The organism is Caulobacter sp. FG121, assembly GCF_057809815.1.
Map to the genome: position 1 here is coordinate 386,866 of NZ_JBMDKR010000002.1, position 53,277 is coordinate 440,142.

At 67.7% G+C, this 53,277-nt stretch carries 63 protein-coding genes and 1 riboswitch (1 of these 64 only partly in view); of the genes, 31 read left to right on the plus strand and 32 right to left on the minus strand.

Features of this window, described 5'->3' with window-relative positions:
- Positions 1-27 precede the first annotated feature (27 nt).
- From ACODSL_RS07850 to ACODSL_RS07860, 3 genes are read left to right on the plus strand one after another with little or no spacing between them, the layout of a single operon-like run.
- A complete protein-coding gene (locus ACODSL_RS07850) occupies positions 28-810 on the plus strand; it encodes an SDR family NAD(P)-dependent oxidoreductase (protein ID WP_488900107.1) in 783 nt (260 codons plus the stop codon).
- An 11-nt stretch (positions 811-821) separates the two neighbouring features.
- Positions 822-1,820, plus strand: coding sequence for an NAD(P)H-dependent flavin oxidoreductase (locus ACODSL_RS07855; RefSeq protein WP_488900108.1), 999 nt, complete (start codon positions 822-824; stop codon positions 1,818-1,820).
- A 3-nt stretch (positions 1,821-1,823) separates the two neighbouring features.
- Complete coding sequence (locus ACODSL_RS07860; RefSeq protein WP_488900109.1) at positions 1,824-2,117, plus strand: DUF1330 domain-containing protein; 294 nt, start codon at positions 1,824-1,826, stop codon at positions 2,115-2,117.
- On the opposite strand, the gene ACODSL_RS07865 is transcribed toward ACODSL_RS07860, so the two are convergent.
- The gene (locus tag ACODSL_RS07865) at positions 2,114-2,746 is read right to left on the minus strand and encodes a glutathione S-transferase N-terminal domain-containing protein (protein WP_488900110.1); all 633 of its coding nucleotides are present in this window, start codon (positions 2,744-2,746) and stop codon (positions 2,114-2,116) included. The two genes, ACODSL_RS07860 and ACODSL_RS07865, sit on opposite strands and share 4 nt — an antisense overlap.
- Positions 2,747-2,851: 105 nt before the next feature.
- Between ACODSL_RS07865 and ACODSL_RS07870 the strand changes: the two genes are divergently transcribed.
- A complete protein-coding gene (locus ACODSL_RS07870) occupies positions 2,852-3,517 on the plus strand; it encodes a TMEM175 family protein (RefSeq protein ID WP_488900111.1) in 666 nt (221 codons plus the stop codon).
- On the opposite strand, the gene ACODSL_RS07875 is transcribed toward ACODSL_RS07870, so the two are convergent.
- A complete protein-coding gene (locus tag ACODSL_RS07875; protein ID WP_488900112.1) occupies positions 3,514-3,816 on the minus strand; it encodes a DUF1330 domain-containing protein in 303 nt (100 codons plus the stop codon). The two genes, ACODSL_RS07870 and ACODSL_RS07875, sit on opposite strands and share 4 nt — an antisense overlap.
- 26 nt (positions 3,817-3,842) lie before the next feature.
- Positions 3,843-4,235 carry a hypothetical protein gene (locus ACODSL_RS07880; RefSeq protein WP_488900113.1) on the minus strand — a complete coding sequence of 131 codons (393 nt, stop codon included), beginning with the start codon at positions 4,233-4,235 and terminating at the stop codon, positions 3,843-3,845.
- A gap of 130 nt (positions 4,236-4,365) precedes the next feature.
- Between ACODSL_RS07880 and ACODSL_RS07885 the strand changes: the two genes are divergently transcribed.
- Complete coding sequence (locus ACODSL_RS07885) at positions 4,366-4,866, plus strand: SRPBCC family protein (protein ID WP_488900114.1); 501 nt, start codon at positions 4,366-4,368, stop codon at positions 4,864-4,866.
- Between the two features lie 3 nt (positions 4,867-4,869).
- On the opposite strand, the gene ACODSL_RS07890 is transcribed toward ACODSL_RS07885, so the two are convergent.
- Positions 4,870-5,433 carry a TMEM165/GDT1 family protein gene (locus tag ACODSL_RS07890; RefSeq protein WP_488900115.1) on the minus strand — a complete coding sequence of 188 codons (564 nt, stop codon included), beginning with the start codon at positions 5,431-5,433 and terminating at the stop codon, positions 4,870-4,872.
- Between the two features lie 61 nt (positions 5,434-5,494).
- Positions 5,495-5,622, minus strand: a riboswitch (yybP-ykoY riboswitch).
- A 32-nt stretch (positions 5,623-5,654) separates the two neighbouring features.
- A complete protein-coding gene (locus ACODSL_RS07895; protein ID WP_488900116.1) occupies positions 5,655-6,968 on the minus strand; it encodes an acetyl-CoA hydrolase/transferase family protein in 1,314 nt (437 codons plus the stop codon).
- A 336-nt stretch (positions 6,969-7,304) separates the two neighbouring features.
- Between ACODSL_RS07895 and ACODSL_RS07900 the strand changes: the two genes are divergently transcribed.
- Positions 7,305-9,113, plus strand: coding sequence for a ribonucleoside-diphosphate reductase subunit alpha (locus tag ACODSL_RS07900; RefSeq protein WP_488900117.1), 1,809 nt, complete (start codon positions 7,305-7,307; stop codon positions 9,111-9,113).
- A 36-nt stretch (positions 9,114-9,149) separates the two neighbouring features.
- Here ACODSL_RS07900 and ACODSL_RS07905 read toward each other — a convergent pair whose 3' ends face one another.
- The gene (locus ACODSL_RS07905; RefSeq protein ID WP_488900118.1) at positions 9,150-9,869 is read right to left on the minus strand and encodes a DUF6624 domain-containing protein; all 720 of its coding nucleotides are present in this window, start codon (positions 9,867-9,869) and stop codon (positions 9,150-9,152) included.
- A 70-nt stretch (positions 9,870-9,939) separates the two neighbouring features.
- Positions 9,940-10,140, minus strand: a complete 201-nt coding sequence (locus ACODSL_RS07910; RefSeq protein WP_488900119.1) for a hypothetical protein — start codon at positions 10,138-10,140, stop codon at positions 9,940-9,942.
- 197 nt (positions 10,141-10,337) lie between these two features.
- Here ACODSL_RS07910 and ACODSL_RS07915 point away from each other — a divergent pair, with 197 nt between their 5' ends.
- Entirely contained in the window at positions 10,338-10,448 is a 111-nt protein-coding gene (locus ACODSL_RS07915; RefSeq protein ID WP_488900120.1) for a hypothetical protein, read from the plus strand.
- Positions 10,449-10,543: 95 nt separating this feature from the next.
- Here ACODSL_RS07915 and ACODSL_RS07920 read toward each other — a convergent pair whose 3' ends face one another.
- The 4 genes from ACODSL_RS07920 to ACODSL_RS07935 all read right to left on the minus strand — a co-directional run bounded on the left by ACODSL_RS07920 (position 10,544) and on the right by ACODSL_RS07935 (position 13,749).
- On the minus strand, positions 10,544-11,146 hold the full coding sequence (locus tag ACODSL_RS07920) for a DUF3501 family protein (protein ID WP_488900121.1): 603 nt from the start codon (positions 11,144-11,146) through the stop codon (positions 10,544-10,546).
- Between the two features lie 11 nt (positions 11,147-11,157).
- A complete protein-coding gene (locus ACODSL_RS07925; RefSeq protein WP_488900122.1) occupies positions 11,158-12,540 on the minus strand; it encodes a (Fe-S)-binding protein in 1,383 nt (460 codons plus the stop codon).
- A gap of 158 nt (positions 12,541-12,698) precedes the next feature.
- Entirely contained in the window at positions 12,699-13,115 is a 417-nt protein-coding gene (locus ACODSL_RS07930) for a rubrerythrin family protein (RefSeq protein ID WP_488900123.1), read from the minus strand.
- Between the two features lie 160 nt (positions 13,116-13,275).
- A complete protein-coding gene (locus ACODSL_RS07935; protein ID WP_488900124.1) occupies positions 13,276-13,749 on the minus strand; it encodes an Lrp/AsnC family transcriptional regulator in 474 nt (157 codons plus the stop codon).
- A 122-nt stretch (positions 13,750-13,871) separates the two neighbouring features.
- On the opposite strand from ACODSL_RS07935, the gene ACODSL_RS07940 reads away from it, so the two are divergent.
- The 4 genes from ACODSL_RS07940 (at position 13,872) to ACODSL_RS07955 (ending at position 19,369) form a co-directional block, all read left to right on the plus strand.
- Complete coding sequence (locus tag ACODSL_RS07940; protein ID WP_488900125.1) at positions 13,872-14,456, plus strand: cysteine hydrolase family protein; 585 nt, start codon at positions 13,872-13,874, stop codon at positions 14,454-14,456.
- Positions 14,449-16,458, plus strand: a complete 2,010-nt coding sequence (locus ACODSL_RS07945; protein ID WP_488900126.1) for a M13 family metallopeptidase — start codon at positions 14,449-14,451, stop codon at positions 16,456-16,458. The genes ACODSL_RS07940 and ACODSL_RS07945 overlap by 8 nt, the downstream gene beginning before the upstream one ends.
- Positions 16,459-16,518: 60 nt before the next feature.
- A complete protein-coding gene (locus ACODSL_RS07950) occupies positions 16,519-17,667 on the plus strand; it encodes an AraC family transcriptional regulator (RefSeq protein WP_488900127.1) in 1,149 nt (382 codons plus the stop codon).
- A gap of 133 nt (positions 17,668-17,800) precedes the next feature.
- Complete coding sequence (locus ACODSL_RS07955) at positions 17,801-19,369, plus strand: serine hydrolase domain-containing protein (RefSeq protein ID WP_488900128.1); 1,569 nt, start codon at positions 17,801-17,803, stop codon at positions 19,367-19,369.
- Here the strand turns inward: ACODSL_RS07955 and ACODSL_RS07960 are convergent.
- Positions 19,366-19,806, minus strand: a complete 441-nt coding sequence (locus ACODSL_RS07960; RefSeq protein ID WP_488900129.1) for a hypothetical protein — start codon at positions 19,804-19,806, stop codon at positions 19,366-19,368. The two genes, ACODSL_RS07955 and ACODSL_RS07960, sit on opposite strands and share 4 nt — an antisense overlap.
- Positions 19,807-19,846: 40 nt before the next feature.
- Positions 19,847-20,839, minus strand: coding sequence for a GlxA family transcriptional regulator (locus ACODSL_RS07965; protein WP_488900130.1), 993 nt, complete (start codon positions 20,837-20,839; stop codon positions 19,847-19,849).
- 107 nt (positions 20,840-20,946) lie between these two features.
- Between ACODSL_RS07965 and ACODSL_RS07970 the strand changes: the two genes are divergently transcribed.
- Positions 20,947-22,233, plus strand: a complete 1,287-nt coding sequence (locus ACODSL_RS07970) for a DJ-1/PfpI family protein (RefSeq protein ID WP_488900131.1) — start codon at positions 20,947-20,949, stop codon at positions 22,231-22,233.
- Here ACODSL_RS07970 and ACODSL_RS07975 read toward each other — a convergent pair whose 3' ends face one another.
- On the minus strand, positions 22,234-24,372 hold the full coding sequence (locus tag ACODSL_RS07975; RefSeq protein WP_488900132.1) for a hybrid sensor histidine kinase/response regulator: 2,139 nt from the start codon (positions 24,370-24,372) through the stop codon (positions 22,234-22,236). It lies immediately after the preceding gene.
- 183 nt (positions 24,373-24,555) lie between these two features.
- The gene (locus ACODSL_RS07980) at positions 24,556-25,218 is read right to left on the minus strand and encodes a glutathione S-transferase family protein (RefSeq protein WP_488900133.1); all 663 of its coding nucleotides are present in this window, start codon (positions 25,216-25,218) and stop codon (positions 24,556-24,558) included.
- A gap of 135 nt (positions 25,219-25,353) precedes the next feature.
- Between ACODSL_RS07980 and ACODSL_RS07985 the strand changes: the two genes are divergently transcribed.
- On the plus strand, positions 25,354-26,397 hold the full coding sequence (locus ACODSL_RS07985) for a ribonucleotide-diphosphate reductase subunit beta (RefSeq protein WP_488900134.1): 1,044 nt from the start codon (positions 25,354-25,356) through the stop codon (positions 26,395-26,397).
- A gap of 9 nt (positions 26,398-26,406) precedes the next feature.
- On the opposite strand, the gene ACODSL_RS07990 is transcribed toward ACODSL_RS07985, so the two are convergent.
- Positions 26,407-26,763, minus strand: a complete 357-nt coding sequence (locus tag ACODSL_RS07990; RefSeq protein ID WP_488900135.1) for a hypothetical protein — start codon at positions 26,761-26,763, stop codon at positions 26,407-26,409.
- A gap of 211 nt (positions 26,764-26,974) precedes the next feature.
- Here ACODSL_RS07990 and ACODSL_RS07995 point away from each other — a divergent pair, with 211 nt between their 5' ends.
- From ACODSL_RS07995 to ACODSL_RS08015, 5 genes are all read left to right on the plus strand, one after another.
- Complete coding sequence (locus tag ACODSL_RS07995) at positions 26,975-28,030, plus strand: hypothetical protein (RefSeq protein ID WP_488900136.1); 1,056 nt, start codon at positions 26,975-26,977, stop codon at positions 28,028-28,030.
- Positions 28,031-28,355: 325 nt separating this feature from the next.
- On the plus strand, positions 28,356-28,970 hold the full coding sequence (locus tag ACODSL_RS08000; RefSeq protein WP_488900137.1) for a hypothetical protein: 615 nt from the start codon (positions 28,356-28,358) through the stop codon (positions 28,968-28,970).
- A 66-nt stretch (positions 28,971-29,036) separates the two neighbouring features.
- Positions 29,037-29,432 (plus strand): holdfast anchoring protein HfaA, encoded by a 396-nt coding sequence (gene hfaA, locus ACODSL_RS08005; RefSeq protein ID WP_488900138.1) that lies wholly within the window; start codon positions 29,037-29,039, stop codon positions 29,430-29,432.
- Positions 29,432-30,298, plus strand: a complete 867-nt coding sequence (gene hfaB / locus ACODSL_RS08010; RefSeq protein ID WP_488900139.1) for a holdfast anchoring protein HfaB — start codon at positions 29,432-29,434, stop codon at positions 30,296-30,298. The genes hfaA and hfaB overlap by 1 nt, the downstream gene beginning before the upstream one ends.
- 62 nt (positions 30,299-30,360) lie before the next feature.
- The gene (locus ACODSL_RS08015; protein ID WP_488900140.1) at positions 30,361-30,723 is read left to right on the plus strand and encodes a phage holin family protein; all 363 of its coding nucleotides are present in this window, start codon (positions 30,361-30,363) and stop codon (positions 30,721-30,723) included.
- A 150-nt stretch (positions 30,724-30,873) separates the two neighbouring features.
- On the opposite strand, the gene groL is transcribed toward ACODSL_RS08015, so the two are convergent.
- Both groL and groES read right to left on the minus strand, forming a co-directional pair.
- Complete coding sequence (gene groL / locus ACODSL_RS08020; protein ID WP_488900141.1) at positions 30,874-32,526, minus strand: chaperonin GroEL; 1,653 nt, start codon at positions 32,524-32,526, stop codon at positions 30,874-30,876.
- A gap of 54 nt (positions 32,527-32,580) precedes the next feature.
- A complete protein-coding gene (groES, locus tag ACODSL_RS08025) occupies positions 32,581-32,871 on the minus strand; it encodes a co-chaperone GroES (RefSeq protein ID WP_488900142.1) in 291 nt (96 codons plus the stop codon).
- Positions 32,872-33,078: 207 nt separating this feature from the next.
- Between groES and ACODSL_RS08030 the strand changes: the two genes are divergently transcribed.
- The 4 genes from ACODSL_RS08030 (at position 33,079) to ACODSL_RS08045 (ending at position 35,672) form a co-directional block, all read left to right on the plus strand.
- Positions 33,079-33,465 carry a VOC family protein gene (locus ACODSL_RS08030; protein ID WP_488900143.1) on the plus strand — a complete coding sequence of 129 codons (387 nt, stop codon included), beginning with the start codon at positions 33,079-33,081 and terminating at the stop codon, positions 33,463-33,465.
- 4 nt (positions 33,466-33,469) lie between these two features.
- Positions 33,470-33,880 carry a DUF4345 family protein gene (locus ACODSL_RS08035; RefSeq protein WP_488900144.1) on the plus strand — a complete coding sequence of 137 codons (411 nt, stop codon included), beginning with the start codon at positions 33,470-33,472 and terminating at the stop codon, positions 33,878-33,880.
- A gap of 108 nt (positions 33,881-33,988) precedes the next feature.
- Positions 33,989-34,417: a DUF2141 domain-containing protein gene (locus ACODSL_RS08040; protein WP_488900145.1), complete on the plus strand. Its 429-nt coding sequence runs from the start codon at positions 33,989-33,991 to the stop codon at positions 34,415-34,417.
- Between the two features lie 91 nt (positions 34,418-34,508).
- On the plus strand, positions 34,509-35,672 hold the full coding sequence (locus ACODSL_RS08045) for a M23 family metallopeptidase (protein WP_488900146.1): 1,164 nt from the start codon (positions 34,509-34,511) through the stop codon (positions 35,670-35,672).
- Positions 35,673-35,744: 72 nt separating this feature from the next.
- Here the strand turns inward: ACODSL_RS08045 and ACODSL_RS08050 are convergent, their stop codons facing one another.
- The 4 genes from ACODSL_RS08050 to ACODSL_RS08065 form a co-directional block, all read right to left on the minus strand.
- Positions 35,745-37,052 (minus strand): acyl-CoA dehydrogenase family protein, encoded by a 1,308-nt coding sequence (locus tag ACODSL_RS08050; protein WP_488900147.1) that lies wholly within the window; start codon positions 37,050-37,052, stop codon positions 35,745-35,747.
- Positions 37,053-37,156: 104 nt separating this feature from the next.
- On the minus strand, positions 37,157-37,396 hold the full coding sequence (locus ACODSL_RS08055; protein WP_488900148.1) for a helix-turn-helix domain-containing protein: 240 nt from the start codon (positions 37,394-37,396) through the stop codon (positions 37,157-37,159).
- A gap of 3 nt (positions 37,397-37,399) precedes the next feature.
- Positions 37,400-37,918, minus strand: a complete 519-nt coding sequence (locus tag ACODSL_RS08060; RefSeq protein ID WP_488900149.1) for a hypothetical protein — start codon at positions 37,916-37,918, stop codon at positions 37,400-37,402.
- Between the two features lie 12 nt (positions 37,919-37,930).
- The gene (locus ACODSL_RS08065) at positions 37,931-38,437 is read right to left on the minus strand and encodes a hypothetical protein (RefSeq protein WP_488900150.1); all 507 of its coding nucleotides are present in this window, start codon (positions 38,435-38,437) and stop codon (positions 37,931-37,933) included.
- Positions 38,438-38,555: 118 nt separating this feature from the next.
- On the opposite strand from ACODSL_RS08065, the gene ACODSL_RS08070 reads away from it, so the two are divergent.
- Positions 38,556-39,146, plus strand: a complete 591-nt coding sequence (locus tag ACODSL_RS08070; RefSeq protein ID WP_488900151.1) for a GNAT family N-acetyltransferase — start codon at positions 38,556-38,558, stop codon at positions 39,144-39,146.
- A gap of 111 nt (positions 39,147-39,257) precedes the next feature.
- Entirely contained in the window at positions 39,258-39,740 is a 483-nt protein-coding gene (locus ACODSL_RS08075; protein WP_488900152.1) for a hypothetical protein, read from the plus strand.
- Positions 39,741-39,743: 3 nt separating this feature from the next.
- Here ACODSL_RS08075 and ACODSL_RS08080 read toward each other — a convergent pair whose 3' ends face one another.
- Together ACODSL_RS08080 and ACODSL_RS08085 are read right to left on the minus strand one after the other, a co-directional pair.
- Positions 39,744-40,196, minus strand: a complete 453-nt coding sequence (locus ACODSL_RS08080) for a DUF6265 family protein (RefSeq protein ID WP_488900153.1) — start codon at positions 40,194-40,196, stop codon at positions 39,744-39,746.
- A 51-nt stretch (positions 40,197-40,247) separates the two neighbouring features.
- Positions 40,248-40,688: a nucleoside deaminase gene (locus tag ACODSL_RS08085; RefSeq protein WP_488900295.1), complete on the minus strand. Its 441-nt coding sequence runs from the start codon at positions 40,686-40,688 to the stop codon at positions 40,248-40,250.
- Between the two features lie 106 nt (positions 40,689-40,794).
- Between ACODSL_RS08085 and ACODSL_RS08090 the strand changes: the two genes are divergently transcribed.
- Positions 40,795-42,009: a pseudouridine synthase gene (locus tag ACODSL_RS08090; protein WP_488900154.1), complete on the plus strand. Its 1,215-nt coding sequence runs from the start codon at positions 40,795-40,797 to the stop codon at positions 42,007-42,009.
- Positions 42,010-42,052: 43 nt separating this feature from the next.
- Here the strand turns inward: ACODSL_RS08090 and ACODSL_RS08095 are convergent, their stop codons facing one another.
- Complete coding sequence (locus ACODSL_RS08095) at positions 42,053-42,742, minus strand: CDP-alcohol phosphatidyltransferase family protein (RefSeq protein ID WP_488900155.1); 690 nt, start codon at positions 42,740-42,742, stop codon at positions 42,053-42,055.
- Positions 42,739-43,110, minus strand: coding sequence for a hypothetical protein (locus ACODSL_RS08100; protein WP_488900156.1), 372 nt, complete (start codon positions 43,108-43,110; stop codon positions 42,739-42,741). Before ACODSL_RS08100 ends, ACODSL_RS08095 begins: the two co-directional genes overlap by 4 nt.
- 222 nt (positions 43,111-43,332) lie before the next feature.
- Between ACODSL_RS08100 and ACODSL_RS08105 the strand changes: the two genes are divergently transcribed.
- The gene (locus ACODSL_RS08105) at positions 43,333-44,304 is read left to right on the plus strand and encodes a phosphatidate cytidylyltransferase (protein WP_488900157.1); all 972 of its coding nucleotides are present in this window, start codon (positions 43,333-43,335) and stop codon (positions 44,302-44,304) included.
- An 11-nt stretch (positions 44,305-44,315) separates the two neighbouring features.
- Positions 44,316-44,960 carry a lysophospholipid acyltransferase family protein gene (locus tag ACODSL_RS08110; protein WP_488900158.1) on the plus strand — a complete coding sequence of 215 codons (645 nt, stop codon included), beginning with the start codon at positions 44,316-44,318 and terminating at the stop codon, positions 44,958-44,960.
- A gap of 41 nt (positions 44,961-45,001) precedes the next feature.
- On the opposite strand, the gene ACODSL_RS08115 is transcribed toward ACODSL_RS08110, so the two are convergent.
- Positions 45,002-46,027 carry a hypothetical protein gene (locus ACODSL_RS08115; protein WP_488900159.1) on the minus strand — a complete coding sequence of 342 codons (1,026 nt, stop codon included), beginning with the start codon at positions 46,025-46,027 and terminating at the stop codon, positions 45,002-45,004.
- 160 nt (positions 46,028-46,187) lie between these two features.
- Here ACODSL_RS08115 and ACODSL_RS08120 point away from each other — a divergent pair, with 160 nt between their 5' ends.
- Positions 46,188-46,820, plus strand: a complete 633-nt coding sequence (locus ACODSL_RS08120; RefSeq protein WP_488900160.1) for a TMEM175 family protein — start codon at positions 46,188-46,190, stop codon at positions 46,818-46,820.
- Between the two features lies 1 nt (position 46,821).
- Positions 46,822-47,385 carry a 16S rRNA (guanine(966)-N(2))-methyltransferase RsmD gene (rsmD, locus tag ACODSL_RS08125; RefSeq protein WP_488900161.1) on the plus strand — a complete coding sequence of 188 codons (564 nt, stop codon included), beginning with the start codon at positions 46,822-46,824 and terminating at the stop codon, positions 47,383-47,385.
- A gap of 85 nt (positions 47,386-47,470) precedes the next feature.
- On the opposite strand, the gene ACODSL_RS08130 is transcribed toward rsmD, so the two are convergent.
- Positions 47,471-47,746 carry a YjhX family toxin gene (locus tag ACODSL_RS08130; RefSeq protein WP_488900162.1) on the minus strand — a complete coding sequence of 92 codons (276 nt, stop codon included), beginning with the start codon at positions 47,744-47,746 and terminating at the stop codon, positions 47,471-47,473.
- A 273-nt stretch (positions 47,747-48,019) separates the two neighbouring features.
- On the opposite strand from ACODSL_RS08130, the gene ACODSL_RS08135 reads away from it, so the two are divergent.
- Complete coding sequence (locus ACODSL_RS08135) at positions 48,020-48,790, plus strand: MerR family transcriptional regulator (RefSeq protein WP_488900163.1); 771 nt, start codon at positions 48,020-48,022, stop codon at positions 48,788-48,790.
- Between the two features lie 210 nt (positions 48,791-49,000).
- Positions 49,001-49,153 (plus strand): hypothetical protein, encoded by a 153-nt coding sequence (locus tag ACODSL_RS08140; RefSeq protein WP_488900164.1) that lies wholly within the window; start codon positions 49,001-49,003, stop codon positions 49,151-49,153.
- 6 nt (positions 49,154-49,159) lie between these two features.
- On the opposite strand, the gene mutL is transcribed toward ACODSL_RS08140, so the two are convergent.
- The 4 genes from mutL to ileS form a co-directional block, all read right to left on the minus strand.
- On the minus strand, positions 49,160-51,010 hold the full coding sequence (gene mutL / locus ACODSL_RS08145; RefSeq protein ID WP_488900165.1) for a DNA mismatch repair endonuclease MutL: 1,851 nt from the start codon (positions 51,008-51,010) through the stop codon (positions 49,160-49,162).
- Positions 51,011-51,215: 205 nt separating this feature from the next.
- Positions 51,216-51,773 carry a DUF3035 domain-containing protein gene (locus tag ACODSL_RS08150; protein WP_488900166.1) on the minus strand — a complete coding sequence of 186 codons (558 nt, stop codon included), beginning with the start codon at positions 51,771-51,773 and terminating at the stop codon, positions 51,216-51,218.
- Positions 51,774-51,869: 96 nt separating this feature from the next.
- A complete protein-coding gene (lspA, locus tag ACODSL_RS08155) occupies positions 51,870-52,337 on the minus strand; it encodes a signal peptidase II (RefSeq protein ID WP_488900296.1) in 468 nt (155 codons plus the stop codon).
- A 259-nt stretch (positions 52,338-52,596) separates the two neighbouring features.
- Positions 52,597-53,277, minus strand: partial view of an isoleucine--tRNA ligase gene (gene ileS / locus ACODSL_RS08160; RefSeq protein WP_488900167.1) — the 3' portion only. The gene runs 2,235 nt beyond the window's last position; the window shows 681 of its 2,916 coding nt (coding positions 2,236-2,916); its start codon lies off the right edge, out of view — the gene reads right to left on this strand; its stop codon occupies positions 52,597-52,599.

Sequence of the window (53,277 nt, forward strand, 5' to 3'; positions counted from 1 at the left end):
ACAGATGTTCACGGGGAGTGACGCACCATGGCCTACAAGCCCTTTGATCTGACCGGCAAGGTCGCGCTCGTCACCGGCGGCAACGGCGGCATCGGCCTGGGCATGGCCGAGGCGATGGCCCAGGCCGGCGCCGACATCGTCATCTGGGGCTCGAACCCCGACAAGACTCTCGCCGCCGAAGGCAAGCTGACCAGCTACGGCGTGCGGGTGAAGGCCCAGATCGTCGATTGCTCGGACGAAGCCCAGGTGGTCGCCGGCATGGCTGAAGCGGTCGTGGCCATGGGTCGGGTCGACACGGTGATCGCCAATGCCGGCCGCGGCCGGGGCGCCGCCTCCTTCTCCGAGATGTCCACCGAGACCTGGAACTACAACATGGCCCTGAACCTCGACGGGGTGTTCTGGACCCTGCGAGAGGCGGCCAAGCACATGGTCGAACGGGCGAAGACCGGCGACGCCGGCGGTTCGCTGATCGGCATCGCCTCCCTGGCGGCTGTCGAGGGCGCGGCCCGCAACGAGGCCTATGCCGCTACCAAGGGCGCCGTGGTCTCGATGATGAAGTCGATCGCCGTCGAACACGCCCGCTACGGCGTCCGCGCCAACTCGATCCTGCCCGGCTGGATCGCCACCGACATGACCGCCGGGGCCCAGGGCAACGACAAGTTCACCACCAACGTCATCAGCCGGGTGCCGATGCGCCGCTGGGGCACGCCCGAGGACTTCGGCGGCATGGCCGTCTATCTGGCGTCCGACGCCTCCCGCTTCCACACCGGCGACTCGTTCCTGATCGACGGCGGCTACGCGATCTTCTGAGGATTATCCCGATGTCCCTCCGCACCCCCCTCTGCGACCTGCTCGACATCGAGCATCCGATCATGCTGGCGGGCATGGGCGGCGTGTCCTACGCCGAACTAGCCGCCGCTGTCAGCAACGCCGGCGGCTACGGCGTGCTCGGCATGGCCGGAACCCAGCCGGAGTTCATCCGCGAGCAGATGCGAAAGGTCCGCTCGCTGACGGACAAGCCGTTCGGCGTCGACCTTCTCGCGGCCTCACCCGAGAGCCTGACGGCGGCAGTTGAGATCATCATCGAGGAAGGCGCGAGCTCGTTCATCGCCGGTCTGGGCGTGCCCATGCCGATCATGGAGAAGCTCAAGAAGGCCGGACTGAAGGTCATGGTCGTCTGCGGCGCGGTGAAGCACGCCGTAAAGGCCGAGCAGGCCGGCTGCGACGCGGTCATCTGCCAGGGCGGCGAAGGCGGCGGCCACACGGGCCTCGTAGGCACCCTGCCCCTTCTGGCCCAGGCGGTGGAGGCGGTGAAGATCCCCGTGGTCGGCGCCGGCGGCCTGTATGACGGCCGCGGCCTGGCGGCCTGTCTGGCGCTGGGCGCACAGGGCGTCTGGATGGGCACCCGCTTCATCGCCAGTCAGGAAGCCCACGCCGGCGACCTGTATCGCGAGACCATTCTCAACGCGTCGGACGAGGATACCGTCCGTACCCGCTGCTACAGCGGCAAGCCGATGCGGGTGCAGAAGAACCCCTATGTCGCCGACTGGGAAAGCCGGCCCGGCGACATCCAGGCGTTTCCGATGCAGGCCGGGATCAGCATCCGCAACAACGCCATGGGCGGCATCGGCGGGCAGATCGAGGGCCTGGATCCGGACAAGTCCTGCTTCGCCATGGGCCAGAGCGCCGGCGGCGTGCACGACGTCTTGCCGGCAGGCGAGATTGTCCGCCGCCTGATGGCCGAGGCCCACGCCGCCATCGGAAAGCTGACTGCGCTGAACGCCGCCAGCCCCGCTGTGGCCCGCGAAACCGCGGCCTGAGCCATGGCCGTTTACGGCGTCGCCCACATCACCATCACCGACCGGGCCGCCTATGATCGCTATTCGTTGGCGTTCATGGAGGTGTTCAACCGCTTCGACGGCACGTTGCTGGCCGTCGACGAGACCCCCGAGGTGATCGAGGGCGTCTGGACCGCGACGCGGCTTGTGATGATGAGCTTCCCGGACGCAGAGGCGTTCCACGCCTGGTTCGACTCGCCCGCCTATCAGGCGATCGCCGAGCATCGCCACGCCGGCTCGACCGGCGTGGTTCTGCTGGCGAAAGGGCTGGGCGGCTAGAGCGTCGGAACCGCCATGCCCCGCTCGACGGCAGGGCGGGCGGCGATCGCCTCGAGCCAGCGGTGGACGCCGGTCATCTCGTCCCAGCCAGCGATCAGGGGCGTGGTCTTGAGCAGCGGGGCCATGGCGGCGATCCAGGGATAGGCGGCCATGTCGGCGATCGAATAGTCGCCGCCGAGGTAGTCCGCCTCCTTCAAGCGCTTGTCCATCACGGTCAGCAGTCGGGTCGATTCCGCGGCGAAGCGGGCGATGGTCGACTGCACGGGTTCCGCGGCCCGGAGAAAGTAGCCGAGCTGGCCGAGCATCGGTCCGAGCCCGCCGACCTGCCAGGCCAGCCATTCGAGCACCTTCCAGCGCGCCGCGCCGGATGCCGGCAGAAACTGGCCGTGCTTGTCGGCCAGGTAGATCAGGATCGCGCCGCTCTCGAAGACCGGCAGGTCGCCGCCGTCGGCGTCGTGATCGACGATGGCCGGGATCTTGTTGTTCGGCGAGATGGCGAGGAACGCCGGCGCGAACTGCTCGTCCTTGCCGATATTGACCGGCTTGACGGCATAGGGAACGCCCAGCTCTTCGAGCAGGATTGAGATCTTGCGGCCGTTCGGCGTCGTCCAGGTGTAGAGATCGATCATCGATGTATCCGTGTTCTTGAAGCGGCCCGGGACCCTAGGTAGGTGGTTGACGGGCGTTCCGTAAGGCCGGTCAATGGCCGAAGGGATGCGAACAGGGGGCGGGGCATGAGCAGCGACAACGACGGCCGGGACGACGGCCATCTGGTCCACCGGCTGGTGTTCTTCTCGGACGCGGTGTTCGCCATCGTCCTGACCCTGCTGGTGCTGGAGTTGCGCCCGCCGGAGTTGCCCAGCGCAAGTGGCCTGACCCTCGCCATGCGCGCAATGATTCCCCATTTCATCGCCTTTATCGCCAGCTTCGGCGTGGTCAGCATCTTCTGGGCGGCGCATCTGGCGATCTTTCGCACCATGAAGCTGTTCGACTGGCCGGTGGCCTGGCTGAACCTTCTGTTCCTGTTCACCATCGCCCTGATGCCGTTCGCCTCCGCCATCCTCGGCCGCTACGGAACCCAGGGGGAGTCCTGGCGCATCTATTCGGTGATCCTGATCGCCGCCGCCGTGTCCCAGTGCGCACTGGTTCTGTGCCTCTATCGTGGCAAGGGCAGGCTGGTGGGCGGCACAACGGGCCGTGAGATCGCCTACCGGCTTACGCGCGCGGCCTCGCCCGGCATCGTGTTCGGCATAGGTCTGTGGCTCAGCCTGATCGGAGAGCCCGGCCTGTCGGCGATGTGCTGGGTGCTGTTCCCGCCCATTCTGATCCTGGCGGGCCTGTTGTTCGGTCCGCGCAAGCCGAAACCGGCCAGGCCCGAGCCAGAGCCCGCCGAAGCCTAGACCCCCTCGACGATCAGCACCCGGTATTCCGCGCCGGCCAGGCGATGCTTCAGGGCTTCCTGATAGGCCGGGCTGCGATACCAGGCTTGGGCCTCGGCGAAGCTGCGAAAGGAGAGGATCACCGCGCCCTCGACCTGAGCCCCCTCAAGGACCTCATGCTTGCCGTAGAAGGCCAGCGGCGTAACGGCGTGCCCTTCGCGGGCGCCCCGGGCCTTCTGGGCGTAGGTCGCGAACTCGTCGGCGTCGATCATCCGGTCCCGGACCAGAATGACATAGGCGGGCTTGGCGGTGTCGGACATGGCGCGATCCCCTCGGGGTTGCTGATTCACAGCCGGCGACGGAACAGCGGAAACAGCACGAACGCAACCTGTGAAGCCAGGCCGAGCAGCGCGGGGCCGGTTCGATAGGAATCGATCAGCTCGCCCGGCGTCCGGCCAAAGAGGATCATCGCCCCGACCGGTTCGGCGATCAGAAGCAGGACAAGAGCCGTGACGCTCATCGCGATGCGGTCTCGCGGCAGAGGGCCGACACCCAGTCGCGTGATCACGGCGCCGCAGATCATCCAGGAAGCCGTCAGCATGACCGGAAGCTCCAGCAGGACCGCGCCACCGACGCCCAGCCGGGGGGCCACGACCAGCACTCGCAGAACCCCCAGCAGGAAGCCCAGCGAAAATACCGCCACGAAATAGGCGGCGCCGGCGAACACGGCCTTGCGCATGGAGAAGCCTCGCTACCCAGCTGACGCCGCAACCCTACGACCGCGCGAAGGTCGGCCCGTTGATTCAGGTCACGGTCGTCAAAGCCGCCAGGGGGTACCGGGTCCGCATCTCTTGCAGGAACCGCCCCAGATGATCAGCACCTCCCTCACGCTCGGTCAGATCAGCCGTCAGACCGACACCGTTCAGGTGGTCATGACGCGAACTTTCGACCATGCCGTCGCGACGGTCTGGTGCGCCCTGACCGAGCCGGCGCGCCTGGCGCAATGGCTGGCTCCGGGCGAGATCGAGCCGCACGAAGGCGGCCGGGCGCGGCTGGATTTCATCGACTCCGGTACGACGATCGACAGCCTGGTCAGCGCCTGGAAACCCGGCGCCCTGCTGGAATACAGCTGGAGCGAGCCTGGCGAGCCCCTTCGGCCCGTGCGCTGGGCGCTGGAGGCTAACGGACCGGCGGCGACGCACCTGACTCTGACCCTGACCATCCCCTTCGGGGAGGACGCAGGTCGCGCCGCCGCCGGCTGGGAAGCGCACCTGGAAATGCTCGCGGCGGCCCTTGAGGACGTGCCGATCAAGTTCCCGTTCGAACATTTCAAGGCCGCGCGCGAGGCTTACCGCGCCCTGCTGGCCTGATCGTCAGCCGGCGATCAGGATCCAGACGCCGATCGCCGCGAACGCTGCGGCCGCCGTCCAGCGGATGTATTTCATCGGCAGGCGCGTGGCCGCGGTCTCGCCCAGCCAGACGGCGGGGCCGTTGGCCAGCATCATGCCGACGGTCGTGCCCGCCGCGACGAGCAGGATCGAGTGGAACCGCGCAGCCAACGCCACGGTCGCGATTTGGGTCTTGTCACCCATCTCGACGAAGAAGAAGGCAATGGCGGTGGTCAGGAACACTGACCCGGCCTTGATCGCCGACGGCGCCTCGTCGTCCTCGAACTTGTCGGGGATCAGGGCCCAGACGCCGAAGCCGATGAACAGCAGGCCCAGCACCCAGTGGACCCAGGGACCGTGCAGCGCATGGCCCGCGACAGACCCGACCGTCGCGGCCAGGCCGTGGTTGGCCAGGGTCGCGACAAGAATGCCGGCCAGGATCGGCCAGGGTTTGCGGAATCGCGCCGTCAGCACGATGGCCAGCAGCATGGTCTTGTCGCCGATTTCGGCGATGGCCACGAGGCCGGCGGAGACGAGGAAGGCTTCCATGAACTTGTCCTGGCGGGACCGGTAAGACAGACCATTGGCGTTCCGCGCTCCGGTCCCGCTCGACCGCACGCGAAAGCCAAAGGTCTCGCCAGGTCCTTTCGGACTGGATGCGCCATGGAGCCTCGGCTCCAAGTTTGTTGACGCACCCGCTGCTGAACGCGCAGCCGGCTACTCCCCAGTGACGGAGGGGCTGATACGGGCCCGGGCCTGCGAATGCAAGGCTAGAGGCTCCCGTTCGCCTTCGCCGCCGCTGTCAATTCGTCGCGGAACCGGGGATGGGCGAGCGAGATCAGCGCCTTCGCCCGCTGCGCCGTGGACATGCCCTTGAGGTCGGCATGGCCGAACTCGGTGACGACGATGTGGGTGTCGTTGCGCGGCGTGGTCACCGGACCGTCCAGCCGCGTCGTGATCCGCGACAGCGTCCCCTCCTTGGCCGTCGAGTGGCAGGCGATGATCGATCGACCGCGGTGGGAGGCGTAGGCGCCGCGCACGAAATCGAGCTGGCCGCCCGCGGCGCTGAACTGCTTTCCGGCGAGGTGTTCCGAATTGCAGGCGCCGGACAGGTCGATCTGCAGCGTGGCGTTGACCGAAACGACCCGGTCATTGCGGGCGATCACCGCCGGGTCGTTGACGTATTCCACCGGCCGGCTCTCGACCGCGGCGTTGTCGTCGATGAAATCGTAGAGCGCCTGATCGCCGAGGGCGAAGGTGAAGATCGACAGGCCCGGATCGGTGATCTTGCGACGGTTGGTGACCGCACCGGCCTTCATCAGGGCCACCAGGCCGGGCGACAGCAGCTCGGTGTGGATGCCGAGGTCCCTGTGCCCGCCCAACGCCGCGCAGACCGCGTCCGGGAGCGCCCCAATGCCCATCTGCAGGCAGGACCCGTCCTCGACGAGCCCGGCGATGGTCCGGCCGATGGCGGCGTCTTCGGCGGCCGGGAGACGGCCGGGGTTCTCGAACAGCGGCAGATCGTTCTCGACGATGCCGGCAACCTCGCTGACGTGAATCATCCCGCCGCGCACCCGCGGGGTATGTTTGTTGACCTCGACGATGGTCTGGCGGGCGCAGCGGGCGACGGTCGAGCCGTAGTCGTTGCTCGGGCCGAAGCTGAAGTAGCCGTGCCTGTCCATCGGCGACACGGCGGTCACGTGGAAGTCGATCGGCGCCGGGTCGCACATCAGCCGGGGCGCCTGGCTGAAGGCGCCGGGGACGAAGTCGATCGTGCGCTTGCCGTCGGCCGCGCCCCGCTCAAGCAGGGACCGCTCGATCGGCCCGAGGAAGAAGCAATGGGGCCGGATACGGTCCATCAGCTCGTAGCGCAGCACGGTCATTCCCGCATGCGGCGTCGAGTGGAAATAGTAGAGCTTCACCTCGTCGATCTCGTTCGCCTCCGCCCGGGCGGCGATGGCGGCGAGGATGGCGGGCGGCTCCGCAAGGGCCATGCCCATCGAAATGCGGGCGCCGGACTCGATCCGCGCGGCGGCCTCGGTCGCGGTGATGCGCTTTTCGGCATAGATCTGGTCGGGGGTCATCGGCGACATCATGCCACGCGTGGGGGCCCGTCGACGAGGGGGAGTCGCAGGTGTCTGAAAAGGTTGTCAAACCCTTGCGGAACGGTGGTCTACGGACGGCTTCTCAACAGTTTGTTAACGAAAAAGTCGCCTCCGAGGCGTTTCTCCCCGTTGACGAGTCATTAGGCCTCATGGCCCCATATAGTGGGTTCAGGGGGCGTCATGCCCACAAGATGTAGCGTCTTCAGGGCGGGCTGTTCGTTTGTGAAGCCGCTGTTTGGTCACGGGTTTTAGGTCATGATGGGCGACGCGGCACGGCAAATTCCCCTCGGTGAGGCGGCAGGTGATTCCGCCTGGTTGTCCGGCGACAAGCCGCAGCTGGCGCTGGTCCGGAAGGTCGAGGTCGACCGCAGCCGCGACGCGCTGCTGACCGACTTCGGCAAAACGACGCTCGAAGACCGCTATCTGCTGCCCGGTGAGTCCTATCAGGACATGTTCGCCCGGGTCGCCACGGCCTTCGCCGATGACGCCGATCACGCCCAGCGCGTCTACGACTACATGAGCAAGCTGTGGTTCATGCCGTCGACGCCGGTGCTGTCGAACGGCGGCGCCAACCGCGGCCTGCCGATCAGCTGTTTCCTCAACGCGGTCGGCGACAGCCTCGACGGCATCGTCGGCACCTGGAACGAGAATGTCTGGCTGGCCGCCAACGGCGGCGGCATCGGCACCTACTGGGGCGGCGTCCGTTCCATCGGCGAGAAGGTCAAGGGCGCCGGCCAAACCAGCGGCATCATCCCCTTCATCCGCGTGATGGACTCCCTGACGCTGGCCATCAGCCAGGGCAGCCTGCGCCGGGGCTCGGCGGCGGTCTATCTGGACATCCACCACCCGGAAATCGACGAGTTCCTCGAGATCCGCAAACCCTCTGGCGACTTCAACCGCAAGTCCCTGAACCTGCACCACGGCATCTCGATCACCGACGAGTTCATGCACGCGGTCCGCGATGGCGGGAAGTTCGGCCTCCGCTCACCCAAGACCGGCGAAGTCCTGCGCGAGGTCGACGCCCGCGCCCTGTGGCAGAAGGTTCTGGAACTGCGCCTGCAGACCGGCGAGCCCTACCTGATCTTCTCCGACGCGGTGAACCGCGCCATGCCGAAGCACCAGCAGGAGCTGGGCTTCAAGGTCCGCCAGTCGAACCTCTGCAGCGAGATCATGCTGCATACCGGCAAGGACCACCTGGGTGTCGAGCGGACCGCCGTCTGCTGCCTGTCCTCGGTCAACGCCGAGTCGTTCCTCGAATGGCGCGATGAGCCGATGTTCATCGAGGACGTGATGCGCTTCCTCGACAACGTGCTGGAAGACTTCATCAAGCGCGCGCCCGATGACGCCAAGCACGCGGTTTACGCCGCCATGCGCGAGCGCTCGGTCGGCCTCGGCCTGATGGGTTTCCACAGCTTCCTGCAGGCCCAGAACGTGCCGTTCGAAAGCGCGCTGGCCAAGTCGTGGAACATGCGGCTGTTCAAGCACCTGCGTCGCGAGGCCGACAAGGCCAGCGTCAAGCTGGCCGAGGAGAAGGGCCCCTGCCCCGACGCGGCCGAGCGCGGCGTCATGGAGCGCTTCAGCCACAAGCTGGCCATCGCCCCGACCGCCAGCATCAGCATCATCTGCGGCGGCACCAGCGCCGGCATCGAGCCGATCCCGGCCAATATCTACAGCCACAAGACCCTGTCGGGCACCTTCGCGGTCCGCAACCCCTACCTCGAGCGCCTGCTCGAGACCAAGGGCGCCAACACGCCGGCGGTCTGGGACAGCATCCTGGCCAACGAAGGCTCGGTGCAGCACCTCGACTGCCTCAGCCAGGACGACAAGGACGTCTACAAGACGGCCTTCGAGATCGACCAGCGCTGGGTGGTCGAACTGGCCGCCGACCGCACGCCCGACATCTGCCAGAGCCAGTCGGTCAACCTGTTCATTCCCGGCGACGTGGACAAGTGGGACCTGCACATGCTGCACTGGCAGGCTTGGGAGCGCGGCATGAAGAGCCTCTACTACCTGCGCTCCAAGTCCGTGCAGCGCGCCAGCCACGCCGGCGCCGACACGGTCGACACCTACAATCTCGAAGTCGGCGAAAAGACCGACTACGACGAGTGCCTCGCCTGTCAGTAGGCTAGCCGGGGACATGTACCGCCAGGTCCGTGTCCCCTAGCACCCGGGCGGCGGCCGGAAATCCCGCGTATCCATCGCCTGCAGGCCCAGTTCCGCGCGGCGCGCATCCAGGCCGGCGGGATCGGCGACTTCGCCGATGACCCAGGCCCCGGCCTTGCAGACCGGCTGGGTGCCGAACGTCTGGGGCCGGCCCTCGATCACCGCCAGCCGATCGACCACCGAAGCATACCAGGCCGGCAGCACCTCGGCATTGGCGACCAGCGGCTCCATCCGCCGGGCCGCCTCACGCATCAGTTTGCGGTCGTTCACCGCATGGACGACGATCAGCCAGGCCCCGCGCGCGCCCACCTCGCCGAAAGCCGTACGCCCGAACCAGCCGCCATCGGCGGGCAGCATCGTCTTCAGCGCCGCCTGGTTCCTGCGATCGACAGCTTCGACAAGCGACCAGCAGGCGTCCAGCGCGACGCGCCGTTCGGCCAGATCGAGACTTTCGAAGTCCAGACCGTAGAGGCTCTCGCGCGCCGTCTGTTCCAGCTCGGCCATCCGTTCAAGCCTGCCACCCTCCAGCGGTGAAGGCGGCAAGGCGTCGAGTTCGGCCTGTTTGGCGCGGATCGCGGCCTTGAGTGTCTTGACCATGCCCTGGGCGCGCGGCGACAGCGCCGGGCCGACGTCGGGCGCGTAGAGCGGCGCCGCGGCGAGCGCGGGATTTGCCACCAACGCGCTGACGGCGAAAATGAGCAGGCGTCGGGTGGTCATCAACGTCTTCCTCTCCGGAACGTCAGAGAGAATGATGACACACCCCATGGAGCCCGCCCGCCAGGAAAGTTCAGGCCTTCCCTGTCTTGCCTTCCCCCGTCTCGACACGGGCCTTTTCCAGGGCCTCGCCCTCGGGACCGTCCAGCGCCTGTTCCGCTTCCCGCGCCTTCTCCTTCACCGGGCCGGTTTCAACGAACGCCCGCTCGGCGTCGTCGAAGCGTTTCGCGGCCTCATAGTCGCCCTCGCCCTGGATTCTGCTCTTGTCGGTCATCGTGATCTCCTCTGCTTTTCTGGATGGATAAACCGGAGCAGAGGTCGACGGTTCCTGGGCCGCACGCCGGCGTGACGGGCGGATTGGCGGTCCCGGTCCGGCGCGGAATGTTGTAGAAGGCCCCCATCAATGCCGGTCGACCCACGTCCGGCGCATTCCGCCCGGCCCGGGGCCGCCGCCTTCATGGAGCGCGCGTCATGGCCAAGGGTCAGAAAAAGTCCAACAAGGAAGTCCGCAAGCCCAAGGCGGACAAGAAGGCCGCGGCCGCGCCGACCAGCCGGTTCATCGAGGTCGCCGGGAAGAAGTAGGGCGTAGGGGACATGTACCGAAGGTCGGTGTCCCCTAATCGAGATTCAGCGGCGGCTGGTTTGGGGGACACGTACCTGCGGTACATGTCCCCACCTCATGACAGGTCCCGCGCCAGTTCCGCACGGGTGGCGGGGCTGAGCATGGCCAGGTGGGCATAGTGCTCATGGTCGCAGCCGACGGCCAGGGTCACGCCCGGGTCGCGGAATACGCCCTTCATCGCGTCGGTCAGCGCGAAGCGCAGAAAATGGATCGAGGAGGTCTTGCCGTCGTCGCGCGTGCGCTCGACGTTGTCGCCCTCCTCCGGGACGGCCGGCGCGACAAGGCCGTTGCCGAACCGCAGGCTGAAGCAGTCCTCGACGCCGCCCAGACGCGCCAGCTCGCGGGCCCGCCGGACCGGCTCATCGATCTCGAACATCACGGTGGCGACCAGCTCCGAGCCCTGCGGAATCAGCGGGTTGTAGGCCGCCAGCTCGTCAGGGATCTGGGCGGCGCCGCCGCGCTCGGTCAGCAGCATCTCCTGGACCTGGAACAGCATGGTCTCGTAGCTCTCGAAGATCACCGTGCAGAACGGGCCCAGCGCCACGCGGCGCAGGCGCTTGACCGGCAGCAGGGCGGCGCGGCGCTCGGACCGCTGGCGTGCGTAGTCGGCGTCGGGGATCAAGTCGGCGGGGGTGATGCGGTGGTCGGCGAGGGGCATGGGGTCGGGGCTCAGTTCTGGAAGGTCAGGCCGTAGGCTTTCGCCAGCACTTCAATCGGGTGGCCCTGGTGCATGATCGCGCCGCCGGCCTCGGCGGCGACCATCTGTCCGAGGTGGTTGCAGGCCAGCGGGCAGTCGGAGCAGAGCTCCTCGGTCTTCTTCCCGGCCACCTGTCTGGCGGTCGGCTTGCCGACCTTGAGGGCCACGGGGCGGGTCTCCTTCATCACGCCGAAGGTGCCGCCGTGGCCGCTGCAGCGCTCGACCAGCTCGATGCGGGTGTCGGGGATCAGCTTCAACATCTGAGCCGACTGGGCGCCCATGTTCTGGGCCCGGGCGTGGCAGGCGTGGTGAACGGTGACGCCGCCTTCGATGGGCATGAGGCCGGGGGCCAGGCCAAAGGTCTTCGACAGTGAGACAACGTACTGCGAGACGTCCTTCGTCGCGTTGGCCAGCGCCTTGACGGCCGCGCTCTCGGGCAGCAGCAGCGGCCACTCGAACTTCATCATGAGGCCGCAGGAGGCGGTCAGGGCGATGACCTCGTAACCTTTCTCGATCCAGGGGGCGAAGGCGGCGGCGGTGCGTTCGGCCCGGGCCGCGACATCGCTGAGGTCGCCCGCTTCCAGCTGGGGCATGCCACAGCATTCCGGGTAGCAGAACGCCGTCTCGACCCCCTGTTTGGCCAGCACGGAGGCGGCGGCCTGGGCCGTGGCCGGGTCGTTGTAGTTGGTGAAACAGGTGGCGTAGATCACCGCCTTGCGCTGGCCGAAGGCCGGTCCGGCGGGATCGGCGGCCGGCAGGGTCTTCAACCGGTCCTTCGCCGTCTTGCTGTGGAATTTCGGCAGGTCCGCCTCGGCGTCGATGCCGGCGATCGCCTCGAGCAGGCCGCGCAGGGGCGTGTTCTCCCGGGCCGTGGCCCAGTTGGCGAGGCCCGCGACCGGCTTGGCCAGCGTGCCGTTGCGATCGGTTTTTCCCAGCTGCTCGCGGACGAAGTCGCCGCCAGACGCTTTCCGCTTGGCCGCGCGGTAGCGCAGGATCAGGTGCGGGAAGTCGAGGTCGAATTCGTGCGGCGGCACATAGGGACACTTGGTCAGGAAGCACATGTCGCAGAGGGTGCAGGCGTCGGCGACCTCGCCGAACTTCGCCTTGTCGACCCCGTCGAGCTCGCCCGTCGGGCTCTCGTCGATCATGTCGAACAGCTTGGGGAAGCTGTCGCACAGATTGAAGCAACGTCGGCAGCCGTGACAGATGTCGAAGACCCGCTCCATCTCCTTCTCGACGGCCGCCAGATCGTAATAGCTGTCGTCCCGCCAGGCGATCGGATGCCGCATTGGCGCGTCGAGTGAGCCCTCGGCCTTTGCGGCGGGCGGGGTCGGAGTAGCGGTGTCGTCGGTCACGGGCGCCCTGTCGATGGTTGCTGAAGGTCACTGCGTCCTTCGAGACGCTCGCCTTCAGGCTCGCTCCTCAGGATGACGAAGAGGGGTTGGCTACAAACCCGGTTCGTCATGGTGAGGAGCGGACCCTCAGGTCCGCGTCTCGAACCACGCAACCAACCCTAGTCCAGCGTGTCCAGCGCGCGCTGGAAGCGGCCGGCGTGGGACTTTTCGGCCTTGGCCAGGGTCTCGAACCAGTCGGCGATCTCGTCGAACCCTTCCTCGCGGGCCGTGCGGGCCATGCCCGGGTACATGTCGGTGTACTCGTGGGTCTCGCCGGCGATCGAGGCCTTCAGGTTGTCGGAGGTGCCGCCGATCGGCAGGCCGGTGGCCGGGTCGCCGACCGACTCCATGAACTCCAGGTGGCCGTGGGCGTGGCCGGTCTCGCCCTCGGCGGTCGAGCGGAACACCGCGGCCACATCGTTGTAGCCTTCCACGTCGGCCTTCTGCGCGAAGTACAGGTAGCGGCGGTTCGCCTGGCTCTCGCCGGCGAAGGCGGCCTTCAGGTTGTCGAGGGTCTTGCTGGTCGCGAGCGACATCGTGCGTCTCCGTTGATGGGGTCGAGGCCGGGGGGCGCACGAAGGCGGTCCCCCGACCGCTGGCGGTAGGGAGGGTAGTCCCGCGCCACGGGAGTCGGACAATCAATTGTTTCTTGCGACAGGATAGAGCGGAGCTATCGCGGCGCGGTGGCCCGCCCTCTCAGCCGAAGTCCTCCTTCAGCACCACCGATGACCTCACCTGATCCACCCCGGGAATGGCGCTGAGGCGGTCGACCAGCGCGGCCAGCGCCTGGGCGTTCGCCACGCGGACCACGACATAGGCGTCCAGCGGACCGGTGACCGAATAGTAGTGAGTGATCTCCGGCCAGTGCCGGAAAGTCTGGACGACGGGATGACACGGGCGCTGGCTGAAGGTCAGCGACAGGACGGCGCCCAGGCTGTTGTCATCCGCGGCGGGCGGCGCTTCGGCGATCACGGCGCGATAGCCGAGAATGACCCGGTCGCGTTCGAGGCGGGCCATGCGGGCCTGCAGCGCCGTGCGCGACAGGGCCAGCGCACGGGCGAGCGCGGTGAGGGTCATACGGGCGTTCAGACTCAGCAGGGAGACCAGCTTCTCATCGAGCGCGTCGCGAACGCCGCCGTTTCGTCTATCCGTCCGCTGATCTTCGGTCATTTCGTCAGGCTCCGCCGCCGTCTTGCTCATGGCGACGGGCATTCACGGCCCGCACAATCGACGGCGTACGAGGGCTGTCAAGGCGCGCGCCGGCGCCGCCCCGTGCGCGGGAGGACCGAGCCGTGAGACCATCCATTCACAACGCCGCCCTGATGGTGGTCGACCTGCAGGTCGGCTTTGACGATCCGGCCTGGGGCGTCCGCAACAACCCCGGCGCGGAGGCGCGGATCGCGGCCCTGCTGTCGGCCTGGCGTGCGTTCAGGGCGCCCGTGATCCACGTCCACCATGATTCGCCGGCGCCGTCGGGCAGGCTGAGGCCGGGCACGCCCGGCAACGCCGCCAAGCCCGAGGGCCGGCCGCTGGCGGGCGAACGGCTCTATCGCAAGCAGGTCAACAGCGCCTTCATCGGGACGACGCTGGAGGCCGATCTGCGCGCCGACGGCATCGAGGCGCTGGTTGTCGTCGGGCTGACCACCAACCATTGTATTTCGACCACCGCGCGCATGGCCGGAAACCTGGGCTTCGATACGTTTGTCGTGGCCGATGCGACGGCAACCTTCGCCCGCGCCGGGCTCGACGGTCGCCTCCGGTCGGCGGAGGCCGTGCATGACGCCGCGCTCAGCGACCTCCAGGGCGAATTCGCCGAAGTGGTCGACAGCCGGGAGCTGCTGGCGGCGCTTGCGGCCCGCGAGGCCGCCCATGTCTAGTCGTCACGCGAGCCCGTTTGTCCGCATCGCCCTGGCCGGAAGCCTGGCCGCTCTCCTGTCCGGCGTCGCCATGGCGCAAGGGACGACTCCCATGGCGGCGGCGTCCGGTGTCGATTCCGGCGTGCGGCCGGGCGACGACTTTTATGCCTACGCCAACGGCGTCTGGCTGCGAACCACGCCCCTGCCGGAAGGCCGGGCGCGCTACGACACGACGGCCCAGTTGCGAGCGCTGTCGTCGGAGCGCGTGCAGATGCTTGTCGATGGGGCAGTGGCGGCGGCCAGGGCCGGAAAGAGCGACCGGGTCGGCGCCTGGTATGTCAGCTGGATGGATACCGCCGGCATCGAGGCAAGGGGCCTGCAGCCGCTGTCCGGGGATCTGGCCGCCATCGCCGAGATCGCCGACCGCAAGGCGCTGTCAGCCTGGCTGGGCGGGTCGCTCACCCTGGATGACGGCAGCAATACCCAGACCGCCGGCCTGTTCGGCGTATGGATCCATCAGGACTTCCACGATCCCGATCACTACGTCCCGCATCTGGTGCAAGGCGGCCTGGGCCTGTTCGACCGCGAGACCTATCTCGACGAAGGGGCCGAAGCCGTCGCGGCGCGGGAGGCCTATCGCGCGCATGTCGCGGCGATGCTGACCCTCGCCGGCTTCGATCTGGCCGACGCCCGCGCTACCCGCGTGTTGGCGCTTGAGACGGCCATCGCCCGGGCGCAGGCCCCGCGCGCCGACACCGACGACGTGTTCAAGACGGACAACGCCTGGCGCCGCGCCGACTTCGGGGCGAAAGCGCCGGGCTTGGACTGGGACGCCTGGTTCGGGGCGGCGGGCCTCGGCCGACAGGACCGGTTCGTCGTCTGGCAACCCTCGGCGCTCAAGGGCATAGCCGCGCTGGTCGGCGATCAGCCGATCGAAACCTGGAAGGACTATCTCGCCTTTCATCTGCTTGAGCATTACGCGGCTGTGTTGCCCAAGGCCTTCGGCGGCCAGCAGCCGGACCGGGCGGCGCAGGCGATCGCTTCAACCACGACGGCGCTGGGTGAGGATATCGGCCGGCGCTATGTGGCCCGCTGGTTCCCGCCCTCCGCGAAGGCCGCGGCGACTGAGATGGCGGAAAACCTGCGGACCGCCATGGCCGCGCGCGTCGCCCGTCAGGCCTGGCGGTCGCCCGCGGCCCGGGACATGGCGCTGGCCAAGGTGGCTGCGGTCAGGATCGGCGTGGGCTATCCCGACCGGTGGATCGACTATGCCGGCCTGGACATCCGCAAGGACGACGCCCTGGGCAACCTGCGTCGCGCCGAGGCCTTCGCCTACCGCCGTGAGCTGGCCAAGCTCGAGCGGCCGGTTGATCCGGGCGAGTGGAGTGGGCTCCTGCCGCAGCAGGCCGGGGCGATCATCAATTTCAGTCCCAACGCCATGCAGTTCTCCGCCGGCATCCTGCAGCCGCCCTTCTTTGACCCGACGGGCGACGCCGCCGCCAACTACGGTTCAGCCGGCGCGGGCATGGCCCACGAAATCAGCCACAGCATCGACGAGCTGGGCAGTCTGTACGACGCCCAAGGCCGATTGTTGCGCTGGTGGACCCCGGAGGAGCTGGCGCGCTACCGCGCGGCGGCGGCCCCGCTGCAGGCGCAGCTCGACGCCTATTGTCCGCGACCCGGACTCTGCGTGAAGGGCGAGCAGGTGTTGGGCGAGGGCATCGGCGATCTTGCCGGCCTGCTAGTGGCCTATGACGCCTACCACCTGTCGCTCAAGGGCAAGCCGGATGCGATCAGGGACGGGCTGACCGGCGACCAGCGCTTCTTCCTGGCCTTCGCGCGACGTTGGCGGCGGGTCCAGACCGACGCGGCCCTGGCCCAGCAGATTGCCTCCGACACCCATGCTCCCGGCGAATACCGCACCGACACCGTTCGAAATCTCGAGGCCTGGCGACGGGCCCTTGGCGTTCAACCCGGTGACAAGCTGTATCTGCCGCCGGAGGCGCGCACGGGCGTCTGGTGACGGGTCAGGGTGGACGGCCCGCACCGACGCGCTAGCTTCCGTGACGGAGGCGCGCGGGTCATGGGCATCTACAGTCTGTCCTTGCTGGTCGGGGCGGCCAATGGCGCCGCGCTGGCGGGGCTGGCGGCAGCCAGTGGGCGCGGACCCGCGCGGTGGTGGCTGGCGGCCCTGATCAGCGCCGTTGTGCTTCGGCTGGGCCCCTATGTGCTGGGCTATGCCGGGGCCTATGACGCCCACCCTTGGCTGACCTTTGCGCCGTTCGATCTTTCGTTCGCCTATGGTCCGCTGCTTTGGGGGTACATCGTCTGTCTGACGACGGGCCGGCCGCCGTCGCAATGGGGCCTGCACCTCGTCCCCGCCGCCGTTCAGCTCGGCTATCAGTTGGTCTGTTTCGCCCTCCCGACCCCTGCGAAGTGGACCTGGTATACGGGTCCGCACCTCGGACTGGTCGCGCCGGCGGGCGCGGCGGTCGCCCTGGCTCTGGCCGGAATCTATCTTTTCATCAGTCTACGGACGGTCGAGCGCTATCGCGCTTGGCTGGACGACCATTTCGCCAATCGCGAAGACGCGCGCCTTGGATGGCTGCGGGCGATGCTGACCGGGTTCGCCATGACCCTGGCGGTCGCCGCCGGATTCGCCCTGACTAGCTGGCTGGTGCGCCCACTCGACTACATGGCGCGGTTTCCGCTGATGCTCGTCTTCGCCGGCCTGACCTATGGCCTGGGGTTGCTCGGTTGGCGGTATGGCGGGGTCGACTATCCGCACTCGGCGCCGGCGTCCGCAGCAAGGACGAAGGGCGCACCGGGCGACGAGACCGCGAGATACAGGACGCAGGCGACGGCCTGGCGCGAGCGCGTGGTCGAAGCCGGGTGGTGGCGGGACGAGACGCTGGATCTGGCCGGCCTCGCCGCGCGGCTGGCGGTATCGGAACGGACCCTGTCGCGCGGGCTATCGTTGGGAGCTGGCCAGACGTTTCGGGAGTTCCTCGGGCGGATCCGCGTCGAGGCCGTCACGGAAGCGTTGACCCGACCGGAGAACGCCGGGCGCGATGTGCTGGACCTGGCCCTGGAGGCCGGCTTCAACGCCAAGGCCAGCTTCAACCGCGCCTTCCGTCTCTACGCGGGCGCCACGCCGACGGAAATTCGCCGCCGCCTCGGGCGTCCCGAAAGCCGCCAATCCGCGCCAATGGCGGATACTGCGGCGCTCTAGCCGCCGCGAGTGGTCAGGGTTGTGTCTCCACCGATGGAGACCCACCGTGCTGACGACGTTGCCTTTGCTATTCGCGCTTGCCGGAGCGGCGCCCTCATCCTCGCCGCCGCCTTCCGACCCGACACCGTCCGTCATGGCCCTGTTCAGGGACGCCGCCGACCCCGCGGGGCCTGGCTGCGCGATCTCGGTCATGCGCGGCAGTGAGCCGGTATTCAGCAGGACCTGGGGGATGGCGAATCTCGAGACCGGAACGCCGATTCACCCCGACACCGTGCTGGAGGCCGGGTCGGTCTCCAAGCAGGTGACCGCCGCGGCCGTCGCGGTGCTGGTCGCGGACGGGCGGCTGGCGCTGGACGACGACATCCGCAGGTACCTTCCCGAAATGCGCGACTACGGCGCCCCCATCACAATCCGCAGGCTGCTGACGCACACCAGCGGCCTGCGCAACTGGGACGATCTCGTGGAACTGGCCGGCGCCGGCCGCGACAGCCGCAACCACACCAACGCCCAGGTGCTGGCGATCGTGGCGCGGCAATCGGCGCTGAATTTCACGCCGGGTACGGAGTATCTCTACAGCAACTCGAACTACGTCCTGGCCGCGATCATCGTGGAGCGGGTCAGCGGACAGACCTTTGACGCCTTCAGCCGCGCACGGCTGTTCGAGCCGGCCAGCATGGACCGGACCCGCTGGCGCGACAATCACAATGACATCGTGCCGGGGCGGGCGACCGCCTATACGCCCGGCGAGGACGGCGTCCTGCGTCAGGACATGCCGCTCGAAGACGTGGTCGGACCCGGCGGATTGCTGACCACGGTCGGCGACCTGCAACGCTGGAACGCGTTGCTCAGCGCTCCGCCGTCGTGGGCGTCGGACTGGGTCGGGCTGCTGACGAACACGCGGGGCGCCCTCGCCGACGGAACGCCTATCGCCTACGGGCTCGGGCTGGAGTGGACCAGCGTCAACGGCCGCGTACTCATCTTCCACGCCGGCGCCACGGCCGGCTACCGGGCCTATCTGGCGCGAGTTCCGGCCGAGGGCCTTTCGGTCGCGGTGCTCTGCAACGCCGGCGCCCTCAACACCGAGGATCTCGGACCTGCCCTGACAGCGCTGTTCATGCCAGCTGCGCCGGCATCTGTGGAGGTCCCGGTCGGGCTTGTGAGGCCGGCGCCGGCAGATCTCGCCGGGCTGTGGAGGAACCGGCTGACCGGCGCCCTCGTGAAGGTGACGGTCGACGAGGCCGGCGTGCATTTCAACGGCGGCGGGCCGTTCTCTCCTGATGGCACGGGCCGCCTGGTGAACCGGGCAGGAACCCGGGAGGCGACCGTGACCCGTGACCACCAGGGCCGGCCCACCGGCCTGTCGTTGACGCGCATCGGAAACGCAGCGGTCCTTCTGGCGCCTGTATCCGCCTGGAAGCCGGACGCGAAGACACTGGCGGCGTTCACCGGGCAGTTCGTAAGCGTCGACGCCGAGGCCGTCTGGACCGTCGCGGTCGACGTGGCCGCCGGAGGCGTCCTCAGGACCACGGGCCCGGACGGAGAAACCTTCCTGCTCGACCCGATCTATCAGGACGCCTTCAGCGGGCGGGACGCCTACTGGACCTTTGTGTTCGAGCGCGACCGCAGCAACCGGGTGATCGGCTGGCGCGCCTACAAGACCCGGACGCGGGGCGTCGTGTTCCGGCGATTGGCGGGTGGCTAGCGGCGGGTCGCGCCGCTGACCTGCGCCTCGACCTTCGACAGGCCCCTCGCGACGTCGCCGGCGCGATCGAGAGTCGCCTTGAAGGCGCGGAGGTCGTGGCTGTCGATGCGGCGGACGCGGCCGGGACGAGTCCATTCCTGGCCGATGCGGGCCCCCAGGCGACAGGCGCGGGCGTGGACTGAGGCCCGGCGAGCAGGGTCGGCGCGGGCCGTCAGGCGGGCGACGACCTGGTTCCAGTTGGGGCTTCCGGCATGGCAGCCCTTCAGGCTCCCGCAGTCGCCGGTCCAGAACCGGCGATACCAGGCGGCGGTCAGGGTATCCTGGGCCGGCGGCGGGCCGATCACGGATCGGCAGTCTGCGCGGACATAGGCCTGCCCTTCGACGGACGTCGCCGCAAGCAAGGTGGCGGTGAGAACCAGAGTCGCGATCCTGTTCATGCTAGCGGAACGGATGACGCGGGCGCGGGGTTGCGCAAGGTCAGGCGCCGCCGACCCGCCCGAACCGCTGCCGATATTCACCCGGCGTCGCGCCGAGGCGCTTGTGAAAGGCGCGGTGCAGGCCGTCGAGACTGCCGAAGCCTGCCCGTTCGGCGATTCTTGCGAGCGGCCAGTCGGAAGTCTCGAGCAAGGTCTTGGCCCGGTCGAGGCGGGCGGTCTCGACGAAGGCGGCCGGCGTGATGCCGGTCTCGCGATGGAAGACCCTGGAAAACGTCCGTTCGGTCATGCCGGCTCTGGCGGCGAGGGCCGGCAGCGAAAGGTCGCCGACCGGATCAGCGCTGATGTCGGCGATCAGCTGGCGCAGTTTCGGCGTCGCCGCCGCCTGGACGTTGAGGCCGGCGCTGTACTGCGTCTGGCCGCCGGGGCGGCGCATGAACAGAACCAGGTTGCGCGCGATGGCCAGGGCCAGGTCCGGACCGTGGTCGGCCTCGACGAGAGCCAGGCACAGGTCGATGCCCGCCGTGACCCCGGCCGAGGTGAAGAAGGGCGGGTCGGCGACGAAGATCGCGTCCGGCTCAAGCCGGACAGCTGGCCGAAGCGCGCGCAGCTGATCGCAGACACCCCAGTGGGTGGTCGCGCGACGGCCATCGATCAGGCCCGTCGCCGCCAGCACCAGGGCGCCGGAACAGACGCTGCCCATGCGGCGGGTGGTAGAGGCGCGATCGCGCAGCCAGTCGAGCACGACGTCGCTCTCGCCCATCGCTCGCAGGCCCGCTTCGTGTCCACCGCCCACGAGCACGGTATCCAGATCGGCAGGCAGGTCGGCCAGCGCCACAGAACCGGCCAGGCGAAGTCCCGAGTTGCATCGAATCTCTCCCCCGTCCGGCGAGGCGAGGATGGGCTCGTAGAGAGGCTTGCCGCTGAAGTTGCAGGCCATGGCGAAGACCTCGAGGGGGCCGACCAGATCAAGGGACTGGACGCCATGATAGCCGACGAGGGCCACTTTGCGGGTATGGGCAGGGGTCAAGGTCATTGGCGCAATATGCGATACTTGTGTCATTTCCGCCAGACACTTTCGACCCTAGGCTCCAGGTGTTCCCGATCCTCGGGACGCAACGGAGACAAGACCATGACCGATCAATGCCCCTGCGAGCCCTGCACCTGCGTGTCCTGCAACTGCGGACCGACCTGCCGGTGTGGCGACGACTGCGCCTGCGCGACCCCCGCCGCCAGCGCCTGACCGCCCAGAACGTCCGGGGTCGCCGCGCGGCTCCGGACGTCCCCTCTCCTTCCTGTTCGAAAGACACCGCCATGCGCGCCGCCCTCGTGATCATCACTGGCTTTCTCGCCCTGCCCCTCGTCGCGGTCGCGGCCGGCAATTCCTTCGCCGACGGCGCGCCGGCCGTCGCGGTGACCCCCAGGGCTTCGGACCGCCTGACTCTCCCCGCACCCAAAGCCGGACGGACCCGGCCGCTGGTCGTGGTCGTCGGCGAGAACAACGGCGCCGAGGTGACGGACTTCATCATTCCCTACGGCGTGCTCAAGGACTCCGGCGTGGCCGAGGTGCGCAGCCTGTCCACCGGCGAGGGCCCGATCCAGCTGCGCATGGCGCTGAAAATCCGCGCCGACCAGACCCTGGCGCAATTCGATCTGGCCGAGCCGGCCGGCGCCGATATCGTCATCGTACCGGCGCAGATGTCCCCGAAGGACAAGGTGCTGACCGCCTGGGTCAAGGATCAGGCCGGCCGCGGCGCGACCATCGTTTCCGTCTGCGAAGGCGCCCGCGTGGTCGCCGCCGCCGGCCTGCTGCACGGCCGCCGCGCGACAACCCACTGGGGGGCGCTGAAAGCTGTCCAGAAGAGCTATCCGGACACGACCTGGGTGCGCGACCAGCGCTACGTCCAGGACGGTCCGATCATTTCCACGACGGGGGTGTCGGCCTCGATCCCGATGTCGCTGGCGCTGGTCGAGGCGATCGGCGGGCGCGCGACGGCGGAGGCGACCGCCAGACGGCTGGGCGTGAGCGAATGGAGCACCGCGCACCGCACGTCAGAGTTCCATCTGTCAAAAGCCGACTATGGCCACGCGATCAGCATCATCGTGGCGGTGTGGTCGCACGAAACCGTCGAGGCCCCTGTGACGGACGGCGTCGACGAGATCGCCCTGGCGCTGAGGTCGGACGTCTGGCAGCGCAGCTTCCGCGCGCGCGTGGCGACAACCCGGCCCGGACGGGCGCCGGTGCGATCGCGCCACGGCCTGACGATCCTCCCCGATGCGGAGCCGAGGGCCGGTCGCTATGTCATACCCGGCGATGCCGGCCCCGCGGCCCCGCAGCTGGATCAGGCGCTTGCCGCCATGGGCCGCCGCTACGGGCCGTTCGCGGTCAGACTGGCGAAGCTGGGCCTGGAGTATGATCCGGCGACCTGATCAGGCGGCTGTTTCGAGCGGATCCGCGACCAGTCGGGCAATCTCGCCCAGCAGGGCGGCGGGAGAGATGGGCTTGGCCACCACGCCGTTCATGCCCGCCGCGAGATACTGGGCGCGCTGATGGGTCATCACATTGGCGGTCAGACCCAGGATCGGAGTTTCGCCCACCGGTCCTGGCAGGCCGCGGATAGCGCGGGTCGCCGCGACCCCATCCATGTGTGGCATCTGGATATCCATCAGGATCAGGTCAAACCCGCCGACCCGAGCGGCGTCCAGTCCCTGCAGACCGTCCTCCGCTTCAGCGACCCGGGCGCCCAGGCGGCCCAGAAGGGTGCCGGCGACGAGCCGGTTGGTCGCGTTATCCTCGACCAGCAGGATGTTCACACCCTCCAGGGGCAAGTCAGCGGCGTCCTCTGCGCGATCAACAATCAAGGGCGGCGCGGCGGCGGGGAGTTCGATCTCCAGCCAGAAGGTCGAGCCGACGCCCTCGGCGCTGGTGAAGCCGATGTCGCCCCCCATCATGGTCACCAGGTCTCTTGTGATCGAAAGCCCCAGGCCCGCGCCGCCGTATCTGCGGGCCGTATCGCTCTCGGCCTGACGAAAGCGCTCGAAGAGATTCCCCTGCGCGGCTGCGGTCATGCCGATTCCGCTGTCTTCGACCTCGAAGCGAAGCTTGCGAAGGTCGGCGTTCGCGCCTGGCGTAACGGCCAGCCGCGCCGTCACATGACCCTTGGCCGTGAATTTCACCGCGTTGCCCAGCAGGTTGAACATGGTCTGCTGCAGCCTGACCGGATCGGCCATGATCCAGGGGTCGTCGCCCGTGACCTCGCACCGCAGGTCGACGCCCTTGGCCCGGGCATCTCCGGTCAGCAGGGCGACCACCGTCGTCAGCGCCTCACCGGCGTCCATCGCTTCCGTCGCCAGTTCCAGCTGGCCGGCGTCGATCCGCGAGAAGTCGAGCACATCATTCAGCAACTGCGACAGCATGCGGCCGCAGGCGCTGGCCTGACGCATCAGCTCGCGGCCTTCGGCGGAAATCGGCTCCCGTTCCAACAGGTGAAGCGCGGCCAGCACCCCGTTCATCGGCGTTCGAATCTCATGACTGACGTTGGCCAGGAACTCGGACTTGGCGACGTTGGCCGCGTCCGCCAGCGTCTTGGCCTCCTGCAGCGCCAGATCGGCCTCCACCCGCTCGGTGACGTCACGGCTGACATTGATGATACCGACCGGGATGCCGTGTTCGCGCAGAAGGCTGACGTTGCTCTGGATCCAGATCCAGCGGCCGTCCTTGTGGCGCACGCGAAATGTCAGGGCCTGCGACCGGGTCGGGTCGGCCTTCAGCCGACACAACCCCTCCGTAAGATGAGCCGCGCTGTCGGGGTCCACGGTGTCGAGGCGGGACCGGCCCAGCATCTCCTCGCTCGTGTAACCGAAGACGGCGAGGCTTGCGGGTGAGACATACTGGTTGACGCCGTTCATGTCCCAGCGGGCGATGACGTCGGGTATGTTGGCGGCCAGGGTCTCGAAGTCCTGGAGACTAGCGTTGAGCCGGCGCTTCTGTTCCTGGGCCGAAGGCGTATCCATCGCCCGGCCGAGGTTGAAGACCATCGTCAGGCCCACGGCGATCCAGATCGGCGTCATGGCCCGCCAGTCATAGCCAGCGGCTATCGCGATCACCGCCATGGCCGCCCACGCGGGCAGGGCGCCGGCGGCGAGGAACACCATCGGCGTGTTATAGAACAGAAGGACGAGGACCAGGATCAGCGCGACAACCACGACGGCGCCGCTGGCATGCCCGGCGACCCCGCCGGCGCCCCACATCATCCCGCCGAGCAACAGCCACGAGACGTTGGTCGCCACGTAGTTGGCGACGAAGTTGGCCCGGATCGCCGGCGAGATCGCGCCGTCCGCCGCCTGGCGTCGGGTCGCGAACCAGCACCACAGCTCCAGAAGGAGATTTCCCGCGACCCAGCCCAGGGCCAGCGGCCAGGTGGCGACCAGTCCGGCCACAAGCCCGCCGGTCAATGTGAGCGCCACCTTGATCGGGACCACGGCATGGATAGCGACCGCGGCCTCGTCCACGACGCAGGCGAACGGCACGCTCTCCCGATGGGAGGTCTTCTGGCGGGTCGACGGCATCCCGGGCCTCCGGACTAAAGAGACCTGCGATCTGTTCACGCCCGGATGGCGCGAGTCCTAATGCTCCGTGAGGCAAATTGGCTCAGCCCAGGGCGGGGATAGTGTGCCCACCCGATCCGCCGGTTCCCGTCCGTCCCGACGTGCGCTCGCGGCGCGCCGGTCCGAACGCCTTCGGCGCGGGACCTAACGCTCCCATCCCTCGGCGAACGGGAATCGTTGCGCCCAGAAATCGGCCAGGCGCGGGTCAGCGTCGACACGTCGGACCACCGGCGTCATCCCGGGCGCCTCCCGATAGAAGCGGTTGCGGCCCGGCCCCCAGCGGCTGACCACCGCGACATAGAGGTCGAGCACCGACAGGTCGTCGCCGAGCAGATAGTCGCCCGCCGGCCTTATCTGTTGGTCCATCATGCGCCAGCATTCGGCGATGCGCTCGGCGGTCGCCGCCTTGATGCGTTCGCCCTGGGCCGGGTCGGGACCGCCCAGGCGCGAGGGCTCGTCGCGCACCCAGAACAGCGAATAGATCGCCGCCGGAATGTAGGTCATCCAACGCAGGAACTGCCCGCGCCCGGGGTCGTCCACCCCCGGACCAAGGCGCGCCGCCGGGTGGGCGTCGGCCAGCCAGGTCAGGATCGCCCCGCTCTCGGTGAGGATTTCCCCGGACGGCAGGACCAGGGCCGGCACCTGCTTCAGCGGATTGACCTTTTCCACCATCGCCAGCACCTCCGGCTCGAAATCCCAGGTGGCCGCCTCGACCACCGTGTAGGGCAGGCCGATCAGGGTCAGGGCCGCCTCGACGGGCACGCTGCCCGATCCGAGGGCGCCGTAGACGGTCAACGATTGATTCATGATCTTATCCACAATCTCACAACATCTTGTGGGTTGCGTCAGCGTGGCCACTAGATGTGTCGCGGCGGTTTGATACGGTGACCATCCTATCGTGCCGCTTCGATTCCCGCCCGCCCCCGTCCGGAGTTCGTCACCGTGACCGCCTCGTCCAAGCTCATCCTGCCCGGCCTGCTCACCCCTTCGGCGGCCTACAAGCCGTTCCGCTACCCGTGGGCCTACGACATGTGGAAGCGCCAGCAGCAGGTCCACTGGATGCCGGAAGAGGTGCCGCTGGGCGAGGACTGCAAGGACTGGGCGGCGAACCTGAACGATCGCGAGCGCAATCTGCTGACGCAGATTTTCCGCTTCTTCACCCAGGGCGATATCGAGGTCCAGGACAACTACATGGACCGCTACGGCCGCGTGTTCCGGCCGACCGAAGTGAAGATGATGCTGGCGAGCTTCGCCAACATGGAGACCATCCATATCGCGGCCTACGCCCTGCTGCTCGAGACGATCGGCATGCCGGAGAGCGAGTTCGGCGCGTTCATGGAATACGAGGCCATGAAGGCCAAGCACGACTACATGCAGCAGTTCGGGGTCGAGACGAACGCTGACATCGCCCGCACCCTGGCGATGTTCGGCGGCTTCACCGAGGGCCTGCAGCTGTTCGCTTCGTTCGCGATGCTGATGAACTTCCCGCGCTTCAACAAGATGAAGGGCATGGGCCAGATCGTCAGCTGGTCGGTCCGCGACGAGAGCCTGCACTGCGAGGGCATCATCAAGCTGTACCACGCCTTCAACAAGGAGACCGGCGCGGTCACCAAGGACGTGGCTGACGACATCGTCGAGTGCTGCCGCCACGTGGTGGACCTCGAGGACCGTTTCATCGACCTGGCCTTCGAGGCGGGCGACGTCCAGGGCATGAACCCCGAGGACATCAAGCACTACATCCGCTTCATCGCCGACTGGCGTCTGCGCCAGCTCAAGCTGCCCGAGCTGTACGGCGTGAAGGAAAACCCGCTGCCCTGGCTGCAATCGATGCTCAGCGGCGTGGAGCACGCCAACTTCTTCGAAGCCCGCTCGACCGAGTATTCCAAGGCAGCCACCCGCGGCCAGTGGCACGGCGAGACCGGCGTCTGGGGCGAGTTCGACAAGCTGATGGCCCGTCGCAACGAGAACCTGCTGCCGGCGGACTAAACCGGGTCGTCAGGCGGGCGCGGCAGCCGGGCAGAGAGTCCGGAGCGCCGCCACCGTCGGCGGGCAGTCGGTCATGAGATCATGACGGCGGTCAAACGTCAGGCCGCAGGTGGCGCCTCGCCGCCAGGCCAGGGTTGCTTCGTAGACCACCGCGCTGCCTGGCAGCAGAAGGCGGACCTCGGTCGGCATGATCGTCGGCGCGGCGACCAACCTGATGCGGGCTCCGGTCGCGTCCAGATCGACGATACCGCAGTCCAGAGCCGCATCGCGCGGCCCGTGGACCAGAAGTCCGGCCAGACCGCAACCGCGCCGTCTGCGTCGGCGGCGCTCCGCGGGGAGGCCGATGTCATGAGGCTTCTGCGTCATGCGGGCAGTTTGCCGTCGGACTCTTTCAATCCGCTGAACGGCGGTCGCTGTCCGCGCCAAGCCCCCTGAATATCCGCCCCCTTGCAGAATCCTCGGCCCGCGCCCCGCTCAGGTCAGGAGTAAATAGCCAATATGTCCTAGGCGTCGTCTGATGGCGCTTGGCGTAAGACAGTTTTCGACCGGACGGGCCGCGGGAAGCCTGGAAAACCTGATGGCGGCCAGGTCGTCATCGCGGATTCTGAATCTCGTGCAGGCCCACGCCAAGGCCGCCCGCTCCGGCGCGCCGATGGACCCGCCGCTTTTCCAGAGTCCGGTCCTCGCCCGATCATTCATCATCAAGCACCGCCTGCGGCCCGATGAGCGCCTGAACTTCCCGGGCTTCCGGCCGACCGCGACCAAGGTCATCATCCCGCTGGACCCGAACAATCTCGCGCTTGGCGGCAAGACCGCCTTCATCAGCGAGGGCTGGTTCAGCACGATGATGGCGGACGCCACGGGCATCCGTGACTTCACGGACTCGCCGGACGGCATCCTGTTGCGGGAGTTCGACGAGATTCCGTCGTTCGACCCGTTCCTGTTGCGCGAATGGCTGAGCCGCATGGGCCGCACGGCCGACCCCCGTTACTTCGAGCTGACCGCCTCGATCATCGAGGGGATGGAAGCCTTCGTACTGGAAGAGATCAGCCTGCTGGTCTCGATGGCGCTGTCCGGCGTGCCGGCCAACGCGGCGGTCCTGCGCCTGGCGCGCAAGATGCTCTCCAGCCAGTACGACGATGACCTGCGCCCGCTACAGCAGGTGCTGCGTATGTCGCCCGAGGATTTCCGGGACGGGATGTTCGGCTGGAAGGGCCTGCTTTATTACAAGTGGCTGTTCAAACGGGTTGACGCCAAGGTCCCCGGCCTGATCGGCGGCCTGACCGAGATCCGCCCGAAGCGGCATATCAGTCGCTCGCAGATCGACGAGGCCAACGGCATGATCCGGGCGATCTCGACCGCCGTCATGACATGTTCCCGATCGGTGCAGGCCAGCCTCTTCGCCTATGACAGCGCCTATCGCGGTCTGACCCAGACCCAGGATCCCGTCGGCTTCCGCAATTTCCTGCTCAGGGCGCCGCAGATGTTCATCAACCTCGGTGAGTCGGTCGGCATGCTCGAGCATTCGGTCGAGTTCTGGGACTACCGGTCGCGGATGGTCGAGCCGCGCCGCTTCACGGGTGATGACTATCTGTCCCTGATCGCCGAGCTCAAGGACGGCCTCGGCGCCTGACGCCGACCGCCGGCTGTGTCGACGCGGCACAGGCCGGCGTCCCGTTCCGCGCCATGTTGCAACATCGTCCCGCGATCGCGCGGCCGGCCGGGCCGTCTTCAACACGCGCACCGTAAACCATTGAGCCCCCGCCACTCGCCTGCCGGGGGAACCCGGATTGCGGGATTCATCCGCAAGACATCGTCACGCGTCGAGCATGATTTCCCGAGTGTTAACGAGACGATTCAAATGTTTATTCGGATTAATACTACCTGAATATTAAAGCCTTTGGCACGAGCGTTGCTGATGTTCTTTCGCCGAATAACCGGCGAACTGGAGAATTCAGATGAAAAAGCTAGTGTACTTCGCCGCCGCGGCGGTTCTTTTTGCTTCCGGCGCCGCTCAGGCTGCTGAAAGCAACGTGTCGACCAATCAGAACAACAGCGCCAACATCAAGTCGACGCTCAACGCGACTGTGCAACATGTTCAGGACGCGGTGTCGCTGACTTCCGCGGCCATCGGCAACACTGTGACCATCGACGGCGGCCAGGCCGGCTATGTCAGCAACAACCAGTTCTTCCGCGGCGACGCCGTGGCCCAGCTGAACGGCACCCTGACCGACATCGACGGCAAGGTTGAAGCGACGGCCGCCGCCATCGCCAACAGCGGCACGATCAACGTCAACTACGCCGGCTCGATCAACAACACCCAGAACGCCAACTACGACCCGACGGCGTCCCTCGACGCCAAGATCAGCGGCGTGGGCGACGACGTCAGCGCGACCGCCGCGGCCATCAGCAACTCGATGACCGTCAACGGCGACTTCGGCTACCTCGGCTCGTACCAGGGTAACGGCGCGGCCGTGGCCTCGGCGGCCAACCTGTCTGTCAGCAACGTCTCCGGCGCGGTCTCGGCCACCTCGGCGGCCATCGGCAACACCCTGACCGTCAAGGGCTTCTGACGACCCTCGGGGCGCCCGCCACTCCCCGGCGGGCGCCCTCCCTCTCTCAAATCGGCGGAAACCGACATGACCCGAGTCATCCTCGCCCTCTCCCTGCTTGCCGCCGCCGCGTCGCCAGCGACCGCCCAGACCGCGCCTGCCGCCCTGCCGACGGCGGGATCGATGGGCGGGGGCGGGACCGGCATGATGAGCGGCCAGCCGGCCGACTATTCGCTGCGCGACGCCAGCGGCAACCTGGTGATCGTCAACGGCGTCCTGCGGCCGGCCGGCTCGACCGCCATGACCGGCGGCATCGCCGACAGCCCCCTGCCCACGGCGGGCGGCCTGAGCGCCAGCGCCGTCGGCAACCAGCTGACCGTTCTGGCGACCGGCTCCTGGAACACGATCATCGTCGACGCGGTGCAGACCAACACCGGCGACGTCACCGCCACGGCCGGCTCCGCCAGCCAGAAGGATCACTGATGACCCGCGCCCTCGCCCGCACGCTCGCGACCCTTCTGGCCGCCGCCGGCCTGACCGCCTGCGCCTCGACGCCGCCGAAGGTGGACACCGCCGGCTACTACGCCCGGCCGATCGGATCGGCCCCGGCGACAGCCAACGCCACGCCCTATTCACCGGGCCTTGTCTGCCTGGCCCTGGCCGCCCGCAACGCCGGCCGCCGCTCGCCGACCATCGCCGTCGGCCGCATCGCCGACTACACCGGGAAGCAGGAGGACGGCCTGGCCGGCCCGCGCCTGACCCAGGGTGGATCGCTGATGGCCATCACGGCCCTGGCCAAGGCCGGCGCGGAGATGGTCGAGCGGGTCGACACGTCGGTGCCCGAACTGGAACTGCGGTACGCCAACAACAAGCTGCTGTCCGACAGCGGCCAGGCCGTGGGCGGCTATCGCCCGATCACCGCCGGCCAGTACGCGGGGTCCGACTATGTCATCGCCGGCGGCATCACCGAGCTGAACTACAACATCCGTTCGGGCAGCCTCGAAGCCTCCGTCGGCGGATCCAGCGCGACGTCGACCAAGGGCGTGGTCAGCGGCAAGACCTATGTGATGAACATCGGCATCGACCTGCGCCTGATCGACACCCGCACCATGCGCATCGTCGATGTGATCAGCTACCAGAAGCAGATCATCGGCCGGGAAGTCGGCGGCGGCGCCTTCAGCTTCCTCGGCTCCAACATCATCGACATCTCCGCCGGCCGCGGCGAGATGGAGCCGCTGCAGTTGGGCGTGCGGACGCTGATCGAGCGGGCGTCGCTGGAATTCATGGCCAATCTCTACGCGGTGCCGGTGGAGACCTGCCTTCCCGCGAACGATCCGGTGGCGACGTAATCAGGCTGGAGACGGCGCGCGGGCGGGTCTAGGCTCGCGGGGTCAGAAACGGAGACTTCGCGATGCTGCTCGTCAGGCTTGTCCTGCGCACCCTGTTCGGCATGGCCGGGCTGTGGCTGGCCCAGAAATTCGTCAACGGCGTCCATTTCACCGACACCCAGACCCTGGTGATCGCGGCTCTGGTGCTCGGCGTGGTCAACGCCATCGTTCGACCGGTCGTGATCTTCTTCACCCTGCCCCTGACCCTGGTGACGCTGGGCCTGTTCCTGCTGGTGGTGAACGCCGGCATGATCGCCCTGACCGCCTGGCTGATGGATGGCTTCACCGTGGCGGGCTTCGTCCCCGCCCTGCTGGCGGCCATCGTCGTCGGCGTGACCAGCTGGTTCGGCCACATGCTGATCGGGCCGCGGGAAGAGCGGGAGTAGCGTAAACCGCAACGAAAAAGGGCGGCTCCGTTTCCGGAACCGCCCTCAATCATTTTAGCGAAGTCGACTGGACTAGAAGTCCATGTCGCCAGTCGGATCGGCCTGCGCCGATCCGACCACTTTTCGTGATGGGCGACTAAATGGACTTCCCTAGAAGTCCATGTCGCCCATGCCGCCCATGCCGCCGCCCGGCATGCCGCCGGCGCCGCCGCCCGCGTTCTTCTTCGGGGCTTCGACGATGGCCGCTTCGGTGGTGATCAGCAGGCCGGAGACCGAGGCCGCGTCCTGCAGAGCCGTGCGAACGACCTTGGCGGGGTCGATGACGCCCATCTTCACCAGGTCGCCGTAGACTTCCGTCTGGGCGTTGAAGCCGAAGGCCGGGTCGTTGCTTTCCAGCACCTTGCCGACGACGATCGAGCCTTCAACGCCGGCGTTTTCGGCGATCTGACGGATCGGGGCCTGCAGGGCGCGACGGACGATGGCGATGCCCGCAGTCTGGTCGGCGTTGTCGCCGAGCAGGCCTTCGAGGACCTTGGAGGCCTTCAGCAGGGCGACGCCGCCGCCGGGGACGATGCCTTCTTCCACGGCCGCGCGGGTCGCGTTGAGGGCGTCGTCGACGCGGTCCTTCTTTTCCTTCACTTCGACTTCCGTCACGCCGCCGACGCGGACCACGGCAACGCCGCCGGCCAGCTTGGCCAGACGTTCCTGCAGCTTTTCCTTGTCGTAGTCGGACGTGGTGTCTTCGATCTGGCGCTTGATCTGGCTGATGCGGGCTTCGATGCCGTCCTTGTCACCCGAGCCGTCCACGATCGTGGTGTCGTCCTTGGTGATGGTGACCTTCTTGGCCTTGCCGAGCATTTCGAGGGTGACGTTCTCGAGCTTGATGCCCAGGTCTTCGCTGATCACCTGGCCGCCGGTCAGGATGGCGAGGTCTTCCAGCATCGCCTTGCGGCGATCGCCGAAGCCCGGCGCCTTGACGGCCGCGACCCGCAGGCCGCCGCGCAGCTTGTTGACCACCAGGGTGGCCAGGGCTTCGCCTTCGATGTCTTCGGCGATGATCAGCAGGGGACGACCCGACTGGACCACGGCTTCCAGCACCGGCAGCAGCGGCTGCAGGCCCGAGAGCTTCTTTTCGAACAGCAGGATGAGCGGCTCTTCGAGCTGCACTTCCATCTTTTCGGCGTTGGTCACGAAGTAGGGCGAAAGGTAGCCGCGGTCGAACTGCATGCCTTCGACGACGTCGAGTTCGGTTTCGGCGGTCTTGGCTTCTTCAACCGTGATGACGCCTTCGTTGCCGACCTTTTCCATGGCCCGGGCGATCATCTCGCCGACTTCGGCGTCGCCGTTGGCCGAGATGGTGCCGACCTGGGCGATTTCGCTGTTGGCCGAGACCTTCTTGGAGGTCGACTTGATCTCCTCGACGACCTTGATCACGGCCTTGTCGATGCCGCGCTTCAGATCCATCGGGTTCATGCCGGCCGCGACCGACTTCAGGCCTTCGACCACGATGGCCTGGGCCAGAACGGTGGCGGTCGTCGTGCCGTCGCCGGCCTTGTCGTTGGTCTTGGAGGCGACTTCACGGATCAGCTGGGCGCCGAGGTTCTCGAAGCGGTCAGCCAGTTCGATTTCCTTGGCGACCGAAACGCCGTCCTTGGTCGAGCGCGGGGCGCCGAAGGACTTTTCGATCACGACATTGCGGCCCTTGGGGCCGAGGGTCACCTTCACCGCGTTGGCGAGGATGTTGACGCCGCGCAGCATGCGGTCGCGCGCGTCGGAAGAGAAATAGACGTCTTTGGCGGCCATTTCGGAGCTCTCTTTCTATCAGATGTGGGGGAAGCGCAGGCGGCGGGAGAAGGGTTACTTCTCGACCACGCCCAGGACGTCGCTTTCCTTCATGATCAGCAGGTCTTCGCCGTCCACCTTCACTTCGGTGCCGGACCACTTGCCGAACAGGATGCGATCGCCGGCCTTCACGTCGAGCGCGTGAACCTTGCCGGCATCGTCGCGGGCGCCAGGCCCGACGGCGATGACTTCGCCTTCCTGCGGCTTTTCCTTGACCGTGTCGGGGATGATGATCCCGCCCTTGGTCTTCTGTTCTTCCTCGACGCGCTTCACAAGGACGCGGTCGCCAAGAGGACGAAACTTCATCGGGTCGTCTCCGTGTGCGTTTTCTGGTTTGAATGGTCTTCGCGGACGCTCGGGGGCGCTGCTGTTAGCAGTCGCAAACCCCGAGTGCCAACGACGGTGGGCAGTTAGGGTCGCGGTCCGTCGGAGTCAAGGGAACGGCTGCCGATTGAAGCCCTCCCGGCGTCCGTTTTTAACCGGTAGGATCGGCGGCAAGCGAAGGAGTTCACCATGCTTGATCATGTCGGTGCGACCGTCAGCGACCTGACCCGGTCCCGCGCCTTCTATGACGCGGCCCTCGCGCCGCTGGGGATAGCGGTGATCATGGAAGTCACCCCTGAGCAGACGGGCGGCACGGGCCACCTCGGCTATGGCTCGCAGGGGCGGCCCTACTTCTGGATCGGCGACGGCGCGCCGGTCACGGGCAGACTGCATGTCGCCCTGGCCGCGCCGAATCGCAAAGCCGTCGACGCCTTCCATGCCGCCGCCGTCGCCGCGGGCGGGCGCGACAATGGCCCTCCGGGTCTTCGGCCTCACTATCACCCCAACTACTACGGAGCCTTCGTGCTCGACCCTGACGGCCTCAATGTCGAAGCCGTATGCCACGCGCCGGAGTGACGTCTTGATCCCCTATGTTCTGGCCGTGCTCGCCTGCTGTCTCGCCGGGGGTCTGGGTGGATTCGCGCTCGCCCGGCCGCATGAGGCGCTTCAGGTCCGCGGCCTGACGGCGCTGGAAACGGCGCCCGGCGGTCTGGCCATGGCGCGGGGCTTCGGGGCGATGATGCTGATGGCGCACGCGGGTACGGCGGGTCTGCTCGGCTACTACCCCAGCCTCGGCGCGACCATGGCGCTGGCCCTGTCGCTGCTGTGGGCGGGCTCGGCAATCGGCCGGGTGGCGTCGAGCGTGCTCGACCGGCAGACCGATCCCCGGAACGTCCAGCTGGTCCTGGTCGAGGTCCTGATGGGTCTGACCCTGTCGCTGCCCTTCTGGGAAAGCCGGCAGCTGACCGACGGGCCGGTGTTCAACATCTAGAGATCGCCCACCCCGTGATGGGGAAGGCGACGCGACATGACGAAAACGTAACGTGACGACAATGTACTTTGATTTATAAAGTTCATTGTCTCAACGGAGGAACTACCCATGAAACGGATTGCTTTGAGCCTGGCGGCGCTGATGATCGGCGCTGGCATGGCGAGCGCGGCGATGGCCGCGGATGTGACGGTGACGCTGACGGGCGTGCAGGCCCGCGGCGGCAAGGTGCTGGTATCCCTGCAGTCGGGCGACGAATTCATGAAACCCATGGGCCGGTTCGGCTCGATCGCCGGCGGCGACTCGGCCGGCGACGAAACCGTCGTCGTCCACAACGTCCCCCCGGGCGACTATGCGGTGATGGTGCTGCATGACGCGGACGGCGACATGCAGATGGCCCATCAGGCCGACGGCAAGCCGAAGGAAGGCTGGGGCATGAGCGGCCAGTGGGCCCGTGGTCACCGCCCCACCTTCAGCGAAGTGAAGATCACCGTACCCGCCGGCGGGGCCGCGGTGACCGTGCCGATAGTCTACCCCTAGATCGTCGGTCTTCCCGGGTTACCGGGAATTAAGCGGCGGTGAGCGGCGCGCTGTGGTTCCTTCCGCGAAACAAACCGCTGGAGGGCTGTCCATGCGTACGTCGATCACCGCCGCTTTTCTGTTTTCCCTTGTCCTGGCCGGGACCGCCCAGGCGCAGACGGCGCCCGCGTCCGTGAGGACGTTCCCGCACGCGCCGCTGCACATCTACCCGCTCGACAGCACGCGCGGCGTCCAGAGCCTGCTGCTGCCCAACGCCGCCATCATCAATACGGGCGACGCGCCGATCACCGTTGACACCCTGCTGTTCGAGGTGATGCGCGGGGGCGATGTCATGGAAACCCGCACCCTTCACGCCGCCGATCTCGAACGCACGGCGAAGGGCGGCGCCGGCCTGCAGGCCTCAGGCATGATGGGCCAGCTCGGCTTCCTGTTCGGCGACGTGCTGGGCGAGCCCGACGCGAAACTGGCCGCGAGTCCGTCCCTGGCCGCCGGCGAAGGCCTGCTGGTGACGAACCAGATGTTCGCCTGGACCGGCGCGCGGGACAGCCTGCGCATCACCGCTCGCGCCGCCGACGGTGCGGTGCTGGGCCAGTCGACGGTCGCCATCGACGGCGCACCGCCGCAGGCCCGCTATCTGTTTCCGCTGGTCGGCCGGCTCTACGTCCAGGCCGGGCCCAGCCCGCACACCCATCACCGCTGGGCCCCGCCGGAGGCGTTCGCCTATGACATCGTCAGATTGGCGGACGAGGGCTCGACCCATCGCGGGGACGGGACGAAGTTCACGGACTACGCCGTGTACGGCGCAAGCATTCGGGCCGCCGCGGACGGCGAGGTTGTCGCGGTGGTCTCGGACCAGATCGAGGATCCGGCCCAGTTCCGCCGCCCCGACGAGACGACCGAGGCCTACTTCGGCCGCATCCAGGCATGGCAGGCCGAAGGCATGGCCAGGGGCGACGCGTTCCTGGCCGGCAACTACGTGGTCATCCGCCATCCGTGGGGAGAGTACAGCGTCTACGTTCACATGAAGCCGGGCTCGGCGCGGGTGAAGCCCGGTCAGACCGTCAAGGCCGGCGCGGTGATCGGCCAGGTGGGCAGCTCCGGCTCCTCGACCGAGCCGCACCTGCATTTCCAGGTCTGCGACAGCCCCGGCCCGCTGGACTGCGTCGGCATTCCGGTCGCGTTCACCGGCGCCGAGGTCCCCTTTGCCCTGCTGCCCGGCGCGATCCAGAGCGGGGACATCGTCGAGGCGAAGTAGCGCCCCGCGCCACGAAAAACCCCGCCGGCGTTTCCACCGGCGGGGTTCGTCATTTTCGGGCAGACGTGACGCCTAGCGGATGCCGGCGACTTCCAGCGAGCGGTCGCGCTCGTTCTTCTGCTGCATTTTCAGGTCGCCGTACTTGCCGAATTCATCGCGGGCGATGGTGCGGCAGTGGACTTCGTCCGGGCCGTCCGCCAGGCGCAGCGTGCGCTGGTGAGCGTAGGCTGAGGCGAGACCGAAGTCGGTGGTCACGCCGGCGCCGCCGTGGGCCTGGATGGCGTCGTCGATGATCTTCAGGGCGATGCGGGGCGCCGCCACCTTGATCATGGCGATCTCCAGACGGGCCGACTTGTTGCCGGCCTTGTCCATCATGTCGGCCGCCTTGAGGCAGAGCAGACGGCACATCTCGATGTCGATGCGGGCCTCGGCGACGCGCTGTTCCCAGACCGAGTGATCGGACAGGTACTTGCCGAACGCCTTGCGGCTCATCAGGCGCTTGCACATCTTTTCCAGCGCGACTTCCGCCGTGCCGATGGTGCGCATGCAGTGGTGGATGCGGCCCGGGCCGAGCCGGCCCTGGGCGATTTCGAAGCCGCGGCCTTCGCCGAGCAGCAGGGCGTCCTCGACCTTCACGCGGACGTTCTTCAGCAGAACCTCGGCGTGGCCGTGCGGGGCGTCGTCATAGCCGAACACCGGCAGCATGCGCACGATCTCGATACCCGGCGCGTCGAGCGGCACCAGGACCTGCGACTGCTGCTGGTGACGGCTGGCGTTGTCCGGGTCGGTCTTGCCCATGACGATGGCCACCTTGCAGCGCGGATCGCCCACGCCCGACGACCACCACTTGCGGCCGTTGATGACGTACTCGTCGCCGTCGCGGCGGATGTCGGTTTCGATATTGGTCGCGTCGGAGCTGGCGACGTCCGGCTCGGTCATCAGGAAGGCGGAGCGGATCTGGCCGTTCATCAGCGGGCGCAGCCAGCGCTCCTTCTGCTCCAGCGTGCCGTAACGCATCAGCACTTCCATGTTGCCGGTGTCCGGCGCGGAGCAGTTGAACACCTCGGACGCGAAGCCGATCTTGCCCATCTGTTCGGCGATCATGCTGTATTCGAGGTTGGTCAGCTGGATGCCCTCGAACTGGAAGGTGTCATCCACGTGCGTCTGGCCGCTGTGCGGCGGCATGAAGAAGTTCCACAGGCCGGCGGCCTTGGCCTTTTCCTTCAGCTCTTCGACGACCTGGACCACTTTCCAGCGCTCGTCGCCGAGGACGTTCATTTCCTCATTGTAGCGCGGCACCGCCGGGGCGATGTGCTCGTCCATGAACGCGACGACGCGGTCGAGGAACTGGCGTTGCTTGGGGGAGATATCAAAGTCCATGGGTCGGCCCTGCCCTTTTCAAACGGTTGTTTGAAGGGAAGGTATCACCCCGTTGACGCGGGGGGCAAGCACCGAAGTCGATCCTCCCCTCTCAGAGGGGAGGATCATTCCGGGTCCGCCGTCACCGTCAGATCCCCCTCGTCATACCTGTAGTCCAGCAGCTCCCCCGGCGTGCACTCGAGCACGGCACAGAGCTTCGACAGGGTGTCGAACCGCATGCCCCGGACCTTGCCGGTCCGCAGCAGGGACAGCTGGGTCTCCGACAGCCCGATACGCTGGGCCAGATCGCGGGCCTTCATCTTGCGGCGGGCCAGCATGATGTCGAGGGTTACGATGACGGGCACGTATCAGATGATCTCGTCGAGCGCCGATTGCAGTCGCCCGGCCTGGGCCATCATCTTGCCGAGGATCAGGATGGCGCCGCCGATGACTGCGATGACCCAGGTCTCGGTCTCCAGGTGAATGCCGCCGAACCCGTACTCGCCTTCCAGCCAGCTCTTGATCCAGGGCACGATCAGGGCGCTGGCGGCCGCGCCCCACAACAGGGACGATCCGACCTCGGCCAGGCCCTGTGAATTGGCGCGGGAGAACAGTTCGCCCCCGGCCACCCGGCCGAAGATCCGGGCGGCGGCCAGGACGCCGCCAAGGTAGATCAGCGCCGGCAGGACATCGACCAGTCGGTACAGCACGGGCTGGAACACCTCTCTCAGCCCCGTCGTATCGCGAAACCGGATGGCTTCGGCGATCGGACCGATCAGCGTCAGCACCTTAAGTAAAACAAGGAACTGCACAGACAGCGTCACCACGGCGATCCAGGCGATGACTTCGAAGGTTCTGGCCTGATCGGTCAGTTTTGCGTTGGACATGATACTTCCCCCCTAGATGATCTGGTCGAGTTCGGACCGCAGCGCGGTCGCCCGGGTGTGGACGAAACCCAGCATCTGGATCAGGCCGCCGATCACGGCGATCAGCATGTCCGTAGGCTCCGTACGAAAGCGAAGCGCGCCCAGGTCGAGCAAGTCGACGACGGTCGGCGTCACCAGCATGGCGACGAGCGCGCCCACCGACAGCCAGCCGCCGACCGCGCCCAGCGTCGCGCTGTTGCGGGCGCTGAAGATCTCGCCGGTAGCAATCCTGCCGAAGATGCCGCCCGCCGCCAGGACGGCGCCGGCATAGCAGAAGCTGGGCAGCGCCAGGGCCAGTCCCTTGAGGAAACCATCGATCTCCACCTGGCCCAGGCCGTTTCCAAACAGGGCGAACAGGAAGGGGATCACCCCGCCGATGCGCAGATAGTTGATGACGGTCCCCGCGACGATGATGGTCGCGGCGGCCTGCAGGAAGATGGCCTGCCGGCGGAGAGACGTGTCGGAAGCGTCGTACGGCATTGTGGCCGCTCCAGATGTGATAGCGTTATTTTTATATAAGACATAAATTTTCTAAGACGCCACATTAAATCTTCGTAGGCTGTTTCCAACCGCACGCAGCTTGGGCACTCTGGTCCGCATGAACCTGAAAGCGAAACTTCTCAAAGGCCGCTATGTGCGGCTTGAACCGATCACGGCCGACCTGAAGGACGAGTTGCGCGGGGCGATCGACTGCGATCCCGAGGCCTGGGAGATCATGTCGGTCAACGGCTGCGGCGAAGGCTTCAGCGACTTCTGGGGCGCGCTGCAGGGCGAGACCGAACGCGGTGAACGGATCGGTTACGCCATCCGCCGGCTGTCCGACAAACGCGTCGTCGGCACGTCCAGTTTTCTCAACATCCGGCGGCTTCACAAGGGCGTCGAGATCGGCGCGACCTTTCTGCATCCGGACGTTCGATCGGGGCCGGTCAATCCGGAGTCCAAGCAGCTGATGCTGGCCCAGGCCTTCGACGCCGGCGCGATCCGGGTGGAGTTCATGGTCGACGAGCGCAATGCCCGCAGTGAGGCGGCCGTGCTGAAGCTCGGCGCGACCAAGGAAGGCACACTGCGCAACCACAAGATCACCTGGACCGGCCATGTCCGCGACACGGCGGTCCTCTCGATCTGCGACTATGACTGGCAGGCGGTGCGAGAGCGGCTGGACTTCCGCCTTCGGGAATCTTTCAGCTAGGGACACTGTACCCGTCCTGCGTGCGACCGGGTGACGCAACCCCTCATTGTGCGACAACGCGCCACGCGCTCCCGTTCAGGGTTGGTAACACCTCGCGGGGATGGTGCGGACATGACCGCACTGGCCTGCCTTCGCATTCTGAGCAACCCCGAGCGGGTCGTCGCCGGCGTCGAGACGCCGACTCTGATCGTGCGCAGGATCGTCGCCACATGGCTGGTGGCTCACTGGATGCGACCGCGACGGTTCGGCGAAGTCATTCCGGGGGGCTTTGTCCTCAGTGACCCGGACAGCAATCAGGTCAGCCCGGCCGCCCTGCTCTCGCTGGCCGGTGAACTCAGGTACTGCGCAGTCTCGCTTGCGCTGTTGAACGGCGGCCCGGCCGACGTCACCCGGTTCGCCGCGCTGCATGCCGCTGATCTCCGCGCGGTTCTTGCGGGTCATATGGTGGTGGACGGCATGAAGGGCGAGCTGAGCGCCATCGCGGCCCACGGCGTTCATCGCGTGGAGCCCTCTTCGACGGTCACGCCGTTCCGCCTGCTGATGGACAACGCCGCCCTCCTTCAGGAAGCTGTCAGGAGCGCCGCGGCGGCATAGCGCTCAGGGCAGCCGGCGATACCGCCAGTCCATGCCCTGATCCACTCCGTTGATCGTCCCTTCGATACGCGCGCAGAGATCCAGTCCGCAGCGGCGATAGATGACCCGCTGGGGGAAGTCGTGGTCCGGATTCTCGAACACGGCGACGCCGGGTTCGCCAGGCGTGAGCACGAAGGGCGTCGGCGGCTGGCCCTTCAGATAGGCGGTAAAGGTCACGCCCGCGCGCTCGGTGGTGATCGTGCTGAACTCGGTCACCACGGGCTTGCCCGGCCTGTGCGTCTGGGTGAGCCCGGCCATGGATCCCTGCAAGGGCGGCAGCCAGGTCTCGCGGACCGTGCCGCCGGCCGTTTCCTGTGACCAGTCACCGGCCATCCAGGCCAGATCAGCGACGGTTGAGGTGTCTCCGGCGAATGCCGGCGTGGCCAGCAAAGTCAGAACGATCGCGAGACGTTTCATGGCTGACCCTCCGAGAGCCGGACCGCAGCCTGCCCCAGGATCACGCCGGCGTCACTTCCCCCGCCGCGCCCGGAAGAAGCCGCGCAGGAGATCAGCGCTCTCGTCCGCCAGAACGCCGCCGGTTACCTCCGGCCGCCAGTGGCAGGTCGGCTGGTCGAAGAACGTCGGGCCATGCAACACCGCGCCGCCCTTCGGATCGTCCGCGCCGAACACCAGGCGCCCGATACGCGCATGGCTGATGGCCCCGGCGCACATGGCGCAGGGCTCAAGCGTGACAACCAGCGTCAGGCCGGTCAGGCGGTAGTTGCCCAGCGCCGCGGCCGCCAGCCTCATAGCCGCGATCTCTGCATGCGCCGTGGGGTCGTGGGCGCCGATCGGGCCGTTGCCGGCCCTGGAGATGATCGCGCCGGTCGCCGGATCGAGGATCACCGCGCCCACAGGCGTCTCGCCGCGCGCGGCGGCGTCCCGGGCCTCCGCCAGAGCGATCTGCATCGCGTCGATGTCGCTGAGCGGGCTCACGTGGCGGGGACCGTCATTCCATGCTTAAAGGGGCCGGTATCGCCGGGAGGCGACACAGCCTTCTAAAGGAGCACGTCTGATGACTGCACAGGATTCTTCCCAACAGAATGATCGCGTCGCCAAGGTCCTGGCCCGGGCCGGCGTCGCCTCGCGCCGCGAGGTCGAGCGGCTGATCGGCGAAGGCCGGGTGGCGATCAACGGCCAGACCCTGACCACGCCGGGCGTAAAGGTCGAGCCGGGTGACATCGTCACGGTCGACGGCGAGGTGGTCGGCGGCGCCGAGCCCACGCGCCTGTTCCGCTATCACAAGCCGGTCGGCCTGCTGACCAGCCACAACGACCCGGCGGGCCGCCCGACGGTGTTCGAGACCCTGCCGGACGGTCTTCCGCGCGTCATCTCGATCGGCCGCCTCGACATCAATTCCGAAGGCCTGCTGCTGCTGACCAATGACGGGGCCCTGTCGCGGGCGCTGGAACTGCCCTCAAGCGGGTGGATCCGACGCTATCGCGCCCGGGCGTTCGGCTACACGACCCAGGAGAAGCTCGACAAACTGAAGGACGGCATCACGGTCGAGGGCGTGAAGTACGGCGCGATTGACGCCCACCTCGACAAGGCCACCGGCGACCGAGACGGCGCGCGCAACGTCTGGATCACGGTCACCCTGACCGAAGGCAAGAACCGCGAAGTTCGCCGCGTGCTGGAAGCCATCGGGCTGAAGGTCAACCGCCTGCTGCGCCTGAGCTACGGACCGTTCTCGTTGGGTACGCTCGCCCCCGGCGAGGTCGAAGAGGTTGGCCCCCGTGTGATCCGCGAACTGCTGGTCGACTTCATTCCCGCCGCCAACATGCCCGCCGGCAACGCGGTGCAATTCAAGCCGGCCCTGTCCGCCGGCCGCCGCAGCGGCGCAGAGGACGGCGTCGGCGGCGCGGCCCCGGCGGCGAAACCTCACCGCAACGCGCTGCGTCCCGGCCAGGAGTCCGGTGAGCTGAAAGGCGAGCGACAGGTCAAGAAGCCTGGCTGGGCCAAGGCCAAACCCAAAAAGCCGGGCGGCCTGCGCACGCCGAAGAAGGCTCCGCCCGCCGGCAAGGCCAAGGCCCACTGGTCGGAGACGCCGAAGGGCACGCGGGCGGCAGGCGCGGCGCGTCCTGAACGTGCGGCGCGACCTGACGGGGCGGCCAAGCCACGGACCTTCGTGAAACCCTCCGGCGCACCGAAGCCGACGGTGCCGCGTGGCCCGCGTCCCACGGGCGGACCCAAGGGGCCTCGGGCCGGCGGGCCGGGCAAGCGGAAATAGCCCCCCAATCCGCTAATCCCGGCGAAGGCCGGGAGCAGCGCTACTATTTCGCGTGTTCCCGCTCGGTCCGCTGCGCTTCCAGCCGAAGCGCCAGCGTCCGCGTACGGCGGACCAGGGTCGAGACCGTGCCCGCCGCGATCACGCCCAGCCCGATCATCAGCACCTGCCCGTGCCCGCCCCACAGCGGTTCAACCGCCGCGACCAGACAGGTGACCGTCAGGGCGAACATCCGGTGCGGCTTGGCCATCGGTCCCGAGAAATCCGCCGGAAAGCCCAGCCCTCGCCCAAGCTCGCGCACATAGGCCGTCAGCACCGCCAGCAGGGCGGTCGTCCAGCCGAGCCAGGAACCCGCCGTCATGCCCAGGCCCCAGGCCGCATAACCGGCGCCGACGAGGAACAGCGCGTCGGCGATCCGGTCGGGCAGCTCGTTCCAGATCGGCCCGGCGCTGGAGCCCAGTCCGTGTTCCACCGCCACCATGCCGTCGAGCATGTTGGCGAGCAGCCGCAGCTGGACGCAGACCGCCGCGCCGATCAGGCAGGCCGCCCGAAGGCCGGTCTGGTCCTCCAGCCCGGCGAGGAGCAGCAGGCCCGCGCCGAACACCGCGAAGACGATCGAGAACAGCGAGATGATGTCGGGGCTGATCCGCGCCTTGCCGAGCGAGGCGGCCAGCGCTCCGGCCCAGGCCTTCGAGCGGGTCTTCAGCGGGCGGCGGTTCTCGGGGGTCTCGGTCATGCGGCGCTCCGGCGGGCCCGGACGAGCCCGGCGTTGTAGACAATGGCGTACAGCGTCGAAACGCTCCACGGGAAGGCGATCGTGTCGACCAGCTCCGGCGTGCCGATCATACGGTGGACCAGAACCAGCAGGGCCAGGATCGACCCCGCGGTCACCGCCGGCGGAACGACGTAGGCCAGCGGCCCGGCGATCTGCCAGTCGAGCGCCTCCAGGGTCTTCTTCAACCCGCCGGTCAGGGCGCCCGAGAGCGTCCCCTGCGCCAGCGCCGGCAGCCAGGCGGCCGCCAGGCCGTGGCCGCGATTGGCGAACAGCGCCCAGCCGCCCATCAGCAGGAAGCCGAAGGCGACATGGACGAGGCTCGATTTCATCAACCTCTGCATGCACGGACCCTTGACCGGATCACCCCGCGCGGCAAGGTCCCTGCGTGGTTCGAGACGCTCGCTTGAGGCTCGCTCCTCACCATGACGACCCGAGGTGCAATCCACCCGTCCTCGTCATCCTGAGGAGCCCTCGAAGAGGGCGTCTCGAAGGACGCAGGGATGCTATGCAAGGCTTGCCTCAGGGCGGCCCCGCTCGATCAGGACCTCTGAATGAATTTCATCCACCGGATCGAGACCTTCTTCGCCGCCCAGCCGCCGGCCCTGCTGTGGGGTCTGGGCGGCATCGGCGGTCTGCTGGTGCTGGGCAGCGCGGTTGCCGCTGGCCTGACGCTCGCCCGACCGGCGAAAGACTACCGCGAACTGCGCCAACGCATGTCCAGCTGGTGGGTGATGATCGGCCTGCTGGCCGGCGCCCTGCTGCTGGGCTGGCAGGCGACGCTGGCCCTGTTCGCCGTGGTCAGCTTCATCGCCCTGCGGGAGTTCCTGTCCCTGGCCCCGACCCGGCGCGAGGACCGGCTGATCATCCTCGCCTGCTACCTCGCCATTCCGGTCAGCTACGCCTTCGTCGCCGCCGACATCTACGGCATCTATCTGGTCATCATCCCGGTCTATGCCTTCCTGATCCTGCCCTGGTTGATGGCGGTGATCGGCCAGACGAAGGGCTATCTGTCGAGCGTCGCCCTGTTCCACTGGGGGCTGATGACCTGCGTCTACAACATCGGCTACGCGGCCTTCCTGATGCGCACGCCGGCGGCCGAGGCGCCCGCGGGCGCGGCGGGGCTGGTGTTCTTCCTGCTGGTCGCGACCGAATTCAACGACGTGGCGCAGTACGTCTGGGGCAAGCTGTTCGGCCGCAACAAGATCATCCCCAGGGTCAGCCCCAACAAGACCTGGGAGGGCTTCCTCGGCGGCTGGGCGACCACCGCCGCGCTGATCTGGTTCGTCGGGCCGCTGTTCACGCCCCTGCAGGGCGTCGGCCTGGCGACCATGGCCCTAGTCTTGCCCGTGGCGGGCTTCGCCGGCGACGTGACGATGAGCGCAATCAAGCGCGACATCGGGGTCAAGGACACCTCGCACCTGATTCCCGGCCACGGCGGCATCCTCGACCGGATTGACAGCCTTACCTTCACCGCGCCGCTGTACTTCCACCTCCTCGCCTGGTTCGCGCTGGCGAAATTCTGAGGGGACGTCCGATGGGCTGGATTCGCTGGCTGCTGCTTCTGCTGATCATCCGGCCGATCGCCCGGTTCATGACGGGCGCCGACGTCACCGGTCGCGAGCACCTGCCGCTGAAGGGTCCGGCCATCGTCGCGGCCAACCACAACAGCCACATGGACACCCTGCTGCTGCTCAGCATCTTCCCCAGCCGGGCGGTGATGCGGGTGCGGCCGGCGGCGGCGGCGGCGGACTACTTCCTGCGTGACCCGGTGATCGGCTGGTTCTCACGCAATCTGATCGGCATCGTGCCCGTCGCGCGGGGCAAGGCGGGGACCGGCGAGGATGTGCTCGCGCCGGCGCGAGAGGCCCTCGCGGCCGGCGACATCATCGTGGTGTTTCCGGAAGGCACGCGTGGCGACGCCAGCGATGAGATGGCCGCCCTGAAAAGTGGTGTGGCGCGGCTGGCCGAAGCCTTCCCCGACGCGCCCGTCACGCCGGTGTGGATCCAGGGCGCCGGCCGTGTGCTGCCCAAGGGCGAGGTGATTCCCGTGCCCCTGAACTGCGCGGTTCTGATCGGCGAGCCTGTCCGCTGGGAAGGCAGGCGCGCCGAATTCATGGATCACCTGCGCGAGGCGCTACTCAAACTCAAGGCCGAGGCGCCGCCGCTTCGCTGGCGCTGAGTTTCCGGGCGGGGCGACGCATCCCCTGCGTCAGCCGATGATCAGGGTGCGGGGCAAGGGCCCTTGACCTTGCGTTCGAGATCGAGCGCCCACTGGATATCCGCCTCGTTGGCTCCAAAGACATTCCACGTGGGTTGCGGCGGCGGCGGGTACGGCGGGTACGGCTGCGGGTACACCGGCGGCGGCGGAGGCGGTGTTGGCTCCGGCGGAGACGTGTACCGTCGAAAGATGTCGCCGTAGCGCACCTTCTCGGCCTCGGATATCTCGCCGCCGCTCTCGGCTCGGGTCTGCAAGGCGACGGCCCATGCCAGTTCGGCCTCGCTGACCGGCTCGATGGGCGTGGCGGGTTCGCGAACGGCAGGCAGGCTGGCGGGCGCTTCAGCCGTTCCGGCGACCTCGGATGCCTTAAGCCGCTGAATAATGTCCTGGTAACGCGAGGTCTCTTCGTCGGTCAGGTTCTTCTCCCGCTTCACGCGCGCCTCCAGGGCCAGCGCCCAACGGAGGTCCTTTGCACTTGGCCGCGCGGTCGGCGGCAGCGGCGGTGGGGGCGGCGGCTGCCTGGCGGCCAGGGATGCCTGCACCCGCCGGTACACATCCTCGTAGCGGCGAAGCTCCTCGCGGGAGGGATTTTCCCCGCGCTTCACGCGCGCTGCCAGATCCTGAGCCCAGTCCATATCCTGCTCGCTGACCCGCGGCGGCGCCGGCGTCTGGGCCGGCGCCGACCACGCCGTAAAATCACGTGCCGAACCCTCAGCGCCGGTTGCCGACGACGACGGGGCGCCAACCGGCGATGCCTCCAGTCGCCTGGCGATGTCAGTATACGTCGCTATTTCCTGTTCGGTCGGCCGATATCCTTGCGACGTGACGCGCTGCTCGAGCTGGAGCGCCCATTGCAGCTCCTGCTGGGAGACGGATTTGAGGGCTCCGGAAGTCTCTTCGCCGGCAAGTCTTTTGGCGATCGCCTGGTACCGTGCGGTCTCCTCTGGCGTCGGAGCGTAGCAGTCCCTCGCCGCGGCCGCTGACGCCGACAGGGCGAGGAAACAGAGGGCGAAACTCGCGGTGCGCATACGGCATCCCGGACTGGCGAAACCTGGTAGATCCCTGTTCTCCCGGCGGCTTTCCGCGGTCAAGGCCGCTCCCGTCTGGGGCGCATGGCGGCGACGTGCTGGACCTGACACGCCGGGCACGGCACACAGGACCGAGGGAACGGGGGTGCCGGCGATGTCGATGGACATGTTGAAGGGCGAAAGCTCGGTGAAGGACTACGGTCTGGAGCGGCTGATCATGCTGTCGGACGGCGTGTTCGCCATCGCCATCACCCTGCTCGCTATCGAACTGCATCTGCCCGAGCACTGGGACAGGACCTTCGCCGGACTGATCACCGGCATGTGGCGCGAGTTGTTCGCCTACATCATCTCGTTCCTGGTCGTCGCGGTCTACTGGGCGAGTCACCGGCGCACCTTCCAGCGGTTCCGCCGGTCGGACGGGCCGCTGACGGCGATCAATTTCCTGATCCTCGGCCTTGTCACCCTGTTGCCCTTCGGCAGCCGGATGGTGGCCGAGGCCGGCCCCCATGGCGATCCCTATGTCATCTACCTGGGTCTGATCACGGCCATCGGCTTCTCGAACGCCCTGCTCTGGGGCTACGCCGCCTTCATCGGCGACATTCTCAAGGAGACGCTGCCGCTGGGCCTTCGACTGGTCATCCTGCTGATCCTGTTGATCGTGCCCACGGCCATGGGGGGCGCGGGGATGATGATGTACGACCCGGACAACTGGTGGATGATGCTCGGCGCGGCCGGCTTCTCCGCGGTGATCATGTCGATTCGCCGCAAGCTCGGCAAAGCGGCGGGCGAATAGCTTGCGCATCGTCTCCGGCGCCCATCGCGGCCGCACCCTGAAGACCCCGCCGGGCGACGCGACCCGCCCCACCAGCGACCGGGCGCGGCAGGCGGTGTTCAACATCCTTGAGCATGCGCCCTGGGCGCCCGAGCTTCACGGGGCGCGGGTCGTCGATCTGTTCGCTGGGTCTGGCGCACTGGGGTTCGAGGCGCTCTCGCGGGGAGTAGGCTTCTGCCTGTTCGTCGAGACCGACGACGCCGCGCGCGGAGCCATCCGCGAGAACATCGACGCCCTGGGCCTCTTCGGCCAGACGCGCATCCATCGCCGCGACGCGACCGACCTCGGCTTACGTCCATCGGCGATGGGGGAGCCCTTTGACCTGGCGTTCCTGGATCCGCCCTATCGCAAGGGTCTGGGCGAGAAGGCGCTGGCGGGCCTGGCGGCGGGCGGCTGGCTGAAGCCCGGCGCGGTCGTGATGATTGAACGCGCCTCGGACGAACCGGACGTCGTCCCGGCCGGCTACGAAGCGCTCGACGCCCGCGACTACGGCGCGGCGCGGGTGCAGTTCCTCAGATTCAGGTAGGGGACATGTACTGCAGGTACGTGTCCCCCAATCGAGCGACGGCGGAGTTTAGGGGACACGTACCTGCGGTACATGTCCCCGCCCCTCACCAGCTCTTCATCGTCACGCGATTGTCGAGCTGGCTGCGCAGGCTCAGCAGCCCCTCACGGGTGATCCGGTAGGGACCGCCGTCGCGGCTGGCGATCAGCCGGCGCTTCTTGAGCGCCTTGAAGACGGCGACGGTGCAGTCGCTGAGCAACCAGCCATCACGGTTGAGGCATTCGGCGGCGATGACGCCGCCCCGGTGGTCGCGCACGAGTGTGATGGCGCCGCCCTGGGCGAGCGCGTGCAGCGTGCGCTGCTGCGGTTTGGAGATGTTCACTGAGGTCAGTCCGATGTCGAGGCGTGAGACGTCGCGCCCTGACCGGGGTCAGGACGGGCGGATCAGCGGGCCTTCGACGGACTTAACTGGCCGTCAGGCCCGCGCCTCGTGGGCAAGGGGTGACATGGTCGCCTCGGATTGAACGCCCATAGCCTAGCCAACCGTTTCGCAAATCGCAAACCCCGTCATGGCCCGGCCCATCCACTGCTGAACGTCGCGCTTGACCCTCACGCCCCGTGAGACCTCATACCCCTGTCCAACGGCGAGGACGGCATGAGCAGGTACACGGTCAAACAGGTGGCGACGATGTCGGGCGTCTCGGTCCGCACGCTGCATCACTATGACCAGATCGGCCTGCTCCGGCCCGCCAGCGTCGGAGAGAACGGTTACCGGTACTATGGTCGCGAGGAGCTGTTGCGCTTGCAGCAGATCCTGTTTCATCGGGAACTCGAGTTTCCGCTGGAGGCCATCGCCGCGGTGCTGGCCGCGCCCGACTTCGATCGCACGGCCGCCCTGCGCCGCCATCGGTCGAAACTCGAGGCCGAGGCCAGGCGCTACCGCCGCCTTCTCCGCACGCTGGACGAAACCCTCGCGACCCTCGAAGGAGCGACGGACATGAACGACAGGGATCTCTATCTGGGCTTCGCGCCCGGGAAGCAGGCCGAGCATGAGGCCTGGCTGGTGGATCGCTATGGCCCGGAAGCCCGGGCTGAAATCGACCACAGCAAGACGGTCATGAAGGGGTGGAGCGCCGGTGACGCCGCCGACCTCCAGGCCGAACTCGAAGCCGTCGAGTCCGGCCTGGCCCGGGCCATGGCTGACGGCCTGCCGCCGGACAGCACGCCGGTTGGCGACCTGATCCGACGTCACCACGCCTGGGTCTCGCGCAGCTGGAAATCACCGCTCACGCGCGCGGCCTATACCGGGCTGGCCGCGATGTATGGCGAGCATCCGGACTTCCGGGCGCGGTACGAGGATCGTGCGGCGGGCCTGCTGGAGTATCTCCAGGCGGCGATGGCGGCCTTCGCGGAGGCCGAACTGTGATCCGCAGGGGACGTGTACCAAAGGTACGTGTCCCCTAACCAAGCCGCACCGGAAGCTGGATTGGGGGACACGTACCTTTGGTACATGTCCCCACGCCATTCAGAATTGACGGCGCGAACGATTGACTTGGGCCTACCCGGCGCGGACGATGGCCCTACAGAGTGTGTGGTCTAACGCACACCGCGAGGAAACGACCCCAAGGAGGCCTCCATGGCCAAGACCGTTCGCGCGCCCGACTTCATTCCCGCCGAGCCCAACCTGCTGTCGCCGGCCGTGCGGCGGCTGCTCCAGGTCACCCTGGCGGTCGGCAGCATCCTGATGCTGGTCGCGTTCGTGGTGGTGACCTTCATCGCCGTATTCTGACGGCCGCTATCGCCGTCCGAACAGGCGCTCGATGTCGTTGAGCTTGAGCTCGACGTAAGTCGGGCGACCGTGGTTGCATTGGCCTGAGTGAGGCGTGGCCTCCATCTCCCGCAGCAGGGCGTTCATCTCGGCGGCCGTCAGGCGGCGTCCGGCGCGGACCGAGCCATGGCAGGCCATGGTGGAACAGACCTCCTCCAGCCGTTCCCGCAGCGCCAGCGCCTGACCGTTCTCGGCCAGATCGTCGGCGATGTCGCGTATCAGCCCCGCGGCGTCTGTGTCGCCCAGCAGCGCAGGCGTCTCACGCACCAGCACCGCGCCCGGCCCGAACGATTCTATGACCAGGCCCAGCGCGGCGAGCTCGTCGGCCTTCGCCATCACCCGGTCGGCCTCGGCCGGATCGAGATCGACGACCTCCGGCAGCAAAAGCGTCTGACGGACGACGCCGCCGGACTCCATCTCGTGCTTCATCCGCTCATAGACCAGCCGCTCGTGGGCGGCGTGCTGGTCGACGATGACGATGCCGTCGCGGGTCTGTGCCACGACGTAGGTTTCGTGCACCTGGGCGCGGGCGGCGCCGAGCGGGTAGTCGACGGGGTCGATGACCGGTGCGGCCTCGCCATAGTCCTGCGTGGGCGGAATCCAGTCGGCCATGGGCTCGACGCGGGCGGTGGCCTCGGCCATGCCCGGCAGGCTCGGCGCCGGCGCGCGGGGCGTCCAGCCGCCCTGCTGCCAGGCGGAGAAGCCGGCCGGCGACGGGCCCGGCTGATAGCCGGCGCCGGGGAAGCTCTGGGCCCTGAAGCCCGCCAGCGCCGCTGAAGCCACGGTCGTCGAGGCGCGATGCCCCGCCCCGGCCAGGGCGTGACGCAACGCCCCGATGATCAGGCCGCGCACAAGGGCCGGATCGCGGAACCGCACCTCGGCCTTGGCCGGATGGACGTTGACGTCGACGAAGGTCGGGTCGAGTTCGATGTACAGCGCCGCCGTCGGATGGCGGTCCCGGGCCAGATAGTCGGCGTAGGCGCCGCGCAGGGCGCCCTGCAGCAGCCGGTCACGCACCGGCCGGCCGTTGACGAACAGGTACTGGTGCGCGGCGTTGCCCCGCGAATAGGTCGGCAGACCGGCGAAGCCCGTCAGCCGGATGCCTTCCCGCTCCTGGTCGATGGCAAGCGCGTTGTCCTGAAACTCATGGCCGAGCACCGCCGCCAGCCGGGCCAGCCGCCCGTCCGGCCCCGGATGCTCCGCCGTGAGACGAAGGGCGCGGCGGCCGTCGAGATCGAGGGTGAAGCCGACCGCCTCATGGGCCATGGCCTGACGTTTCAGCTCCTCGGCGATGGCCATCTGTTCGGCGCGAGCCGACTTCATGAACTTGAGGCGGGCGGGGGTGGCGTAGAACAGGTCGCGCACCTCGACCCGCGCGCCGTGGTCGCCGGCAAAAGCGGCGGGGCCGACATCGCCGGTGGCCCCGCCTTCGACGAGGATGGCGTGAGCGTCCGTAGAGCCGCGCGCGCGGCTGGAAATGCTCAGGCGGGCGACTGAACCAATCGACGGCAAGGCCTCACCGCGGAAGCCGAGCGTGGAAATGTGCAGCAGGTCCCAGGTCCCGTCGGCGTCGGGGAACAGCTTGGACGTGGCGTGGCGCTCGACGGCCAGGGACAGCTCGTCCGGCGACAGGCCGGAGCCGTCGTCCGAGACCAGGATCCGCGTCAGCCCGCCGCCGTCGGCCTCGACCTCGACCCGCGTGGCGCCGGCGTCGAGCGCGTTCTCGACCAGCTCCTTGACCGCGCTCGCCGGCCGCTCGACCACCTCGCCGGCGGCGATGCGGTTGACGGTCTCCGGAGGCAGGCGACGGATGGGCATGGGTGCATCCTATCCGATTCCGATGGGGCGATGTTGCGTGGTTCGAGACGCTCGCTTGAGGCTCGCTCCTCACCATGACGTGCAGCATTGTTCGTCATCCTGAGGAGCGATCCCTCAGGATCGCGTCTCGAAGGACGCACAAACGAAAAAGGGGACACGCACTGACGTGCATGTCCCCTTTTATTTCGTCGGACAAAGGCGGGGCTTAGAGGCCCGGGAGCTTCACCCAGCTGGACTTGGCGCGGGAGATGATCACCGTCTTGCCGCCCGTGATGGCTTTCAGACGGGCTTCCTCTGCGGCGGCGTCGACCAGGACGGGCGGCGCGGAGCCGTCGGTGGCGGCGACCGGAGCGGCCGGCGCGTCCTTGCGCCAGAACATCACGCGGTCGGCGAAGGACTTGTCCTTGTGAGCGATGTCGCCGAACTCGTCGTCGACGACATAGCGGATCAGCGGGTCCGCCTTGTCGACGCCGGCGCGGGCGACGAGCAGACGCTCACCGTCGGTGCGCTGGGCGGCAGCGGCCTGACCGGCCAGGGCCGTACGCGCGGCGCTCTCCGGCTGCAGCTCCTGCGGACGGGGTTCACCCGGCGCCGGCGGACGCAGCGCATAGTCAGGCGGGACCACCAGCGGCGCCTTGGTCACCACCCGAAATTCGTCCGGCGTGACCTTGGCGATGCCAAGCGCCTTCGAGGCCGACGTGCAGCCGCCGAGACCGGCGACGGCGATCAGCGCGACGGCGCACACTACGCGGGTAGAGATCATCGAGCCTTGCTCCTCAGGGCCGTGCGGCCAATGGGCCGCCCCCGGCCGGTAACAGGCGCTCTCGATACGCCAAAAGTGAGGCGAACGGCAACCAGCTTACGGTTTCGCCTCCCGGCGAAGGCTGTCGAGCAGCAGCAGCACGACGCCGACGGAGATGGCGCTGTCGGCGATGTTGAACACCCAGGGGAACCCGAGCGCCTTGAAGTCGATGAAATCGGCCACCATCCCGAACCGCACCCGGTCGATCAGGTTGCCGATCGCGCCGCCCATGACCAGACCGATCGCGACGCCCAGCAGGGGTCTGTCGACCCGGCGTGCCCAGACCGCCAGAAAGCCGACAACGCCAAACGAGAATGCCGCCAGCGCCCAGCGGACCCACTCGGCCTCGCCCCGGAACAGGCCGAAACTGACGCCCTGGTTCCAGACCATGGTCAGATGGAAGGGGCCGAGGACCTGGACGCTTCCCAGCACGGGCAACTGGAAACCATAGAGGATCCACTGCTTGACCAGTTGGTCGGCGAGGATCACCGCGATACCGAGCGAATAGGCCGTCGGGCCCTGCATGCGACCGGGCGTCGCGGGTTCGGCGATGACGGTCTCGGCCGGGGCTTCCGTCAGGGCGACGGATTCGGCGGCGGGCGATTCGGAAAGGTCGGAACTCATCAGGATTCCCAGAAAGGCAAACCAACACCGTCATCGTCGGACTTGTTCCGACGACCCATGATCACCGTCAAACGTGGGTGCGCATGGGTGGTCGGGACGAGCCCGACCATGACGGGTACTGTCCGGTCAGAGCCGGTCCGTCATGAACGGGCAAGACGTATCAGCCCGCGTGGGTCTTGTCCCACACGGCGACGGCGTCGTCGCAACGCAGGCAGAGGCGGCGGGTTTCCCTGACCTCCGGCAGCACCCGCCAGCAGCGGGCGCACTTCCCGCCATCGGCAGGAACCGGATCGACGGCCACGGCCTTCATGTCGGTCATGCGGAAGCTGGTGGCGCCGCCCTCCCCGGCACTCAGCGTGGCGCCGCTGGTGCGGAAGATCTCAGCCGGGTCCAGCCCTTCGAACGCGGCCAGCAGATCGGCGTCGCCGACATGCACCGAGGGCGAGGCCTCCAGCGATGAGCCGATGCGCTTCTCGCGGCGCTCGATCTCCAGCGCGCCGGTGACCACGCCCGTGACCTCTTCGACCTTGCCCCAGCGCGCCGCCTCGGCGTCGTTGCGCCAGTCGGCCGGCGTCTCCGGGAACACGCGCAGGCTGTTGGAGCCGGCGTCGGGGTGGCGGATCTGCCAGGCTTCCTCGGCCGTGAAGCTGATCAGCGGGGAGAGCCAGATCGTCAGCCGCTCGAACACCGCGTCCATCACCGTCCGGCAGGCGCGGCGTCGGACGCTGTCCGGCCGGTCGCAGTACAGCGCGTCCTTGCGGATATCGAAGAAGAAGGTCGACAGGTCGCCCTGGCAGAACTCCAGCAGCGGCCGGACCACGTCGTTGAAGCGGTATTCCTC

Coding starts and splice junctions, on each gene's coding strand:
- lspA (WP_488900296.1), bottom strand. CDS start 52,337: ATGCAGGGCCCGACGGCCTATTCGCTCGGTATCGCGGTGATCCTCGCC.
- ACODSL_RS07970 (WP_488900131.1), top strand. CDS start 20,947: ATGCCCCTGCGAGCCCTGCACCTGCGTGTCCTGCAACTGCGGACCGAC.
- ACODSL_RS08105 (WP_488900157.1), top strand. CDS start 43,333: ATGAATTTCATCCACCGGATCGAGACCTTCTTCGCCGCCCAGCCGCCG.
- ACODSL_RS08120 (WP_488900160.1), top strand. CDS start 46,188: ATGGACATGTTGAAGGGCGAAAGCTCGGTGAAGGACTACGGTCTGGAG.
- ACODSL_RS07960 (WP_488900129.1), bottom strand. CDS start 19,806: ATGAACAGGATCGCGACTCTGGTTCTCACCGCCACCTTGCTTGCGGCG.
- ACODSL_RS08115 (WP_488900159.1), bottom strand. CDS start 46,027: ATGCGCACCGCGAGTTTCGCCCTCTGTTTCCTCGCCCTGTCGGCGTCA.
- ACODSL_RS07915 (WP_488900120.1), top strand. CDS start 10,338: ATGGCCAAGGGTCAGAAAAAGTCCAACAAGGAAGTCCGCAAGCCCAAG.
- ACODSL_RS08135 (WP_488900163.1), top strand. CDS start 48,020: ATGAGCAGGTACACGGTCAAACAGGTGGCGACGATGTCGGGCGTCTCG.
- ACODSL_RS08085 (WP_488900295.1), bottom strand. CDS start 40,688: ATGCAGATCGCTCTGGCGGAGGCCCGGGACGCCGCCGCGCGCGGCGAG.
- ACODSL_RS08075 (WP_488900152.1), top strand. CDS start 39,258: ATGACCGCACTGGCCTGCCTTCGCATTCTGAGCAACCCCGAGCGGGTC.
- ACODSL_RS07855 (WP_488900108.1), top strand. CDS start 822: ATGTCCCTCCGCACCCCCCTCTGCGACCTGCTCGACATCGAGCATCCG.
- ACODSL_RS07945 (WP_488900126.1), top strand. CDS start 14,449: ATGTCTAGTCGTCACGCGAGCCCGTTTGTCCGCATCGCCCTGGCCGGA.
- ACODSL_RS07875 (WP_488900112.1), bottom strand. CDS start 3,816: ATGTCCGACACCGCCAAGCCCGCCTATGTCATTCTGGTCCGGGACCGG.
- ACODSL_RS08065 (WP_488900150.1), bottom strand. CDS start 38,437: ATGCCGTACGACGCTTCCGACACGTCTCTCCGCCGGCAGGCCATCTTC.
- ACODSL_RS07905 (WP_488900118.1), bottom strand. CDS start 9,869: ATGACCACCCGACGCCTGCTCATTTTCGCCGTCAGCGCGTTGGTGGCA.
- ACODSL_RS08045 (WP_488900146.1), top strand. CDS start 34,509: ATGCGTACGTCGATCACCGCCGCTTTTCTGTTTTCCCTTGTCCTGGCC.
- ACODSL_RS08040 (WP_488900145.1), top strand. CDS start 33,989: ATGAAACGGATTGCTTTGAGCCTGGCGGCGCTGATGATCGGCGCTGGC.
- ACODSL_RS07850 (WP_488900107.1), top strand. CDS start 28: ATGGCCTACAAGCCCTTTGATCTGACCGGCAAGGTCGCGCTCGTCACC.
- ACODSL_RS07920 (WP_488900121.1), bottom strand. CDS start 11,146: ATGCCCCTCGCCGACCACCGCATCACCCCCGCCGACTTGATCCCCGAC.
- groL (WP_488900141.1), bottom strand. CDS start 32,526: ATGGCCGCCAAAGACGTCTATTTCTCTTCCGACGCGCGCGACCGCATG.
- ACODSL_RS08080 (WP_488900153.1), bottom strand. CDS start 40,196: ATGAAACGTCTCGCGATCGTTCTGACTTTGCTGGCCACGCCGGCATTC.
- ACODSL_RS08070 (WP_488900151.1), top strand. CDS start 38,556: ATGAACCTGAAAGCGAAACTTCTCAAAGGCCGCTATGTGCGGCTTGAA.
- ACODSL_RS07890 (WP_488900115.1), bottom strand. CDS start 5,433: ATGGAAGCCTTCCTCGTCTCCGCCGGCCTCGTGGCCATCGCCGAAATC.
- ACODSL_RS08090 (WP_488900154.1), top strand. CDS start 40,795: ATGACTGCACAGGATTCTTCCCAACAGAATGATCGCGTCGCCAAGGTC.
- ACODSL_RS08015 (WP_488900140.1), top strand. CDS start 30,361: ATGCTGCTCGTCAGGCTTGTCCTGCGCACCCTGTTCGGCATGGCCGGG.
- ACODSL_RS07880 (WP_488900113.1), bottom strand. CDS start 4,235: ATGCGCAAGGCCGTGTTCGCCGGCGCCGCCTATTTCGTGGCGGTATTT.
- ACODSL_RS08000 (WP_488900137.1), top strand. CDS start 28,356: ATGAAAAAGCTAGTGTACTTCGCCGCCGCGGCGGTTCTTTTTGCTTCC.
- ACODSL_RS07860 (WP_488900109.1), top strand. CDS start 1,824: ATGGCCGTTTACGGCGTCGCCCACATCACCATCACCGACCGGGCCGCC.
- ACODSL_RS07910 (WP_488900119.1), bottom strand. CDS start 10,140: ATGACCGACAAGAGCAGAATCCAGGGCGAGGGCGACTATGAGGCCGCG.
- ACODSL_RS08150 (WP_488900166.1), bottom strand. CDS start 51,773: ATGATCTCTACCCGCGTAGTGTGCGCCGTCGCGCTGATCGCCGTCGCC.
- ACODSL_RS07965 (WP_488900130.1), bottom strand. CDS start 20,839: ATGACCTTGACCCCTGCCCATACCCGCAAAGTGGCCCTCGTCGGCTAT.
- ACODSL_RS07995 (WP_488900136.1), top strand. CDS start 26,975: ATGGCGGCCAGGTCGTCATCGCGGATTCTGAATCTCGTGCAGGCCCAC.
- ACODSL_RS08110 (WP_488900158.1), top strand. CDS start 44,316: ATGGGCTGGATTCGCTGGCTGCTGCTTCTGCTGATCATCCGGCCGATC.
- ACODSL_RS07935 (WP_488900124.1), bottom strand. CDS start 13,749: ATGACCGAAGATCAGCGGACGGATAGACGAAACGGCGGCGTTCGCGAC.
- hfaB (WP_488900139.1), top strand. CDS start 29,432: ATGACCCGCGCCCTCGCCCGCACGCTCGCGACCCTTCTGGCCGCCGCC.
- ACODSL_RS07990 (WP_488900135.1), bottom strand. CDS start 26,763: ATGACGCAGAAGCCTCATGACATCGGCCTCCCCGCGGAGCGCCGCCGA.
- ACODSL_RS07870 (WP_488900111.1), top strand. CDS start 2,852: ATGAGCAGCGACAACGACGGCCGGGACGACGGCCATCTGGTCCACCGG.
- ACODSL_RS07975 (WP_488900132.1), bottom strand. CDS start 24,372: ATGCCGTCGACCCGCCAGAAGACCTCCCATCGGGAGAGCGTGCCGTTC.
- ACODSL_RS08060 (WP_488900149.1), bottom strand. CDS start 37,918: ATGTCCAACGCAAAACTGACCGATCAGGCCAGAACCTTCGAAGTCATC.
- ACODSL_RS07895 (WP_488900116.1), bottom strand. CDS start 6,968: ATGACCCCCGACCAGATCTATGCCGAAAAGCGCATCACCGCGACCGAG.
- hfaA (WP_488900138.1), top strand. CDS start 29,037: ATGACCCGAGTCATCCTCGCCCTCTCCCTGCTTGCCGCCGCCGCGTCG.
- ACODSL_RS07955 (WP_488900128.1), top strand. CDS start 17,801: ATGGCCCTGTTCAGGGACGCCGCCGACCCCGCGGGGCCTGGCTGCGCG.
- ACODSL_RS07950 (WP_488900127.1), top strand. CDS start 16,519: ATGGGCATCTACAGTCTGTCCTTGCTGGTCGGGGCGGCCAATGGCGCC.
- groES (WP_488900142.1), bottom strand. CDS start 32,871: ATGAAGTTTCGTCCTCTTGGCGACCGCGTCCTTGTGAAGCGCGTCGAG.
- ACODSL_RS08030 (WP_488900143.1), top strand. CDS start 33,079: ATGCTTGATCATGTCGGTGCGACCGTCAGCGACCTGACCCGGTCCCGC.
- ACODSL_RS07885 (WP_488900114.1), top strand. CDS start 4,366: ATGATCAGCACCTCCCTCACGCTCGGTCAGATCAGCCGTCAGACCGAC.
- ACODSL_RS08095 (WP_488900155.1), bottom strand. CDS start 42,742: ATGACCGAGACCCCCGAGAACCGCCGCCCGCTGAAGACCCGCTCGAAG.
- mutL (WP_488900165.1), bottom strand. CDS start 51,010: ATGCCCATCCGTCGCCTGCCTCCGGAGACCGTCAACCGCATCGCCGCC.
- ACODSL_RS08050 (WP_488900147.1), bottom strand. CDS start 37,052: ATGGACTTTGATATCTCCCCCAAGCAACGCCAGTTCCTCGACCGCGTC.
- ACODSL_RS07980 (WP_488900133.1), bottom strand. CDS start 25,218: ATGAATCAATCGTTGACCGTCTACGGCGCCCTCGGATCGGGCAGCGTG.
- ACODSL_RS08100 (WP_488900156.1), bottom strand. CDS start 43,110: ATGAAATCGAGCCTCGTCCATGTCGCCTTCGGCTTCCTGCTGATGGGC.
- ACODSL_RS07865 (WP_488900110.1), bottom strand. CDS start 2,746: ATGATCGATCTCTACACCTGGACGACGCCGAACGGCCGCAAGATCTCA.
- ACODSL_RS07930 (WP_488900123.1), bottom strand. CDS start 13,115: ATGTCGCTCGCGACCAGCAAGACCCTCGACAACCTGAAGGCCGCCTTC.
- ACODSL_RS08140 (WP_488900164.1), top strand. CDS start 49,001: ATGGCCAAGACCGTTCGCGCGCCCGACTTCATTCCCGCCGAGCCCAAC.